Annotated in this window: 45 protein-coding genes; 24 read left to right on the top strand and 21 right to left on the bottom strand. The window is 68.2% G+C overall.

Features of this window, described 5'->3' with window-relative positions:
* Positions 1 to 253: 253 nt before the first annotated feature.
* A complete protein-coding gene (locus KNW02_RS15700; protein WP_216034229.1) occupies positions 254 to 571 on the top strand; it encodes a hypothetical protein in 318 nt (105 codons plus the stop codon).
* Here KNW02_RS15700 and KNW02_RS15695 read toward each other — a convergent pair.
* The 3 genes from KNW02_RS15695 to infC all read right to left on the bottom strand — a co-directional run bounded on the left by KNW02_RS15695 (position 568) and on the right by infC (position 2665).
* Complete coding sequence (locus KNW02_RS15695; protein ID WP_216034228.1) at positions 568 to 1614, bottom strand: HesA/MoeB/ThiF family protein; 1047 nt, start codon at positions 1612 to 1614, stop codon at positions 568 to 570. The genes KNW02_RS15700 and KNW02_RS15695 overlap by 4 nt on opposite strands.
* A 25-nt stretch (positions 1615 to 1639) precedes the next feature.
* Positions 1640 to 2104, bottom strand: a complete 465-nt coding sequence (gene dut, locus KNW02_RS15690; RefSeq protein WP_216034227.1) for a dUTP diphosphatase — start codon at positions 2102 to 2104, stop codon at positions 1640 to 1642.
* A 72-nt stretch (positions 2105 to 2176) separates the two neighbouring features.
* Positions 2177 to 2665, bottom strand: a complete 489-nt coding sequence (gene infC / locus KNW02_RS15685; protein WP_431356764.1) for a translation initiation factor IF-3 — start codon at positions 2663 to 2665, stop codon at positions 2177 to 2179.
* A gap of 265 nt (positions 2666 to 2930) precedes the next feature.
* Between infC and KNW02_RS15680 the strand changes: the two genes are divergently transcribed.
* The 7 genes from KNW02_RS15680 (at position 2931) to KNW02_RS15650 (ending at position 8466) form a co-directional block, all read left to right on the top strand.
* Positions 2931 to 3629, top strand: a complete 699-nt coding sequence (locus KNW02_RS15680; protein ID WP_216034226.1) for a hypothetical protein — start codon at positions 2931 to 2933, stop codon at positions 3627 to 3629.
* Positions 3626 to 4492, top strand: coding sequence for a glycosyltransferase family 2 protein (locus KNW02_RS15675; RefSeq protein ID WP_216034225.1), 867 nt, complete (start codon positions 3626 to 3628; stop codon positions 4490 to 4492). Before KNW02_RS15680 ends, KNW02_RS15675 begins: the two co-directional genes overlap by 4 nt.
* Before the next feature lie 75 nt (positions 4493 to 4567).
* Positions 4568 to 4867 carry an alkylphosphonate utilization protein gene (locus KNW02_RS15670; protein WP_216034224.1) on the top strand — a complete coding sequence of 100 codons (300 nt, stop codon included), beginning with the start codon at positions 4568 to 4570 and terminating at the stop codon, positions 4865 to 4867.
* 125 nt (positions 4868 to 4992) lie between these two features.
* On the top strand, positions 4993 to 5502 hold the full coding sequence (gene fabA, locus KNW02_RS15665) for a bifunctional 3-hydroxydecanoyl-ACP dehydratase/trans-2-decenoyl-ACP isomerase (protein WP_216034223.1): 510 nt from the start codon (positions 4993 to 4995) through the stop codon (positions 5500 to 5502).
* 23 nt (positions 5503 to 5525) lie between these two features.
* A complete protein-coding gene (gene fabB / locus KNW02_RS15660) occupies positions 5526 to 6755 on the top strand; it encodes a beta-ketoacyl-ACP synthase I (protein ID WP_216034222.1) in 1230 nt (409 codons plus the stop codon).
* Positions 6756 to 6779: 24 nt separating this feature from the next.
* The gene (locus KNW02_RS15655) at positions 6780 to 7568 is read left to right on the top strand and encodes an enoyl-ACP reductase FabI (RefSeq protein ID WP_216034221.1); all 789 of its coding nucleotides are present in this window, start codon (positions 6780 to 6782) and stop codon (positions 7566 to 7568) included.
* 61 nt (positions 7569 to 7629) lie between these two features.
* Positions 7630 to 8466: an alpha/beta fold hydrolase gene (locus tag KNW02_RS15650; RefSeq protein ID WP_216034220.1), complete on the top strand. Its 837-nt coding sequence runs from the start codon at positions 7630 to 7632 to the stop codon at positions 8464 to 8466.
* A 10-nt stretch (positions 8467 to 8476) separates the two neighbouring features.
* Here KNW02_RS15650 and dinB read toward each other — a convergent pair whose 3' ends face one another.
* The 3 genes from dinB to KNW02_RS15635 are packed head-to-tail and all read right to left on the bottom strand — an operon-like array spanning position 8477 to position 11984.
* Complete coding sequence (gene dinB / locus KNW02_RS15645) at positions 8477 to 9604, bottom strand: DNA polymerase IV (protein ID WP_216034219.1); 1128 nt, start codon at positions 9602 to 9604, stop codon at positions 8477 to 8479.
* Complete coding sequence (ygfZ, locus tag KNW02_RS15640; protein WP_216034218.1) at positions 9601 to 10320, bottom strand: CAF17-like 4Fe-4S cluster assembly/insertion protein YgfZ; 720 nt, start codon at positions 10318 to 10320, stop codon at positions 9601 to 9603. The genes dinB and ygfZ overlap by 4 nt, the downstream gene beginning before the upstream one ends.
* Positions 10317 to 11984: an ABC transporter ATP-binding protein gene (locus KNW02_RS15635; RefSeq protein WP_431356765.1), complete on the bottom strand. Its 1668-nt coding sequence runs from the start codon at positions 11982 to 11984 to the stop codon at positions 10317 to 10319. Before KNW02_RS15635 ends, ygfZ begins: the two co-directional genes overlap by 4 nt.
* Positions 11985 to 12368: 384 nt before the next feature.
* Between KNW02_RS15635 and KNW02_RS15630 the strand changes: the two genes are divergently transcribed.
* The gene (locus tag KNW02_RS15630; protein WP_216034217.1) at positions 12369 to 13547 is read left to right on the top strand and encodes a pyridoxal-phosphate-dependent aminotransferase family protein; all 1179 of its coding nucleotides are present in this window, start codon (positions 12369 to 12371) and stop codon (positions 13545 to 13547) included.
* Between the two features lie 13 nt (positions 13548 to 13560).
* On the opposite strand, the gene rsmD is transcribed toward KNW02_RS15630, so the two are convergent.
* The gene (gene rsmD, locus KNW02_RS15625) at positions 13561 to 14130 is read right to left on the bottom strand and encodes a 16S rRNA (guanine(966)-N(2))-methyltransferase RsmD (RefSeq protein ID WP_216034216.1); all 570 of its coding nucleotides are present in this window, start codon (positions 14128 to 14130) and stop codon (positions 13561 to 13563) included.
* Positions 14131 to 14236: 106 nt separating this feature from the next.
* Positions 14237 to 15436, bottom strand: coding sequence for an NAD(P)/FAD-dependent oxidoreductase (locus KNW02_RS15620; RefSeq protein ID WP_216034215.1), 1200 nt, complete (start codon positions 15434 to 15436; stop codon positions 14237 to 14239).
* Between the two features lie 83 nt (positions 15437 to 15519).
* Here KNW02_RS15620 and KNW02_RS15615 point away from each other — a divergent pair, with 83 nt between their 5' ends.
* Positions 15520 to 16005 carry a peroxiredoxin gene (locus tag KNW02_RS15615; RefSeq protein WP_216034214.1) on the top strand — a complete coding sequence of 162 codons (486 nt, stop codon included), beginning with the start codon at positions 15520 to 15522 and terminating at the stop codon, positions 16003 to 16005.
* 42 nt (positions 16006 to 16047) lie between these two features.
* Here KNW02_RS15615 and KNW02_RS15610 read toward each other — a convergent pair whose 3' ends face one another.
* Positions 16048 to 16950, bottom strand: coding sequence for a LysR family transcriptional regulator (locus KNW02_RS15610; RefSeq protein ID WP_216034213.1), 903 nt, complete (start codon positions 16948 to 16950; stop codon positions 16048 to 16050).
* Positions 16951 to 17049: 99 nt separating this feature from the next.
* Between KNW02_RS15610 and KNW02_RS15605 the strand changes: the two genes are divergently transcribed.
* Positions 17050 to 17403 (top strand): hypothetical protein, encoded by a 354-nt coding sequence (locus tag KNW02_RS15605; protein WP_216034212.1) that lies wholly within the window; start codon positions 17050 to 17052, stop codon positions 17401 to 17403.
* A 56-nt stretch (positions 17404 to 17459) separates the two neighbouring features.
* Here KNW02_RS15605 and KNW02_RS15600 read toward each other — a convergent pair whose 3' ends face one another.
* From KNW02_RS15600 to smc, 4 genes are all read right to left on the bottom strand, one after another.
* Positions 17460 to 18593 carry a GNAT family N-acetyltransferase gene (locus tag KNW02_RS15600; protein ID WP_216034211.1) on the bottom strand — a complete coding sequence of 378 codons (1134 nt, stop codon included), beginning with the start codon at positions 18591 to 18593 and terminating at the stop codon, positions 17460 to 17462.
* 74 nt (positions 18594 to 18667) lie between these two features.
* Positions 18668 to 19423, bottom strand: coding sequence for a glycerophosphodiester phosphodiesterase family protein (locus tag KNW02_RS15595; RefSeq protein ID WP_216034210.1), 756 nt, complete (start codon positions 19421 to 19423; stop codon positions 18668 to 18670).
* A complete protein-coding gene (locus tag KNW02_RS15590) occupies positions 19423 to 19878 on the bottom strand; it encodes a RidA family protein (RefSeq protein ID WP_216034209.1) in 456 nt (151 codons plus the stop codon). The genes KNW02_RS15595 and KNW02_RS15590 overlap by 1 nt, the downstream gene beginning before the upstream one ends.
* A gap of 56 nt (positions 19879 to 19934) precedes the next feature.
* Positions 19935 to 23387 carry a chromosome segregation protein SMC gene (gene smc, locus KNW02_RS15585; protein WP_216034208.1) on the bottom strand — a complete coding sequence of 1151 codons (3453 nt, stop codon included), beginning with the start codon at positions 23385 to 23387 and terminating at the stop codon, positions 19935 to 19937.
* A gap of 201 nt (positions 23388 to 23588) precedes the next feature.
* Here smc and KNW02_RS15580 point away from each other — a divergent pair, with 201 nt between their 5' ends.
* Genes KNW02_RS15580 through KNW02_RS15570 form a run of 3 tightly spaced genes read left to right on the top strand, consistent with a single transcriptional unit; the run spans position 23589 to position 25894 of the window.
* A complete protein-coding gene (locus KNW02_RS15580; RefSeq protein WP_216034207.1) occupies positions 23589 to 24782 on the top strand; it encodes a TsoY family (seleno)protein in 1194 nt (397 codons plus the stop codon).
* Between the two features lie 19 nt (positions 24783 to 24801).
* Complete coding sequence (locus KNW02_RS15575) at positions 24802 to 25182, top strand: CidA/LrgA family protein (RefSeq protein WP_216034206.1); 381 nt, start codon at positions 24802 to 24804, stop codon at positions 25180 to 25182.
* Positions 25175 to 25894 carry an LrgB family protein gene (locus tag KNW02_RS15570; protein WP_216034205.1) on the top strand — a complete coding sequence of 240 codons (720 nt, stop codon included), beginning with the start codon at positions 25175 to 25177 and terminating at the stop codon, positions 25892 to 25894. Before KNW02_RS15575 ends, KNW02_RS15570 begins: the two co-directional genes overlap by 8 nt.
* A gap of 37 nt (positions 25895 to 25931) precedes the next feature.
* On the opposite strand, the gene zapE is transcribed toward KNW02_RS15570, so the two are convergent.
* Complete coding sequence (zapE, locus tag KNW02_RS15565; protein WP_216034204.1) at positions 25932 to 27071, bottom strand: cell division protein ZapE; 1140 nt, start codon at positions 27069 to 27071, stop codon at positions 25932 to 25934.
* Between the two features lie 110 nt (positions 27072 to 27181).
* Between zapE and KNW02_RS15560 the strand changes: the two genes are divergently transcribed.
* Both KNW02_RS15560 and KNW02_RS15555 read left to right on the top strand, forming a co-directional pair.
* Positions 27182 to 27817: a 5'-methylthioadenosine/S-adenosylhomocysteine nucleosidase gene (locus KNW02_RS15560; RefSeq protein WP_216034203.1), complete on the top strand. Its 636-nt coding sequence runs from the start codon at positions 27182 to 27184 to the stop codon at positions 27815 to 27817.
* Between the two features lie 70 nt (positions 27818 to 27887).
* A complete protein-coding gene (locus KNW02_RS15555; RefSeq protein ID WP_216034202.1) occupies positions 27888 to 29702 on the top strand; it encodes an ABC transporter transmembrane domain-containing protein in 1815 nt (604 codons plus the stop codon).
* A gap of 12 nt (positions 29703 to 29714) precedes the next feature.
* On the opposite strand, the gene KNW02_RS15550 is transcribed toward KNW02_RS15555, so the two are convergent.
* Positions 29715 to 30254 carry a CAP domain-containing protein gene (locus tag KNW02_RS15550; protein WP_216034201.1) on the bottom strand — a complete coding sequence of 180 codons (540 nt, stop codon included), beginning with the start codon at positions 30252 to 30254 and terminating at the stop codon, positions 29715 to 29717.
* Between the two features lie 174 nt (positions 30255 to 30428).
* On the opposite strand from KNW02_RS15550, the gene lysM reads away from it, so the two are divergent.
* On the top strand, positions 30429 to 30926 hold the full coding sequence (gene lysM / locus KNW02_RS15545) for a peptidoglycan-binding protein LysM (protein ID WP_216034200.1): 498 nt from the start codon (positions 30429 to 30431) through the stop codon (positions 30924 to 30926).
* Between the two features lie 125 nt (positions 30927 to 31051).
* Complete coding sequence (locus tag KNW02_RS15540; protein ID WP_216034199.1) at positions 31052 to 32959, top strand: acyl-CoA synthetase; 1908 nt, start codon at positions 31052 to 31054, stop codon at positions 32957 to 32959.
* A 114-nt stretch (positions 32960 to 33073) separates the two neighbouring features.
* On the opposite strand, the gene KNW02_RS15535 is transcribed toward KNW02_RS15540, so the two are convergent.
* The 6 genes from KNW02_RS15535 to KNW02_RS15510 form a co-directional block, all read right to left on the bottom strand.
* Positions 33074 to 33871 carry a transporter gene (locus KNW02_RS15535; RefSeq protein ID WP_216034198.1) on the bottom strand — a complete coding sequence of 266 codons (798 nt, stop codon included), beginning with the start codon at positions 33869 to 33871 and terminating at the stop codon, positions 33074 to 33076.
* Positions 33872 to 34248: 377 nt separating this feature from the next.
* Positions 34249 to 36087 carry a dihydroxy-acid dehydratase gene (gene ilvD / locus KNW02_RS15530; RefSeq protein WP_216034197.1) on the bottom strand — a complete coding sequence of 613 codons (1839 nt, stop codon included), beginning with the start codon at positions 36085 to 36087 and terminating at the stop codon, positions 34249 to 34251.
* A 118-nt stretch (positions 36088 to 36205) separates the two neighbouring features.
* On the bottom strand, positions 36206 to 36520 hold the full coding sequence (locus KNW02_RS15525; protein WP_216034196.1) for a DMT family transporter: 315 nt from the start codon (positions 36518 to 36520) through the stop codon (positions 36206 to 36208).
* Between the two features lie 156 nt (positions 36521 to 36676).
* Entirely contained in the window at positions 36677 to 37873 is a 1197-nt protein-coding gene (locus KNW02_RS15520) for a UbiH/UbiF family hydroxylase (protein WP_216034195.1), read from the bottom strand.
* Positions 37874 to 37949: 76 nt separating this feature from the next.
* Positions 37950 to 38135, bottom strand: coding sequence for a hypothetical protein (locus tag KNW02_RS15515; RefSeq protein ID WP_216034194.1), 186 nt, complete (start codon positions 38133 to 38135; stop codon positions 37950 to 37952).
* Positions 38136 to 38182: 47 nt separating this feature from the next.
* Positions 38183 to 38848, bottom strand: a complete 666-nt coding sequence (locus KNW02_RS15510; protein WP_216034230.1) for a pyrimidine 5'-nucleotidase — start codon at positions 38846 to 38848, stop codon at positions 38183 to 38185.
* A 65-nt stretch (positions 38849 to 38913) separates the two neighbouring features.
* Between KNW02_RS15510 and KNW02_RS15505 the strand changes: the two genes are divergently transcribed.
* The 6 genes from KNW02_RS15505 to KNW02_RS15485 all read left to right on the top strand — a co-directional run.
* Positions 38914 to 39543 carry a GntR family transcriptional regulator gene (locus tag KNW02_RS15505; protein WP_216034193.1) on the top strand — a complete coding sequence of 210 codons (630 nt, stop codon included), beginning with the start codon at positions 38914 to 38916 and terminating at the stop codon, positions 39541 to 39543.
* Positions 39536 to 39832, top strand: coding sequence for a hypothetical protein (locus KNW02_RS20905; RefSeq protein WP_348524747.1), 297 nt, complete (start codon positions 39536 to 39538; stop codon positions 39830 to 39832). The genes KNW02_RS15505 and KNW02_RS20905 overlap by 8 nt, the downstream gene beginning before the upstream one ends.
* Positions 39829 to 40452, top strand: coding sequence for a DNA-3-methyladenine glycosylase family protein (locus KNW02_RS15500; protein ID WP_348524746.1), 624 nt, complete (start codon positions 39829 to 39831; stop codon positions 40450 to 40452). The genes KNW02_RS20905 and KNW02_RS15500 overlap by 4 nt, the downstream gene beginning before the upstream one ends.
* On the top strand, positions 40449 to 41102 hold the full coding sequence (locus tag KNW02_RS15495) for an alpha/beta hydrolase (protein WP_216034191.1): 654 nt from the start codon (positions 40449 to 40451) through the stop codon (positions 41100 to 41102). The genes KNW02_RS15500 and KNW02_RS15495 overlap by 4 nt, the downstream gene beginning before the upstream one ends.
* Before the next feature lie 148 nt (positions 41103 to 41250).
* A complete protein-coding gene (locus KNW02_RS15490; RefSeq protein WP_216034190.1) occupies positions 41251 to 41853 on the top strand; it encodes a YitT family protein in 603 nt (200 codons plus the stop codon).
* Positions 41854 to 41929: 76 nt separating this feature from the next.
* On the top strand, positions 41930 to 42260 hold a 331-nt coding region (locus KNW02_RS15485), incomplete at its 3' end, for a transposase (RefSeq protein ID WP_216034189.1).

The raw sequence follows: 42260 nt of genomic DNA, 5'->3' as shown, positions 1-42260 counted from the left end.
AATCCACATCCGCATTGCCCTCATGAACCGCTTCAACGCTCTCGGCCAAGCGGAGATCGAACGCGTCGCCTAAGATCGCGGGGGAAAGGCGCAAGCTCGGCTCAAACCGGCGTTCTGCAACAACGCCCAACCCAAGGGCCTTTATTATCGCGTCAACTGTGACCATCTGAAGGGACTGCGCGTCAACCTTACCGACGATGCCCAACGACACAAGGATCGCTACAAGGCGCTTGGCATCTCGTCCAAGCAGACCGTGCGGGAGGGGTTAGCCGCCGTCGACGCCTCACCCTTCAAGACCATCTTCGTGGTGCGCGAATCCAGCGGCGAGATTTTGTTCGCCCTGTCGAAGAACGATGATTACGTGACTGCGGCCAAGAAAAAACGCAAGCCGCCCACGCCGCCGGATCCGCCGCTGCCACCGGCAACCAGCAGCTGCTGCGCGAAATGCCGCTATGAAAACGGCACGCAGGCACCTTGCGTCCAGCTGGACGAAAATTCCTGTATCTGCAGTAACGAAGAGGGCGGCGGCACGGGCGGGCTTGATGGCGCACTGGAAACGCTTGGATTCTAGCGCAAGGCCGCTAGTGGCGTCGAGCAGACCGGGCAATCGGCGCGGCGGGTAATGTGAATGGTCCGCGTCTCGCCGTAAAGCCCGTCGAAGATCAGCATCCGGCCGCGCAGCCCCTGGCCCGCTCCGGTGAGATGCTTGATCGCCTCCAGCGCCATCAGGCTGCCGATCACGCCGGGCAGCGCGCCGACCACGCCCGCTTCGGCACAGGCGGGTGCTAGGCCCGGCGCCGGTGCCTCGGGGAACAGGCAGGCAAGGCAGGGGCCGCCATGCGCCGGGTCATAGAGCGTCACCTGCCCCTCCCATTGCGCGATGGCCCCGGCCAGCAGCGGCACGCCGGCCGCGACGCAGGCGCGGTTCACCGCCTCGCGCGACGCAAAGCTGTCGGTGCCGTCGAGGACCAGATCATGCCCGGCGATCAGCCCCGCATCGGCCCCGGTGATCCGGCGCTCCAGTGCTGTGACCTCGACATGCGGGTTCAGCGCCGCCATGGCGGCGGCGGCGGCGCGGGACTTGACCTCGCCGCGCTGGTCGCTGCGGAAGATCACCTGCCGCTGCAGATTGGACAGGCTAACGGTATCGTCATCCGCCAGCGTCATCCGCCCGACCCCGGCCGCCGCCAGATAGAGGCAGAGCGGCGCGCCCAGACCGCCGGCGCCGACGATCAGCACCCGCGCCCCGCGCAGCCGCATCTGGCCCGCCCCGCCGACCTCGCGCAGCACGATATGGCGGGCATAGCGGTCAAGCTCGGCCCCGGACATCGACCCGTCATCCGTCGCGGCGGCCGGCTGAGGATCGGGGGCCCGCGCCCGGAGATGGCCCAGCAGGGCGCGATAGGACAGGATCAGCGCCGCGACGCCCCCGGCCAGCAGCCATTGCGCGGCGGTCCCGCCGATGGCACGGGCCGGCGCGGCCTCAGGCAGCAGGGCCAGAAACAGCACGATGCCCAGCCAGAGACAGCCCAGCATCGCCAGCAGCACCCGCCCCGGCAGGCGCAGGAACAGCGCCAGCGCGACCAGCCCCGCCAGCAACCACAGACCTAGCATGGCGCGCCTCCTTCGCCGTCCGGCATCAGCTGGCCCCGGTCGATCCGAAGCCGCCGCTGCCGCGCGCCGTACCGCCGATCTCGGCGATCTCGGCAAAGCCGGCCTGCGGCGCGGGCGCGACGACGATCTGGGCGATCCGGTCGCCATGGGCGACATGATGCGGCACCTGCCCCAGATTGATCAGGATTACCCCCAACTCGCCCCGGTAATCGCTGTCGATGGTTCCGGGCGCATTGGCCAGCGTGATACCGTGCTTCAGCGCCAGCCCCGAGCGGGGCCTGACCTGCACCTCCCATCCGGCGGGAATGTCGAGGATCAACCCGGTCGGCACCAGCGCGCGCTGCCCCGGCGCGAGGTCGATCCCGGCGCGGGCGTCGGACGGGAAATTCGCCCGTAGATCGGCGCCGGCCGCACCGGCCGTCTGGTAGGATGGCAGCGGCAGCGTCGCGTCCGCCCCCTCGATCCGCTTGAGTCCGATTCTCGGTGCCATCCCCTGCCCCTTTCCAAGACAAAGGCCGCGCAGGCAGTGCCGCGCGGCCCGACGTGCCGATCCTGCCGCCGCTTACCGGGGCGAGATCATCATCACCATCTGCCGGCCTTCCAGCTTCGGCATGGCCTCGACCTTGCCGGCCTCGCCGACATCGTCCTTGACCCGGTTAAGCAGGTCCAGACCCAGATCCTGATGCGCCATCTCGCGGCCGCGAAAGCGCAGGGTGATCTTCACCTTGTCGCCCGCGTCGAGGAACTTCATCACGTTGCGCATCTTCACATCGTAATCATGGGTGTCGGTCCCCGGACGGAACTTGACCTCCTTGATGTCGATGACCTTCTGCTTCTTGCGCGCCTCGGCCTCGCGCTTCTGCTGTTCGTACTTGAACTTGCCAAGGTCCATGACCTTGCAGACCGGCGGGGTCGCATTGGGCGATATTTCGACCAGATCCAGCCCGTGTTCCCGCGCCATGTCGAGGCCGATCGAGGGCGGCACGACGCCGATATTCTCTCCTTCGGGGCCGATCAGGCGGATCTCGGCCACGCGGATTCGTTCATTCACGCGGGGGCCGGTGTCACGGGTGGGCGGTGCATTATGCGGTCGGCGGGCTATGGCGTCACTCCTTTTATAGCCATCTCAGAATGGAGGGAAAATAGTCGCGCAAACCGGGCGTTTCAACCGGATTTCGGCGCGGAACGGCCGCGGCGGCGGCTTTGGGCGCGGATTTCCCCGGGTCGCAGGACCCGGCGCGGCTTTTCGGCGTTCCGGGCTTGTGCGATAACCCCGGGGCGCCCCCGCGGGGCCGCAGGAAAGCAGAGGAGATCACATGCGCAGGCTGATGGCCCCGATCCTGATTCTGGTGCTGCTTCTGTCCGGATGGTGGTGGTGGACGACCGCCCGACCGCCGGCAACCCCGGAAACGGCAGCCCCCGACATGGCCGAGGCGCCCGCGCCTGACGCGGCAGAGGAAACCGCCACCGCCACGGTCGACGCCACACGCGAGGCGGCCGAGACGGCCGAGGCGGCAGCGCAATCCCCGGTCGATGCCGAAACCGCCAGCGAGGCCGCCGGCGCCGCGGCCGACGCGGCAGCCGATGCCGCAGCCATCGCCGCCGATGCCGCAGCCGAGGCGGTCCGCGACTCGGAGGCCAGTACCGCGCCGGCGGCAGATATCGCCGCGACCGAGGCCGAGCAGGCCGCCGAGGCGGCGCTGGCCGCCGCCGACCTGGCTGCCGACGCGGCGGCCAGGGCAGCAAACGAGACGGGCACCGAAGCGCCCGCCGCCGCGGCTGGCGATGCAGCCGAAGCGACCGGGCAAGCGGCCGACGCGGCGGCAACCGCAACCGCCATCGAGGCGCTGCTGACACCCGACGGCTTTGATGCAGCCAAGGTCGAGGCGATCATCGAGGGCGCCGGGATCAGTGCCGCGCAGAAGGCGACCCTGCGCCGGCTGATCGAGACCGCCGCCGGCAATCCCGACCTGCTGCGCGCGGCACTGGAGCAGGTCAAGGCGGTGATGCAGTGACCCCTCCCGGGCTCGAGCAGTTCCTGCACGGCCAGCCAGAAGCGATCCGCAAGGGTCCGCTGGCGATTCTGCTGATCGAGGACGAAGCCGCCGTCACCGAGACGCTGCAGCATCACCTGAAGGCCGGGTTCCGCCACATCCTCGCCCTGTCGCCCGAACCCCTGACCCTGCCCGATGACGGCGCCGGACGGATCAGCAACCTGATCTGGAACACGCGCTGCCCGGCGGCCCATGTCGATGCCGTGAATGCCGTGATCGCCGCCGTGCCGGAGGGCACCTGGCTCTATTACTGCTTCAACGCCGAGTTTCTGTTCTTCCCCTTTTCCGAAAGCCGCCATGTCGGCGAAATGCTGGCCTTCCACACCGAGGAACGCCGGGCGGCGATGCTGACCTATGTCATCGACCTCTATGCCCCGGACCTTCGGCGCAGTCCCGATGCGGTCGATCTGTCCGAGGCGATGTTCGACCGCACCGGCTATTACGCCCTGGGCCGGCCGGGGCCGGAAGGGGCGAATCTGGAACGGCAGCTGAACTTCCACGGCGGGCTGCGCTGGCGGTTCGAGGAATACCTGCCCGCCGATCGGCGGAGAATCGACCGCATCGCCCTGTTCCGCGCCCGCAAGGACCTGCGGATCACCGCGGATCACCGCTTCAATATCGAGGAATACAACACCTATTCCTGCCCGTGGCATCACAACCTGACCGCCGCCATCGTTTCGTTCCGGGTGGCCAAGGCGCTGGTGACGAACCCCGGCTCGCGCGACGAGATCGGCGCCTTCACCTGGCGCGGTTCGCATCGTTTCGAATGGAACGCCCAGCAACTGATGGAACTGGGCCTGATGGAACCGGGCCAGTGGTTCTGAACAAGGGCGCCCCACCACCCCGGCAAGCGAAGGCCGAACGGCTGCGATTGATCGGGCCGCAACAGAGGAAACCGCATGAGCGTTGACGACGAATATATCTATGACGAGGAAAGCGGCGAATGGCGCCCCGCCGCGGACATCGTCGCTGAGGCCGAGGCGGCGCGGCAGGTTCGGGACGCCGCCGGCAACAGCCTTGCCGACGGCGATTCCGTCACCCTGATCAAGGACCTCAAGGTCAAGGGCGCGAACCAGACCCTGAAGCAGGGCACGGTCATCCGCTCGATCAGGCTGACCGACAATCCCGACGAGATCGACTGCCGGCACGAGACGATCAAGGGTCTGGTGTTGCGCACCGAATTCGTGCGCAAGCGGTGACGCGGCGGCCAAACTGCTTTGACTTGCACGCGGTTTGCCACGAATGCTAGACGAAACGTCAACTTGAACACCACACTACCCGAGACGGGCAGCCGGCCAGGGGCCGACAGGAAAGGCAAGACCGGATGGCAATGACGCAGACCAGCTTCGACCGTGACGATCTTCTTGCCTGCGCGCGGGGCGAGTTGTTCGGGCCGGGCAACGCCCAGCTGCCCGAGCCGCCGATGCTGATGATGGACCGGATCACCGATATTTCCGGGGACCGGGGCGAGCATGGCAAGGGTCATGTCGTGGCCGAGTTCGACATCACCCCCGACCTGTGGTTCTTCGCCTGCCATTTCCCCGGCAACCCGATCATGCCCGGCTGCCTTGGCCTTGACGGGCTGTGGCAGCTGACCGGCTTCAATCTGGGCTGGCGTGGCTGGGAGGGGCGCGGCTATGCGCTTGGCGTGGGCGAGGTCAAGCTGACCGGCATGGTCCGGCCCGACCGCAAGATGCTGCGCTATCACGTCGATTTCACCAAGGCGGTGCAGACTCGCCGCCTGACCATGGGCGTGGCCGACGGCCGCGTCGAGGCCGATGGCGAGGTGATCTATCAGGTCAGGGACATGAAGGTCGCGCTGTCGGCCAACTAACCAACACTCAGGAGGAGGCCCCCATGCGACGCGTCGTCATCACCGGGCTCGGCATCGTTTCCCCCATCGGCAACAACGCCGGTGAGGTGACCGAAAGCCTGCGCGCCGGACGTTCGGGCATCGTCTTTGCCCCCGAATACGCCGAACACGGTTTCCGCAGCCGGGTCCACGGCATGCCGAAACTGGTGCTGGAGGATCATGTCGACAAGCGCAACCTGCGCTTCATGGGGCCGGGCGCGGCCTATAACTTCATCGCCATGGAACAGGCAATCGCGGACAGCGGCCTGGAAGAAGGCGATGTGTCGAACCCGCGCACCGGGCTGATCATGGGGTCGGGCGGGCCGTCCACCTCGAACTTCTTCGACGCCCACCAGATCGTCATCCAGAAGGGCAGCCCGAAACGCATGGGGCCGTTCATGGTGACGCGCTGCATGTCCTCGACCAATTCCGCCTGCCTCGCCACGCCGTTCAAGATCAAGGGCGTGAACTATTCGATCACCTCGGCCTGTTCGACCAGCGCGCATTGCATCGGCAACGGCGTGGAACAGATCCAGATGGGCAAGCAGGATATCGTCTTCGCCGGCGGCGGCGAGGAACTGGACTGGACGCTCAGCTGCCTGTTCGACGCCATGGGGGCGATGTCATCGAAATACAACGACACGCCCGAAACCGCCTCGCGCCCCTATGACGCCAGCCGCGACGGTTTCGTCATCGCCGGCGGTGGCGGCGTGGTCGTGCTGGAGGAGCTGGAACACGCCAAGGCACGCGGCGCCAAAATCTATGCCGAGGTCACCGGCTACGGCGCCACCTCGGACGGCTATGACATGGTGGCCCCTTCCGGCGAGGGAGGCGAACGCTCGATGCGGCTGGCGCTGTCCACGCTGCCCGAGGGGCGCAGGGTCAGCTATATCAACGCCCATGGCACCTCGACCCCGGTCGGCGATATCGGCGAGATCCGGGCGATCCGCACCATCTTCGGCGAAGGCAGCACGCCGCCGGTCAGTTCGACCAAATCGCTGACCGGCCACAGCCTCGGCGCGACCGGGGTGCATGAGGCGATCTATTGCCTGCTGATGATGCGGGACGACTTCATCGCCGCCTCGGCCAATGTCCAGACACTGGACCCCGAGCTTGAGGCCAGTGAAATCGCCACAAGCAGGGTGGATGCGGCAGGACTGGATTCGGTCCTCTCGAACAGCTTTGGCTTCGGCGGCACCAATGCCTCGCTGCTGATCTCGAAATATCTGGAATAACAGAATAAACGCAAAGGGCAGACTATGGGCGATCTTCTGAAGGGCAAGCGCGGGCTTGTGATGGGGGTCGCGAATGACCGCTCCATCGCCTGGGGTATCGCGAGGGCGGCGGCGGCCGAGGGCGCGGAACTGGCCTTCAGCTATCAGGGTGAGGCCTTTGGCAAGCGGGTCGAACCGCTGGCGGCCTCGGTCGGCTCGGATCTGCTGCTGGATGTGGACGTGACCGACGACGCCTCGCTGGAGGCGGCTTTCGCCGCACTGGCGGATCGCTGGGGCCGGCTGGACTTTCTGATCCACGCCATCGCCTTTTCCAACAAGGACGAACTGACCGGGCGGTTCATGGACACGAGCCGCGCCAACTTCAAGCACAGCCTTGAAATATCGTGCTATTCCCTGATCGAGGTGGCACGGCGGGCGCATCCGCTGATGTCCGCGGGCGGCAGCATCATCACCCTGACCTATGGCGGCTCGAACCGGGTCACGCCGTTCTACAACGTCATGGGTGTCGCCAAGGCGGCGCTGGAAAGCAGCGTGCGCTATCTCGCCAATGATCTGGGCCCCGAGGGGATTCGCGTCAACGCCGTCTCGCCCGGCCCGATGAAGACGCTGGCCGGCGCGGCCATCGGCGGGGCGCGTAAGACCTTCCGCCACACCGAGGCCAATGCGCCGCTGCGCGCCAATGCCACGCTTGAGGCGATCGGCGGGACTGCGGTCTGGCTGCTGTCGGACTGGGGCGCCTGCACCACCGGCGAAGTGGTGACGGTCGATGGCGGCTATCACGTCCTGGGGATGCCCCAGAGCGAGAATCTCTGACACAGGATCGAGGGCGTCCGGCCCCGGACCGAACAATGTCACGCGGAAGATGAGGGCGAATATGGGTTTCTTTCACGCCGAGGACGGGGCGAGGCTGGCCTATTCCGATGAGGGCGAGGGCCTGCCGGTCCTGTGTCTGGCCGGGCTGACCCGCAACATGGCCGATTTCGACCATGTCGCCCCCCATCTTGCGGATTGCCGGATGATCCGGATGGATTACCGCGGCCGCGGCCAGTCCGATTTCACCGGCGCCGCGACCTATACCGTTCCGCAGGAAGGCAAGGATGCGCTGGCGCTGCTTGACCATCTGGGAATCGACAGGGCTGCGATCCTCGGCACCTCGCGCGGCGGGCTGATCGGGATGGTGCTGGCGGCGGCGGCGCATGGCCGGCTGCTGGGCCTGTGCCTGAACGATGTCGGCCCCGAGATCGAGCGCGCCGGGCTGGAACGGATCATGGACTATGTCGGCCGCAACCCCAACGCCCGGACCCATGTGGAACTGGCCGCGAAACTGCCCGCCGCCATGCCCGGGTTCGCAAATGTCCCCGAAGGCCGCTGGCTCAGCGAGGCGCGCAAGCATTATGAGGAAACCTCGGAAGGGCTGCGGATCAGATACGATCCGGCGCTGCGCGAAGCCTTCCTTGAGGCCTTCGAGGGCGAAGCGCCCGATCTCTGGCCGCTCTGGCAGGCGACTGCGGGGCTTCCGGTGGCCCTGATCCGGGGCGCGAATTCCGACCTGCTGTCGGCCGGCATCGCCGCCGAGATGAAACGCCGCCGCCCCGACATGCTGTTCGCCGAAGTACCCGACCGCGCGCATGTGCCCTGGCTGGATGAGCCCGAGGCGGTGGCGCTGCTGCGCGACTGGATCGCGGCCTGCACGGTCGGGACCCCGGGCTGAGCCACGGCGATCAGGGATCGTCACGCGCGCCCGTGCGGGCGTCGAACAGATCCAGTTGCGCCGGATCGCCGGCGTCGTCATTCTCGAACCCCGACAGCGTGATCCCCAGAAGCCGCGCGCCCCGCGGATCGGGCAGGACGGTGGCAGCCAGGTCGCGGGCGATGCCCAGCATCTCGTCCCGCGAGGCGAGGGCGCGGGGCAGCGTGCGGGCACGGGTGATTTGCTGAAAATCCGCGAACTTCACCTTCAGCGTCACCGTCCGGCCGCGCAACTCATGCCTTTCGACATAATGCCAGACCTTTTCAGCCAGCACGGCCAGGGCCTCGTTGATCTCGCCGAGCGCCATCAGATCGGCGAAATAGGTGTTCTCGGCCCCCACCGATTTGCGGACCCGGTCGGGACGCACCTGCCGGTGATCGATCCCGCGCGAGATGTTCCAGTAATACTGCCCCGACTTGCCGAAACGCCGCTGCAGGAAATCCAGTTCCTGCGCCCGCAGATCGGCCCCGGTGCGAATGCCCATGGCCTGCATCTTGCCGGCCGTGGCCGGGCCGATGCCGTGGAACTTGCCAACCGGCAGCGACAGCACGAAATCCGGCCCCTTGGCGGGCGTGATGACGCACAGCCCGTCGGGCTTGTTCTGGTCCGAAGCCAGCTTGGCCAGGAACTTGTTGTAACTGACCCCGGCGCTGGCCGTCAGCCCGGTCGCCTCGCGGATGCGGGCGCGGATCTCGCCGGCAACCCGCGTCGCGGTCTGGCCGGGCCAGAGGTGGTCGGTCACGTCCAGATAGGCCTCGTCCAGCGACAGCGGCTCGATCAGCGGAGTGTAGTCGGCGAAGATGTCACGGATCTGGGCGCTGACGGCGCGATAGACCTCGAAACGGTGACGCACGAAAATCAGGTCGGGGCAGAGCCGTTTCGCCGTGACCGAGGGCATGGCCGAGCGCACGCCGAAGACCCGCGCCTCATAGCTGGCCGCCGCGACCACCCCGCGCAGGCTCGATCCCCCGACCGCCACCGGCTTGCCGCGCAGGTCCGGATTGTCGCGCTGCTCGACCGAGGCATAGAAGGCATCCATGTCGATATGGATGATCTTGCGCGGCGGCGCCCCGGGGGCGCTGTCGCCCCCGCCGGTCATTCCGCGAAGACGCGGGCCGCGCCGGCCTCCATTCCCTCGCCCAGCCGATCGAAGCGGACATGGGCGATGCCGCGCCCGCCCGACTGGGTGTAAAGCGTGCCGACCTCGCGCCCCTCGCGCAGGATCGGGGTGCCGACGGGTACCGTGCCGTCGACGCGCAGCGTCGTCAGCCCCTTGCGCAACTCGGTCTTGTGCTTCATCCGGGCGGTGACCTCCTGCCCGACATAGCAGCCCTTGCGGAAATCGACGCCGTGCAAGCGCTCGAACCCGGCTTCCAGGATATAGCTGTCGTTCGGGATCAGTTCGATCAGGCTTTCGGGAATGCAATGCGCCACCCGGATCGCGTCCCAATCGCTGCCGTCATCGCCCGCGCCGCCGTAAAGCCGCCAGCCAAGCGCCTCGTGTCGCGGGTCCGCGATGGCACCCTCCGGCGCGGGACCGGTGCCGCGCGCGACCGTCATGGCGACGGCTTCAAGCCCGACCTTCGAGCGCAGCCTGTACAGCGCCAGCCGCTTCAACAGGTCATCGGCCAGATCGGCCTGCAAATCCAGCAGCAGTGCATCTCCCTCCGGCACGATCAGGAAATCGGCCAGATACTTGCCCTGCGGCGTCAGCAGCGCGGCCCAGCAGGGCGCCCGGGTCACATCGTTGCTGACCAGCCCCTGCAGGAACTCGACCCGGTCCTCGCCGGTCACACGGATGATCTGGCGGGTCATGTTCCCTCTCCGAATTGCAGCGCGACGAGACGGGCATAGGTGCCGCCCCTGGCGATCAACTGGTCATGGTCGCCCTCTTCGACAACCCTGCCCGCCTCGATCACGACGATCTTGTCTGCGTTGCGGATTGTCGACAGCCGGTGCGCGATGACCAGCGTGGTGCGGCCCCGCGACAGCCGGTCCAGCGCCTCCTGCACCAGCCGTTCGCTGGCGGTGTCCAGGGCGCTGGTCGCCTCGTCCAGCAGCAGCACCGGCGCATCGCGCAGGATCGCGCGGGCGATGGCGATGCGCTGGCGCTGGCCGCCCGACAGTGCCGATCCGCGCGGCCCGGCCCGGCTGTCCAGCCCGCGGCCCATGCCGTCCACGAAATCGCTGACATGAGCCGCCTCGATCGCGCGTTGCAGCGCCGCCTGATCGGCCTCGGGACGGCCCATCAGGATGTTGTCGCGCAGGGTCTCGTCGAACAGCGCCGATTCCTGTGCCACGGTGGAAAACTGGTCGCGCAGGACCGCAAGGTCAAATTCGCCGACCGGAAGTCCGCCCAGCGTGACCTGGCCCCGGTCGGGATCGACCATGCGCGTCAACAGGTTGAAGATGGTCGACTTGCCCGCCCCCGAAGGCCCGACCAGGGCGGTGGTCCGGCCCGCCTCGGCGGTGAAGCTCAGCCCGCGCAGCACCGGCTGGCCGTCATAGGACAGCCACACGTCGGCAAGCGCGATCGAGGTGTCCGCAGGGGGCTGCGTGCGCGGCCCGGACAGAACCGTCGGCCGGGTGTCGAAGACCTCGTAGATGCGCTCGAGGCTGGCGGCGGCGGTCTGCCAGGTTCCGGCCAGCCCGCCCAGGCGCCGCAGCGGCTGGAAGGCCAGGGCCAGCGCAGTGAAGAAGGACATGAAGTCGCCGACGCTGCGCTCGCCCTGCATCACCTCCTTGCCGCCCAGAGCCAGCACCGCGACGAAGCCGATGCCGGTGACGATGTCGGTCAGGGCGGGAATGACGCTGCTCATGGCCGCCACCTTGACCTCGGCCCGCCGGATGCGGCCGACGATCTCGGCGAAGCGGCGGGTCTGGTCGGCCTCGGCGCGGTTCAGCCGGATCGAGGCGATGCCGTGCAGGACCTCGTCCAGCCGGGTGGCGCGGGCGCTGGCATTGCTGCGGTTCTGGCGCATCTTGCGGCGGACGTAACGCTGGACCAGTGCCGCCGGGGCGATCAGCAGCGGCGCCCCGATGACCGCCGCGAGCGTCCAGCGCGGGTCGACCGACAGCGCCACCCCGAACAGCATCAGAAGCGAGATGACATCGCGCGTCGCCCCGGTCAGCAGCGTGGCCCAGACCCCCTGCACCGCGATCGTATCGCCCTGAATACGCTCGATCAGGGCGCCCGGCGGGTTGTCGCGGAAGAACCGGCCGTCCAGCGTCAGGATATGGGCCAGAAGATCGGTCTGCATCCGGGTCGAGATCCCCAGCGAAATGCGGGTCAGCAGCGCCCGGCTGGTCACCAGCGTCACCGCCCGCAGCAGGAATACCCCGAAGATCGCGCTGCCGACCCACCAGATCGCATCCGCCTGCTTGCCGACGAAGACAAGATCGAAAAGCGGCTTCAGCATCCATGAGATCAGCGCCAGCGTCGATCCCTCGACCGTCAGCAAGAGGAAGGCCAGCAGCATCGGGCCGCGGTGGCCCCGCAGATAGTCCGACCAGAGCCGCCGAAACAGGGAGGAGGAGGGAACGATCTGGGTCACGATCTCGCTTGCGTTCATGGACGGGACGATACTGGAAGCCCAGCCATAGCCCGGCAGGTGGTTCCCGGGCAAGGCGTGCCCGGCCGGCCGCCGGCATGCGCATCGGGGGCGAGGACAGGGGGCTCGCCGCCCCCTCTTGGCCTGCGGCCAATTCACCCCGCAGGTATTTGCAAAGAGCGCGAGGCGAAAGACCGGCTTTCGGGCGGCCCGCGCCGGCCTGTCGAAGTCCTTGGCGGGGCGTTGACGGGACGTTGACGGAGCGCGTCGGGCGGCCTACCGGGTCCCATGCATCGTGAAGGAAACCCGGTCATGAGTCTTGCCACAGGCCACCCTCTTATCGCCATTCCGGGCCCCTCGCCCGTTCCCGACCGGGTGTTGCGCGCCGCCCATCGCGCCTCGCCCGACATCTACGGATACGAGCTGGCCGACCTGAACCTGCGGGTGATGGCGCAGTTGAAGCGTCTGGCGGGCAGTGCGGCGCATCTTGCGCCCTATATCGGCAATGGCCATGGCGCGTGGGAGGCCGTGGGCGCCAATCTGTTTGCGCCCGGAGACCGGGTTCTGGTGCTGATTTCGGGTCATTTCGGCCATTCCTGGGCCGGACAGATGGCGGCCATGGGGATCGCGGTCGAAACGCTGGATTTCGGTCCCGCGGCAGCCGCGCCGGAACGTCTGGCCGCCCGCCTGGCCGAGGATCGCGAGGGCCTGATCCGGGCGGTCCTGATCTGCCAGATCGACACCGCATCGGGTTGCCTCAGCGACATCCCGGCGATTCGGGCGGCAATGGCCGATCATCCTGCCCTGCTGGTCGTGGATGCCGTCGCCGCGCTTGGCTGCGTGCCGATGATGATGGACGACTGGGGCGTCGATGTGCTGATCGCGGCCAGCCAAAAGGGGTTGATGAGCCTGCCCGGCACGGCCTTCGTCTGGTTCTCGGAGCGGGCGGCCGCGCGCGGGCGGACGGCGCTGACCACGCCCTACTGGGACTGGCATCCGCGCGCCGCCGCGGATCGCGACAGCCTGTGGCGGTTCTGGGGCGGCACGCCACCGGTGCAGCAGCTTTTCGCGCTGGATGAGGCGCTGCGGATCCTGCTTGACGAAGAGGGGCTTTGTGCGGTCTGGGCGCGCCATGCGGCGCTGGCGCGGGCGGTCTGGGCTGCGGTCGATACCTGGGGGGCGGGCAATCCGGACATCCGGCTGACGGTCGCGGATCCCGCGGCGCGGGCGGCCTCGGTCACGGCGCTGTCGCTGCCCGGCGCCGATGCGCTGCGGGGCTGGGTCAGCCTGCATTGCGGCGTCACGCTGGGGATCGGGCTGGGGGCGCAGAATGCGGCCAATGCGCTGCGCATCGCCCATATGGGGCATGCCAACGCGGCGATGGTGCTGGGGGTTCTGGGGGCGATGCAGGCCGGGATGGTCGCGTTGGACATTCCCCACGGTTCCGGTGCGCTGGATGCGGCGGCAGCCGCCCTCGCCGAACCGGCCTGAAGCTGCCCGGCCCTCAACCGGGTCCGGGAAGGCGGGCCAGGGTCACGGTGCTGTCGCCATAGCGGCGCTGGTCGATCCCGACCAGCGGTGCCGGGACCAGCGGCGGGCGCGATTCCTCCCAGACGACGACCGCGCCGGGGGCGAGCCAGCCGCCCTCGAGCGCCGAGGCCATAGCGCGCTCGCCCAGGCCCTGGCCATAGGGCGGGTCGAGAAAGACCAGATCATAGGCGCCACCCCGACAGGGCCCGAGGCGGGTGGCGTCGCGGCGCCAGATATCGGTCACGCCACCGGCGCGTGCGCGTTCGACATTGCTGCGGATCAGGGCCCGCGCGGCCACCCCGTCATCGACGAAAGCCACCCGGGCCGCACCGCGCGACAGCGCCTCGAGCCCGAGGGCGCCGGTGCCGGCAAAGAGGTCGAGGACGCGGGCACCGGCGACCGGGTTGCCGTGGCTGCCATTGATGAGCAGGTTGAAGATCGCCTCGCGCACCCGGTCGGTGGTCGGGCGCAGATGGGCCGCCGCATCGCCGGCACCGACTTCGGCCAGTTTCAGACCGCGCAACGTGCCGCCGACGATCCTCATGCGCGGGGGAACCGGTCGTGCGGGGCTGTCTGCCCCGCGTCCCGCGGGCATCGGTGCCGTCCCGAGGGCATTTCCGCACACGAGGGCATTTCCGCACAAGAGACGCTCACAGCAGGCTCTTCAGTTCCGTCGCGCCGGCCAGCGTCTCGGGGTCGGGCGAGCGGCCCGATTCGATCAGCCGCTTGCCGATCATGTAGGCGCGGGCGTCGTTCAGCGCATCGACGGCGATCAGCCGGTCCATCCGGTAATACCAGACCGAGCCGCCGTGCCGGCCGTCGCCGGGCCGGGTGACGATCCGGTCATGGCCGGTGCCCAGCCCGGCGATCTGCAGCTTCGCGTCGAACTGGTCGGACCAGAACCACGGCTTCGGCGCATAGGCTCGGTCGGCGCCGAGGATATTCTCGGCCACCAGTTCGGCCATGTCGATGGCGCCGCCGACGCTTTCCAGGCGGATACGCGCGCCCTGCCAAGGAAAGCTGGCGCAGTCGCCCGCGGCCCAGATCGCCGGATCGGATGTACGCCCCCGGTCGTCGGTGGCGATGCCGTTGTCGATGGCAAGCCCGGCCGCCTCGGCCAGCGCACTGTCCGGGCTGACGCCGATACCGGTCACGATCAGGTCGGCGGGCAGTTCGGTCCCGTCCGCCAGCCGGATCCCGGTCGCGTGGTCATCGCCGATGATCCGCTCGATGCTGACGGCTTCGAGGATCGTCACGCCATGGTCCCGGTGCAAGGCCCGGATCATGTCGGCGGTTTCCGGTGCGGCAACGCGGCCGAGGATGCGCGGCGCGGCCTCGATCAGCGTGACCTCAAGCCCCAGCTTGCGGGCGACGGCAGCGGCCTCAAGCCCGATATAGCCGCCGCCAATGACGATCAGGCGGCGGTCCGGCCGCATGTCGGGGGCGATGGCATCGACATCGGCCAGGCTGCGGATGACATGAACGCCGGGCAGGTGCCCGCCCATCGCGGCCGGCAGGCGGCGGGCGCGCGCCCCAAGCGTCAGGGCGAGGGCGTCATAGGGCAGGCTGCCGCGATCGGTCGTGATCAGGCGGGCGGCGGTATCAATGGCGGTGGCGGTTTCACCCAGCCGCAACTCGACCCCCTGTTCCTGCCACCACTCGGCCGAGCGCAGCAGCAGCCGGTCCAGCCCCATCTCGCCCAGGAGATAGGCCTTGGACAGCGGCGGGCGCTGATAGGGAGCGACGGGTTCGGCGCCGATCACCGTCAGCGGCCCGTCATGGCCCTTGGCGCACAGCCGCGCGGCCATCGAGGCCGCCGCCTGCCCCGCCCCAAGGATCACGATCCGCATTCCCGCCCCGCCTGTCATCTGGCCTGTTTCAGGGCGGCAGCCTATAGTCCCCGCGAATCCGTTGCAATTCATGGAGACGCGCGATGAGTATCCAAGCAGGAGACAGCTTTCCCGGTGGCAAACTGCTGCGGGTGGGCGAAAGCGGCCCCGAGGCGGTCGACACCGCCGAACTGGCACAGGGCCGCGTGGCGATTTTCGGGCTGCCGGGCGCCTTTACCGGCACCTGCACCAATGCCCATATGCCCAGCTTCATCCGCACTGCGGACAAGTTCCGTGACAAGGGCATCAGCCGGATCGTCTGCCTGACCGTGAACGATCCCTTCGTCTGCGACGCCTGGGCCAAGCAGACCGGCGCCCCGGATGCCGGCATCGAGGTGCTGGCCGATGCAGATGGCGGCGTCACCAGGGCGATGGGGCTTGATTTCGACGCGGCCCCCGCCGGCCTGTTCGGACGCTGCAAGCGTTTTGCCGCGCTGCTGAAGGATGGCAAGGTCGAGGTCATCCAGGTCGAGGAATCGCCCGGCATGTGCAGCGTCAGCGCGGGCGAAGCCCTGCTGGAGAAAGCCTGACAACCCGGCGCGGGGCGGTGTCCGGCCACCCCGCGCCCTTTCCTAGAGCCGCTGGCAGATCGCGGCGATCACCTCGCGCAGCCAGCGATGGGCGCGGTCGTTGCGATAGCGCGGATGCCAGCCCAGAAAGACCGACAGCGGCGCCATCTGGACCGGCAGCGGCGCGTCGGTCAGACCCGCACCGTCGAAATCCATCAGGATGCGCGGCACCACGCCGATCAGGTCCGAGGCGCGGATCAGTGCCGGCGCCATCGCATAGCTGCTGACCGAGGCCGTCACATGGCGGCGCATGTCATGCTGTTGCAGCACCCGGTCCACCGGCCCCTGCAGGCTGGCCTCGACCGGGCTGACATGCAGATGCGGCAGCGCGCAGAACTGGGCCAGCGTGATCCCCTCCGCCAGCAGCGGATGGTCCTGCCGCCAGATCACGCGATATTCGGTTTCGATCAGCTTCACGCTCTGAAAGCCTTGGGGCAGCAGCATCGCCGTGGTCACCGCCAGATCGACGCGCCCCTCGGCGCCGTCCTGCTCCAGCCGGGCGGGATCCAGCGCGCCGGCAGTCAGGCGCAGCCCCGGCGCCTCGTCGCGGAAACGCTGCAGGAGCGGCGGCAGGATCGTCGCCAGCGCCAGATCGGCGGCGACGAGATGAAAGCGGCGGTCGCTGGTGGCGGGGTCGAAACCGGTCTCGGACAGGACCAGATCCGAGATGTCCTGCAGCAGCATATGCAGCGGCGCCTGGATTTCCTGCGCGCGTGGCGTCGGCACCATGCCATGGGCGTTGCCGACCAGCAATTCGTCGCCCGTCAGGTCGCGCAGGCGCGCCAGCTGCGCCGACAGGGCCGGCTGGCTGATGCCGAGGCGACGGGCTGCGGCGGTCACGCTGCGCTCCGCCAGAAGCGCGTCCAGCGAGACCAGCAGGCCCAGATCCGACCGGCGTAAATCCATTTTTGTTATCCTAATTATATCTACAATCTATTTTTATTATTCATCGGGGAGCCCTATCTGTCCAGTCAGAGAGACAACCCAGCCCCGAGGAGTTTCAAGATGAGCTTCAAGATCGCCACCGCCGCCCTGCTGACCGCCCTTGCCGCCGCCCCCGCGACCGCCATGGCCGACAGCATCACCCTGACCGTTCCGGCCACCGGCGCCAGCCTGCACAGCGAAAGCGTCGACATGAACGTCTATTTCACCGACGCCGCCGGCAGCGCCTATGAGGTCGTGGCCACCTATGTCAGCGACAGCGCCCCCGACCAGCCGCAGCGGCTGATCATGGCGCTTGAGGACGGCGACGATGTCAGCTTCGCCCTGCCCGCCCATCCCGAGACGCTGTATAACTTCCAGCGCAAGGGCGGCATCCTGACCGTGACCAGCACCGGCGGCGATGCTGCCACCAGCTGAGCCGCAACAGATCACACCCAAACGGCCCGCCGCCTGCCCCGGCGGGCCTTCTGATGTCAGCCCTGTTTCCTGAACGGCGTCCAATGGGCCAGCGCGTCGATTTCCTGACCCATGGCGCGACGCTCCTGATCGAGATAATCGGCCAGCGCCCGCAGGAACCCCTCGTCGCTGACCCAGTGCAGCGAATGGATCGGCACCGGCTCATAGCCGCGGGCCAGCTTGTGTTCGCCCTGCGCCCCGGCCTCGACCCGCGCCAGCCCGTGCGCGATGGCATGGTCGATGGCCTGATGATAGCAAAGCTCGAAATGCAGAAAGGCATGGTCCTCGACGCAACCCCAGTAGCGGCCATAGAGCGCATCCGGCCCGATGAAGTTCAGCGCCCCGGCGATGGGCTGGTCGTCGCGCAGGGCCAGCACCAGCAGGATATCGTCGCGCATGGTCTGGTGGATGCGATCGAAGAAGGCACGGGTCAGGTAGGGCCGGCCCCATTTTCGCCCGCCGGTATCCTGATAGAAGGCCCAGAAGGCATCCCAGTGCCGGGGTCGCAGGTCGTCTCCGCGCAGATGCCGGATCGTGCCGCCGAAGCCCTGCGCCCGCGCCCGTTCCTTGCGGATCGCCTTGCGCTTGCGCGAACTGAGCGCGGCCAGGAAATCGTCGAAATGGGCATAGCCGCGATTGAGCCAGTGGAATTGCTGGGTCACGCGGGGCAGAAAGCCCGCCTCTTCGCCCAGCCGCGCCTCGTCCTCGGTGCAGAAGGTCACATGCGCGCCCGAGGCCCCGCCGCGCTGAGCCACCTGCGTCATCCCCGCCAGCAGCGCCTGCCGCACCGCCGGCTCGGCCGCCAGCAGCCGCGCGCCGCTGGCCGGGGTGAAGGGCACCGCGCCCTGCAGCTTGGGGTAATAGCGCCCGCCTGCCCGCATATAGGCCTCGGCCCAGGCGTGATCGAATATATATTCGCCCTGACTGTGCGATTTCGCGTAAAGCGGCGCGGCCCCGACGATCCTCCCGTCCCGCTCGACCGTCAGGTGCAGCGGCTGCCAGCCGGTCCCCGGCCCGACCGAGCCCGAGGCCTCCAGCGCATGCAGAAAGCGATGCGTGGTGAAGGGGTTGCCGTCGCCCAGACCGTCCCATGTCGCGGGCGCGATCTCGGCTATGGCGGAATGCGTGGTCAGGGTCAGGGCGGCGGTCATGCGGGCAGACTAGGGGCTTGCCCCGGCTTTGTCAGCGTCCGGGCGATCACAAGGCACGGCGAGGGCCAGCGCGCCTATCGCGGCGCCGCATAGCCCTCGAAGGTGATGTTGTCGGCCAGACGGCGCGCCTCGGCCTCCTCGGCCGGGCTGCGCACGGTCCAGCACAGCACCGGCACCCCGCGCGACTTCAGCGCAACGACGCGCGGATTGGCCAGGTCGTTCCTGTCATGCGAGATGAAACAGGCGCCCGAAGCCTCGAAATCGCCGATTCCGGCCAGATCCCGGCGGGTGTCCTTGTCCAGCGCCGGCCAGTCCTCGGCCGGAAAGCCGCAGGAGGTGATCCCGGCCGGGATCCGGGGCATGGCGGCGTGAAACGCCTTCACCACATGCGGGTTGAAAGACATGACGGCCACCGGCCCGTCATAGGATTTCAACTGATCCGCGACATGGTCGTGCAGGTCGCCGATATTCGTGCCCAGACGGCCGTCCTGATCCTTGATCTCGATCAGCAGCGGCACCCGCCCGGCGACCAGCCGCAGCATCTCGGCCAGGGTCGGGATCGCCTGATCCGTGTCCAGAAGCCGCATCCCGGCCAGATCCCCGGCCTCGATATCGGCGATATAGCCCTCATCGCCGGCCAGCCGGGCCAGATCGTAGTCGTGAAACACCATCGGCACACAGCCGGCGGCGGGCTGGATGTCCATCTCGATCCCGTAGCCGGCGGCAATGGCGGCCTCGGCGGCGGCCAGGCTGTTTTCGGGCACGCCCGGCCCGTGCAGCCCGCGATGGGCGAAGGGGATGCGCAGAAATTCCAGCGGCAGGGTTGCCATCACTTCACCTCGAAGACCGCCTCGATCTCGACCGCGACGCCCAGCGGCAGCGCCGGCGCCGAGACGGCGGCGCGGGCATGGCGGCCGGCCTCGCCGAAGACCTCGACCATCAGGTCCGAGCAGCCGTTGATGACCTTGGGCTGATCGGTGAAATCCCCGGTCGAATTGACGAAGCCGGTCAGTTTCACGACGCGGGCGACGCGGTCCAGGTCACCGATGGCCGATTTCAGCTGCGCGATCAGCGCCAGCCCGCAGCGGCGGGCGGCGGCGGCGCCGTCCTCGACCGACATGCCGTCGCCCAGCCTGCCCTTGATCAGCCCGTTCGCATCGGCGCTGATCTGGCCCGAGATGAAGACCAGATTGCCGCTTTGCACGAAGGGCACGTAATTGGCCGCGGGCGCGGGCGCGTCCGGCAGGGTGATGCCTTTTTCGGCAAGGGTCGCTTCGATGCTCATGGCTGTCCTCGTCTGACTGCAATGCGGATTCGGGCCGCAGCCTAACGCGGGCAGGGTCAGGCGACCAGAGCCTCGGCGCGGTTCAGATCGACGCTGACCAGCTGGCTGACCCCCTGTTCGACCATGGTGACGCCGAAAAGCCGGTCCATCCGCGCCATCGTCACCGCGTGATGGGTGATGACCAGAAAGCGGGTCTCGGTGCGGTTGGTCATCTCGTCCAGCAGGTCGCAGAAGCGCGAGACATTGGCATCGTCCAGCGGCGCATCCACCTCGTCCAGCACGCAGATCGGGGCGGGGTTGGCAAGGAACACGGCAAAGATCAGCGCCAGCGCCGTCAGCGTCTGTTCGCCGCCCGACAGCAGGCTGAGGGTGGACAGTTTCTTGCCCGGCGGCTGGCACATGATTTCGAGGCCGGCTTCCAGCGGGTCGTCGGATTCTACCAGCACCAGCCGCGCCTCGCCGCCACCGAAGAGGGTGGTGAACAGCGTGGTGAAATTGGCGTTCACCGTGTCGAAGGCGGCCAGCAGGCGTTCGCGCCCCTCGCGGTTCAGGCTGCCGATACCGGCGCGCAGCTTGCGGATCGCCTCTTCCAGATCGGTCTTCTCGCCGGCCAGACGGTCGCGCTCTTCCTCCAGTTCGCGCTTGTCCTCGTCGGCGCGCAGGTTCACCGCGCCCAAGCCGTCGCGCTGCGTGCGCAGTCGGGCTATCTTGTCCTCCAGCACGGCGACCGGCGTGTCGGCATCGGCCTCGTCCAGCGTCTCGCGCAGGGCCTGCGGCGTGTCCTCGGTTTCCTCGAGGATGCGGCTGTGGGCGGCCACCTCGCTGTCGCGGGCAGCCTCGGCGCGGGCCTCGCGGGCGGCGCGGGTTTCGCGCGCCTCGGACGCCGCACGTTCGGCGTCACGCTCGGCATGGGCGGCGGCGCGGGCCGCGTCATCGGCCGCGCTCAGCGCTTCGCGGGCACGAGCCGCACGGGTCTGTGCCTGGTCCTCGCGCCCGGTCAGGCTGTCGCGTTTCTCGGCCAGAAGGGCGGGCTGGGCTTCGGCCTGCTCCAGCTCATCCGCCGCCGCCTCGCGCCGCGCAGCCAGTTCGGCGGCGCGCGTGCCGGCCTGTTGAAGGCGCAGCTTCCAGCCCGAGTCCTCTCTGGCGATTTCCTGCAACCGCTTGATCCGGGCATTGCCCTCGCGGCGCAATTCGTCCAGCGCGGCGCGGCGGGTCATGGTGGCGATGCGCGCGGCCTCGACGCCGGTGCGGGCATTTTCGACCGCCTGGGCGGCATCGGCGCGGTCGGGCAGATCCGCCAGCGCCCGTTCCGCCTGGGTCAGCCGCCCCCGCGCATCTGCGGCATCCGCCCGGTGCCGCGTCACCTCGCTCCGCGCCGAATCGACGCGGCTGTTGGCCATGGCCAGATCCGATTCGGCCCGGGTCGCCGCGCGCGCGGCATCCGACAGCAGCCGTTCGGCCTCGCGCCGCGCATCGCGGGCGGATTTCTCCATCGCCGCCACATCGGCCAGCCGCGCCTTGGCCTCATCATGCGCCTCGGCGGCGGTGGCGGCGCGGGCCTGCGCCTCTTCGGCCTGCCCGGTGATCTCCTGAAGCTGGTTCACCTTCTGCAGATGCAGCGCGGCCGAGGAGGAAGCCTCGCCCGCCAGGACCCGCATCCCGTCCCAGCGGAACAGATCGCCCTCGGGCGTGACCAACCGCTGACCGGGGGCCAGCCCCGCCTGCAGGGCCGCCCCGGCCCCGGCATCCGCCACCAGCCCGACCTGCGACAGCCGCCGGGCCAGCGCCTCGGGGCCGGTCACATGATCTGCCAGGGGCGCGGCACCCGCCGGCAGGGGCTGGGGCGCGTCCCAGAAGGGCAGGACATGCCAGCCCGATTCGCCATCCTCGGCCAACCCGGCACGCAGGTCGTCGCCAAGCGCCGCGCCGAAGGCGATCTCGTGGCCCTTCCCGACCTGCACCCGGTCGAGGATCGCGCGGCCGTCCGACTGGCCGCGCTCGACCAGCCGCCGCAGCGCCGCCATCTCGGCGGCCAGCGCGCCCGATTCGCCCTCGGCCTCGGATCGCGCGGCCCGCGCCGCGGCCTCGGCGGTCTCGGCCTCGGCGCGGGCAAGCTCAACCCCGGCCAGCGCCTCCTCGGCGGCCTCGGCGCGGTCGCGGGCGGCTTCCTGCGCCGCTTCGGCCGCGCGCAGGGCGGCCTCGGCCTCGGTGCCGGCCCCGGCGGCGCGGGTGGCGTTTTCATCGGCCTCGGCCGCCGATTTCTCGGCGCGCTCCAGCATTGCCCGCAGATCGGATACCAGCCGCTCGGCCGATTGATGCCGCGCCGCCAACCGCGCCGATTCGTCAGTCAGTTCGGCCAGCCGCGCCTCGACCTCGCGCAGCGCCTCGGCGGCCTCGTCAGCGGTACCCGCCGCCGTATCCAGCCGCGCGTCATGGCCCTGCCCGGATTTCTCCAGTTCGGTCCTTTCCCAGTCCAGCCGCTCGACCACCTCGCCCGCATCGCGGTTCAGCGCCTCTTCGCGCTCGATGTCGCGGTCAAGCTGGGCGATGCGCGCGGCCAGTGCGCGGACCTGTTCGGCCGCCCGCGCCTCGGCCTCGTCCAGCGCCTCGCGCTCGACGACCAGCCGCGACAGGATCGCGGCCGCCACCTGTTCCTCTTCGCGCAGGGCCGGCAAGGCCTCATCCGCCGCCTCGCGCCGAGCGCTGGCCTGCCGCGAAGCCGCCTCGGCCTCGCCCGCCGCCTTCAGCGCCGCCGCCAGCGCCTCGACCGCCGCCAGCCGTGCCGCTTCCGCCTCGGACCAGCGGCGATAGAGCAGCAGCCCCTCGGCCAGCCGCAGGGCCGCACCGATCTCGCGGTATCTCGCCGCCGCCCGCGCCTGGCGGGCAAGGCTGGCCGCCTGTGCCGACAGCTGGTCCAGCGTGTCATCGACGCGGGTCAGGTTGGTCTCGGCCCCGTTCAGCTTCAACTCGGCCTCGTGCCGGCGCTGATAGAGACCGCTGATCCCCGCCGCCTCCTCCAGGATCCGGCGGCGGTTCTTGGGCTTGGCGTTGATCAGTTCCGAAATCTGCCCCTGCCGGACCAGCGCCGGCGAATGCGCCCCGGTCGAGGCATCCGCAAACAGCATCTGCACGTCGCGTGCCCGCACATCCTTGCCGCCGATCCGGTAGGCGCTGCCCGCGTCGCGGGTGATCCGGCGCACGATGTCGAAACTGTCGTCATCGTTGAAGCCTGCGGGTGCCAGCCGGTCGCGGTTGTCGATGGTCAGCGTGACCTCGGCATGGCCACGGGCCGAGCGGCGCGAGGTGCCGGCGAAGATCACGTCCTCCATCCCCTCGCCACGCATGGCGGTGGGGCGGTTCTCGCCCATCACCCAGCGCAGCGCCTCCAGAAGGTTCGACTTGCCGCAGCCATTCGGGCCGACCACGCCGGTCAGCCCCTCGCGGATCACAAGATCGGTGGGGTCCACGAAACTTTTGAAGCCGTTGAGGCGAAGGCGGTCGAATCGCACGGGGGCGCACTCCGTCGGATACTGCTCGTTTTGGTGATTGTTCCTGCCCGACCGCTACGTGTCAACCAAATCCCAACATATGGGCGAAATGGTGGAAGGTATCCACAAGATGAGGGCTGCCTTTCATAAACACATTCCAATATTGAAATGTGAATGCCGCCCCATTACATTCCAATTTCAGAATTAATCATGGAGGCCGATATGCCTGATCCACGCAATTCCGCTTGGTCGCCGCTCTACTATCTTGCCTCGGTCGGGGCAGGCGGGCTGACCGTCACCTTCTTCATGTGGCTGTATTTCTGGGTGCCGCATCCCGGCAGCCCGGTGCCGCTGTTCAATCATGTCGTGGCGGCCTTTGCCGCCGGGCAGCCCCTCAGCCGCGCGATGATCGCACTGGCAGCGGCGGGGATCGCCGTCTTCGCCTGGATGAACCTGTCGCTGCTGGTCTGGAACCTGCGCGCCCATCGCGCCTTTCACGGCAGCGAGGCCGAGGCGCAGCTGAAACGGTCGAACGGCCAGACGCAGCTGATGGCCCTGCCGCTGGCCATCGCCATGTCGATCAATGTGGGCTTCATCCTCGGCATGATCTTCGTGCCCGGCCTGTGGTCGGTCGTCGAATACCTGTTCCCCGCCGCGCTGCTGGCCTTTCTTCTGACCGGCGCCCTGGCATTGCGGCAACTGGGCGCATTTCTTGGCCGGGTGCTGACCGAAGGCGGCTTCGACTTCGGCGCCAACGGCTCTTTCGCGCAGATGCTGCCGGCCTTCGCACTGGCCATGGTCGGGGTCGGGCTGTCCGCCTCGGCGGCCATGTCCACGACGGTCGCGACGGCGGGGGTGGCCGTGGTGCTGTCCAGCTTCTTCTTCATGGCTTCGGCCATCGTCGCGGCAGTGTCGATGATACTCGGCGTCTGGTCCATGTTCCGGCATGGCGCAGCCCGCGAGGCGCTGCCGACGGTCATGGTGGTCATTCCGCTGCTGACCGTGCTGGGCATCCTGCTGCTGCGCCAGAACCACGGGCTGCACGCGCATTTCGGCGGCCATTCCGACCCGGCCGCGATACTGATCCTGCTGACCCGCATCTTCTCGGTCCAGATCCTGTTCGGGCTGCTGGGCGTGGCGCTGCTCAGGCGCAGCGGATATGCCGCCGAGTTCCTGCATGGCGAGCGACGCTCGGCCGGGGCCTATGCGCTGGTCTGCCCCGGCGTCGCGCTGATGGTGATGGGCATGTTCTGGGTGAACAAGGGGCTGGTCGGCGCGGGCATCATCGCCAGCCATGGCGCGGCCTACTGGACGCTCAGCGCAGCCCTCATCGCGGTGCAGGCGGCAAGCATCGCGCTGGTGCTGTACCTGAACCGCCGTCACTTCCGCACGTCCGCTCTGGCGCAACCCGCATGAAGCGGCTAGCGTCCCGGTCATGATCGGAACGCTGGCCATCATTCTGGGTTTCCAACTGGTAGGCGAGGTCGCGTCACGCGCCCTCGCCCTGCCCCTGCCCGGCCCCGTGGTCGGGCTGATCCTGCTGGTCGGCAGCTGCCTCTTGCGCCCGGCGCTGGCCGACCGGATCCGCCCGGCCACCATGGGCCTGCTGCAGCATCTGTCGCTGTTCTTCGTGCCGGCCGGTGTCGGCATCGTCGCGCATTGGGAATTGCTGCGCACGCATGGCATGGGGCTGGCGCTGGCGGTGATGGGCTCAACCGTTCTGGCGATCGCGGCCGGGGCGCTGGCCTTCACGCTGGTTGCGCGCTGGACCGGGTCAGAGGACCCTTCGGCCCTGAAGGACACGTCCGATGAATGACGCGCTGCTGATCTGGTCCTACCTGTCCGAGGGGCCGCTGTTGTGGCTGACGGCGACGCTGGTCGCCTATGTGATCGGCGATGCGGCGTTTCGTGCCGCGGACCGGCAAAGCTGGGCCAATCCGGTGCTGATCGCGGTCATTGTTCTGGCGCTGCTGCTGTGGCTCACGGGCACCGATTACATGACCTATTTCGAGGGCGCGCAATTCGTCCACTTCATGCTGGGGCCGGCAACCGTGGCACTGGCGATGCCGCTTTATGACAATCTGCCACGGGTCAAGAAGGCCGCATGGCCGATGCTGGCGGGGCTGCTTGCGGGATCGGGCGTGGCGGTCCTGTCGGCGCTGGCCATCGCCAAGGCCTTCGGGATCGAGGGGGCGGCGCTGGCCTCGCTGGCACCGAAATCGACGACGGCGCCGGTCGCCATCGGCATTGCCGAGCGAATCGGAGGCCAGCCCACGCTGACCGCCGCGCTGGTGCTGGTGACCGGCATCTTCGGCGCGATCATCGTCACGCCGCTGCTGAACATGCTGCGGATCAGGGACTGGCGCGCGCGCGGTTTCTCGGTCGGCGTGGCGGCGCATGGCATCGGCACCGCCCGCGCCTTCCAGGTGAATGAAACGGCGGGCGCCTTCTCGGGCATCGGCATGGGGCTGAACGCGGTGCTGACGGCGATCATCGCGCCGCTTGCACTGCGGCTGTTCGGCGGCTGAGCCGGGACGGCAGGTTTCACCGGCCACCCGCCCCGAATCAGGCCAATGGCGTCGCCGGGACCTGCGCCTCGCAGCCCCAGCCGGCATCCTGCATTTCGCGCAACCGGCTGGCCGTACGCTCGAACTCGAAGCTGCCCTCGCCCTCGTTATACAACTGTTCGGGCTGATCGGCGGCGCTGGCGATCAGGCGCACACGAGCCTCGTAGAGCGCGTCGATCAGGGTGACAAAGCGCTTGGCCTCGTTGTAGTTCGAGATCGAAAGCCGCGGGACCCCGTCCAGCATCAGCACCCGCACCCGCTGCGCCAGCGCCAGATAATCCGCCGGCCCCAGCGGCAAGCCGCACAGATCCCAGAACCCCGAACGCGCGACCCCCGCCGCGAAGGCCGGCAGCCTGACCTGGCGCCCCTTGACCTCGAAACTATCCGGGGTGGGGGGCGCGCCGCCGGTCAGATCGGCCCAGATCGCATCCATTGCCGTATGGGCCTCGGCATCGGCCGGGCAGAACCAGACCTGGCTGCCAAGGCTGCGGCCCTGACGGTGATCGGTGTCGCTGTCGAGACAGACCACCTCCATCCGTTCGCGGATCAGACCGATGAAGGGCAGGAACAACTGCCGGTTCAGCCCGTGCTTGTACAGATCCTCGGGCACCCGGTTCGAGGTGGTGACGACCACCACCCCCTGCTCGAACAGGACCTGGAACAGCCGCCCGACGATCATCGCATCGGCGATATCGGTGATCTGCATCTCGTCGAAACACAAAAGCCGGACCTGACGCGCGACCTCCAGCGCGACCGGCCGGACGGCATCCTGATCGCCCCGCTTGCGCGCGGCCTCAAGCCCCGCCTGAATCTCCTGCATGAAGGCGTGGAAATGCACCCGGCGGCTGGCCACCGGCGCAATCTCGGCCATCAGATCCATCAGCATCGACTTGCCGCGACCGACCCCGCCCCAGAGGTAAAGCCCCTTCACAGCCGGCCCCGACGCCACCGGGGCCGGATTGCCGACCCCGAGAAAGGCCCGCCAGGCCGAGCGCGGCCGCTCTGGCGGCGCGGCCGGCGCGCCGGCAAGGTCGGCCAGCACCCGGTCCAGATGCGGCAGGACCGACTGCTGCGCCGAATCGGGTCTTATCCGCCCGTCCGCCACCCGCTGCCGGTAGAGTTCGCTGACCTTGCTCATGCGTCGCACCTGCCACACAGTCGCCGCCTCCCGCAAGGGGCCGTGATCGCGGCTTGACCGGCCCGACGCCGCCATGCCACCCCTGCGGCCACCATCAGACCGGAGGCCAGATGCCCGATACCGCCCGCCCCGACCTCATCTCCGGACTGCCGGTGCTGTTCGTCATGGCCGCCGAGGCCGAATACGGCCCGGCGCTGCGGGTCCGCATTTCGCCCCTGATCACCGGGATCGGGCCGGTCGAGGCCGCGGTGCAACTGACCGCCGCCCTTTCGCGACAGGCGGAACGGCCGCGACTGATCGTCTCGCTGGGCTCGGCCGGTTCGTGCCGGCTGGCACAGGCCGAGGTTTATCAGGTCAGCGCCGTGGCCTATCGCGACATGGACGCCTCGGCCCTCGGTTTCGAGCGCGGGCGGACGCCCTTGCTGGATCTGCCCGCGCGGATCCAGATGCCGCATCGCCTTCCCGGCCTGCCCGAAGCCACGCTTTCGACCGGTGCGAATGTCGTCAGCGGCACAGCCTATGGCCAGATCGCCGAGGACATGGTGGATATGGAAACCTATTCCCATCTGCGCGCGGCCCAGCATTTCGGCATTCCGCTGATCGGGCTGCGCGGCATCTCGGACGGCGCCGAGGAATTGCGCGGGCTGTCGGACTGGACCGACTATCTGCATGTGATCGACGAAAAGCTGGCGGCCGCGGTCGATGCGCTGGCCGCGGCACTGGAGACAGGCCAGCTGTCGCCCTAGACCGGGCTGCTTGTCCTTGCCCGCCCCAACGCCTAAACCCGTGGCCGGGGACATTCAGGGACAGGCAGACATGGCACGCGGCAGAACGATCCTCGAAGACCGACCCGGCAGCAAGAAAGTCGGCGCGCTGCGGGCACTGTGGCCCTTTGTGCGCCCCTATCGCGGGCAGGTCGTGCTGGCGCTGGTCGCGCTGGTCCTCACCTCGGGCATCAGCCTGGTCCTGCCCTTGGCCGTGCGCCGCGTGGTGGACAATTTCGACGATGGCGCCGGCCTTCTGGACGAGTATTTCGGCGCCGCGCTGGCCATCGTGGCGCTGCTGGCGATCGGCACCGCCGCGCGCTATTACTTCGTCACCCGGCTGGGCGAGCGGGTCGTGGCCGATATCCGCAAGGCCGTCTTTGCCCGGGTCATCACGCTCAGCCCCGGCTTTTTCGAGCGGGTGATGACCGGCGAGATCCTGTCGCGCATCACCACCGACACCACCCTGATCCAGTCGGTCATCGGCTCGTCCCTCTCCATCGCGCTGCGCAACATGCTGATCCTTGCCGGCGGGATGGTGATGCTGGCCTATACCTCGCTGAAGCTGATGGGCCTCGTTCTGCTGATCGTGCCGGTGATCCTGGTGCCGATCATCGGGCTGGGCCGGCGTCTGCGGGCGCTGTCACGCGCCAATCAGGACTGGATCGCGGCCTCGTCGGGGGCGGCCTCGGAAAGCCTTCTGTCGGCGCAGACCGTGCAGGCCTATACGCATGAGGCGCGCAGCATCGGCCGGTTCGACGAGGTGACCGAACAGTCCTACGGTGTCGCCCTGACCCGCATCGGCACCCGGGCCCTGATGACCGCCATCGTCATCTTCCTGATCTTCGCCGGCGTCCTCGGGGTGCTGTGGATGGGCGCCCGCGATGTCAGCGGAGGTCTGATGACGGCGGGCCAGCTGGTGCAGTTCGTCATCTACGCGATCCTTGTGGCCGGCTCGACCGGGGCACTGTCCGAGATCTGGGGCGAGTTGCAGCGCGCTGCCGGCGCGACCGAGCGTCTGGCCGAACTGCTGACCGCGCAGGATTCGCTGGCCGACCCGGCGCAACCCAAGGCTCTGCCGCGCCCGGTGCAGGGCGGGATCGCGCTGGAAGGGGTCAGCTTCCACTATCCCACCCGGCCCGATGTCTCGGCGCTGGAGGGCGTGAACCTGACCATCCTGCCCGGCGAGACGGTGGCGCTGGTCGGCCCCTCGGGGGCGGGCAAGACCACGGTGATCCAGCTGATCCAGCGGTTCTGGGATCCGGCCGCTGGCCGGGTGACGCTGGACGGGATCGACCTGCGCGACATGCGCCGTGACGATTTCCGCCGTGCCATGGCGCTGGTGCCGCAGGATCCGGTGATCTTCGCCGCATCGGCCCGCGAGAATATCGGCCTTGGCCGTCCGGATGCCAGTGCCGCCGAAATCGAGGCCGCCGCCCGCGCCGCACATGCCCACGACTTCATCGCGGCACTTCCGCAAGGCTATGACACGCCGCTGGGCGAGCGCGGGGTGATGCTGTCGGGCGGCCAGCGCCAGCGCATCGCCATCGCCCGCGCGATCCTGCGCGATGCGCCGGTGCTGCTGCTGGACGAGGCCACCAGTGCGCTGGACGCCGAATCCGAGGCACTGGTGCAGGCGGCGGTGAACCGGCTCTCGGAGGGTCGCACGACGCTGGTCGTCGCCCACCGGCTGGCGACGGTGAAGAAGGCCGACCGGATCGTGGTCTTCGATCACGGGCGGGTGGTGGCGCAGGGCAGCCATGACGCGCTGGTGGCCGAGGGCGGGCTCTATGCACGGCTGGCGCGGATGCAGTTCACCCATGGCACCGCCACCGCGCCGGACCGGGCGGCCGCTGCCGCCGTCTGACGACCTATCGCGCTATCTCGGCGCGGCGTAGATCGCGGTCCAGAACCGCGTCCGGCCATCCGCACCGACGGCCTGCCCGATGCCGTAATCGCGGACCTGCGGGATCATGATATTGTCCAGATGCCCCTGCGAGCGGTTCCATTCGCCCAGCACCCGCGGCAGGTCGTAGGGACCGGCGGCGATGTTCTCGGCCGTCAGCCTTGTCGCATAGCCGCGCGCCTTCACCCGCGGGCCGGGTCCGGTGCTACTGCTGCCGCGATGGGTCATCAGCCCGCGCGTGGCCATGTCGCAGGCATGACTCGCGGCGACCTCGGCCAGCAGCATGTTGGCCCGCACCGGCGGCAAGCCAGCCTGGCCGCGCGCCGCATTGGTCGCCTGGGCACCCTCGGCATTCTCTGCGGGCGTGGTCCTGACGCAGGCCGCCTTGCCAGGCGCCGCCGCCTGCACCGCGTGCGGATCCGGCTTCCCCCGCGACGTTCCGGTCGCCGTGCCGCAGCCAGCCAGCACCGCACCGCACAACACGAGCGTCAGAAGGGAAGTCAGAGATGTCATCGGGCTGTTCCGTCTTGGTTTCGGCAGGCAACCTAGGATCTCGGGCCCGAGGACACAATCTCAGGTTGCCAAGCAGTTTAACCATCGGCGCATCCTCGCCGTCTTCCGGGGCTTGACCGCGTGACATTGTTCTGCCCCCCTGTTGCCAATGTTGACCCCAAGAGGAAAAGCGACATGGCAATCTGGGATTTCGTCAAGGACGCCGGCAAGTCGGTCTTCGGCAAGGCCGAGGCGGCGACACCAGCCAAACCCGCCCCCGAAAAGCCGGACGCGGCCGCCGAGGACAGCCGCCGCAAGGTCGCGGCGCTGAAGGCGGAACTGCGCGCCCTGAACCTTGACGCGGATGACGTGCATCTGACGCTGAAGGGCGATCTGGTGAAGATCGAATCGCGCGGCGCCGACCGCGAGACGATGGAAAAGCTGATCCTCGCCGTCGGCAATATCGACGGCATCGCCAAGGTCGAGGCTGACCTGCCCGAGGAACCCGCAGCGGCCGCCAGGCCTCCGGTCTTTCATACCGTGCAGAAGGGCGATACCCTTTCGGCCATCGCAAAGAAATATCTGGGAAGCGCGAACAGGTACCCCGCGGTTTTCGAGGCCAACCGCCCGATGCTGAGCGATCCCGACAAGATCTATCCCGGGCAGGTGCTGCGCATCCCTGACCAAACGTAACGCGCGGAAATGACGCGGCGTTTCATCCGCGGGGCATGAGTTCCGACTTGCCCCGAACGTCAACTTGGTCCCATTCTGCGCGAATGGAGGAAGGGACCGGAGCGCCGGTCCGTTGGGGGGAAGGCATGAGCCGTTTCAGCAATTATGACGACCGCAACCGCGTCGAGAACGAAGGCCCCTATGAGGGGCGCGATCTGCCGCGAACGCTCTATGGCTTTCTCAGCAGCACGGCCGAGCGATTCCCCGAGCGTCCCGCCATCAGCTTTCAACTGCTCTCGGGGGCCAGCGATCCGGCGGTGACGCTCAGCTGGCGCGAACTGCATCAGCGCGTGACCGAGACCGCGAACCTGTTTCGCAGTCTCGGCATCGGCCCCACCGACACGGTCGCCTATCTGATGCCCAACTGCATCGAGACCCCGATCGTCCTTCTGGCCGGCGCGACCGCGGGGATCGTCAATCCGATCAACCCGCTGCTGGACGCCGAACAGATCGCCGGCATCCTGCGCGAGACGAAGGCCAAGGTGCTGGTGACACTGAAGGCCTTCCCCAAGACCGATGTCGCGCAGAAGGCGGCCGAGGCCGTCGCCGCGGCCCCCGATGTCACCCATGTGCTGGAAGTGGATCTGAACCGCTACCTGCGCGGGGCCAAGCGCTTCATCGTGCCGCTGATCCGCCCCAAGGTGAAGACCCGCCATCACGCCAGGGTTCTGGATTTCGAGGCCGCCACCAGCGGGCGCAAGCATACCCGGCTGGAATTCGACGATCCGCAGCAGGACCGCGTCGCCGCCTATTTCCACACCGGCGGCACCACCGGCACGCCCAAGGTGGCGCAGCACAAGTATTCCGGCATGATCTATAACGGCTGGCTGGGCGCGACCCTGCTGTTTCGGGAAACCGACGTGCTGATGTGCCCGCTGCCGCTGTTCCATGTCTTTGCCGCCTATCCGGTGCTGATGTCCTGCATCGCCTCGGGCGCGCATGTGGTGATGCCGACGCCCGCCGGCTATCGCGGCGAAGGCGTCTTCGACAATTTCTGGAAGCTGATCGCGCGCTGGCAATGCAGCTTCCTGATCACCGTGCCGACCGCCATCGCCGCGCTGATGCAGCGCCCGGTGGATGCCGACGTGTCCTCGCTGCGCACGGCGATCTCGGGCTCGGCGCCGCTGCCGATCGAGCTTTACAACCGCTTCAAGGCCGCCACCGGGGTCGAGATCGCGGAAGGCTACGGCTTGACCGAGGCAACCTGCCTGGTCAGCTGCAACCCGGTCGACGGGATGAAGAAGGTGGGCTCGGTCGGCATTCCGCTGCCCTATACGCATGTCCGCATCCTGCGCCATGACGATGCCGGCAATGTCCATTCCTGCGGCATCGACGAGGTGGGCGAGATCTGCATCGCCAATCCGGGCGTCTTTCCCGGCTCGACCTATACCGAGGCCGACAAGAACCACGACCTGTTCGCCGAGGATATCTATCTGCGCACCGGCGATCTGGGCCGGCTGGACGCCGACGGCTACCTGTGGATCACCGGCCGGGCCAAGGATCTGATCATCCGCGGCGGCCACAACATCGACCCGGCCGAGATCGAGGAGGCGCTGCTGGGCCACCCCGCCGTCGCCTTCGCCGGCGCCATCGGCCAGCCCGACAGTTTCGCCGGCGAACTGCCCTGCGCCTATGTCGAACTGGTGGCGGGCGCCGAGGTCGGCATGGACGAGCTGATGGAATACGCGCGCGAGCATATCCACGAACGCGCGGCGATCCCGAAACATATCGAAACCCTGCCCGAACTGCCCAAGACCGCGGTCGGCAAGATCTTCAAGCCGGATCTGCGCCGCCTCGCCATCAGGCGGGTCTATGACGCGGCGCTGGAAGGGACCGGCGCGCATGTGGTCGAGGTGGTGGATGACCGCAAGCGCGGCCTCGTCGCGCGTCTGGGCCGCGACGGGCAGGTGGACGAACAGGCGGTCACCCGGACGCTGGGCGAATTTACCCGCCCGTGGGAATGGATCCAGGATCACCGCAGCGAAAAAGCCTGACCACCAACGCCGACAAATCGGCAGATGAAAGCCGGCCATGAGGTTCGATCATGGCCGGCTTTCTGCATGTCGTTGCCGCGGGATGCGTGCGGGCGGGTTCCCTGCCCCTTTCCGCTATTTCTTCGGATAAAGCAGTGTCAGTGCGGCGCGCACACCCCAGCCCTCGGGTCCGTTATCCGGGGACTCGGCCCAATAGCGCGCGCCAAGCTGCAGGCTGACGGGCCGGTCGCCGAACCTGGTCATCTTCGAGATGCCAGCGTTGATCGGCACGCTCCACTCCTCGGTTTCCCAGTTATAGCTGCTTTCGGTGTTCAGGACGAAGGACCAGGCATTGCTGGTGGTGTAGTTGATGAAGGGCTGGACAAAGGTCGAGTTAACATCCGCCCGATCATCGTCGCCCGCAAAGGACCAGATATGGTTGGCGAGCCCCCCGACCGTCCAGGGCCCAAACTGCTTCAGGACGACACCGGTCGGACCGATCCCCCATTTGCCCGTTCCCAGGGCGTCATCCGTCGCCGTGGGGATCAGGAAGGCCGGGCCGACGCCCCAGATCACCCCGCTGGGGCCGGTCGCCTTCGGGGTGAAGAACAGGCTCTGGGTAATGTCGCCCAGTCCCGACTGGCTGCCGGATCTGCCGGCAATGTCGTTCTGGCCGATGACCGGAAGGATGGTCCGCGAGATCATGTTCCAGTTCTCGCTGATGGAGATCGGCACCACCGGCTGGATGTTCAGAACCGTCTGGTTCCCGTCCTCGGTCCCGTAGCCGCTGTTGTAGTTCAGCTGGAACGGCACGCTGATCAGCGACGCGATGGGGTTGGCCAGCTGCTTGGCCAGATCGCTGTCATCCGCCTGCGCCTGCAGGCCGAACACCGATGCGGCAAGCGCAAGGGTGACAGATGCAATCGTTCTCATGTGGATACCCGCCCTCTCCGGTTCTGCTCCATACGTCTTGCGCCGTTCGGGACATTGGCGGGCTCTGTGCCCATGGGCGATGACATCGCAATAATCCTACAGGATCATGCCCTTAGCCGGGACGCGATCACCATGCCCTTACCAGAAGTCCCGAAGCAGGCGTAAAAACGACCTGCCATCGGCGCTGCCGGTTCCAAGGTGAAGCATTGTCCTGCCCGGCGCACCAATCATTTCACGCCAATGGGGAATTCGGATCCGCGACTGTTGCCGCCCCGCATGGCCCGAGCGAGCGGCCACGCCCATCCAGCCACCTTCCCGGTGACAAGGCAGACACAGCCTTCGGGTCCGTCACACCATGCTGCAGGCCGCGCGGCCGGTCAGTCCGGCACCACCCGCACCGCCCCCCTGGCCGCGCTGGTCGCCATCGCCGCATAGGCGCGCAGCGCGGTCGAGACCTTGCGCTGGCGCGGCTTCGCCGGTTTCCAGCCCTTGGCCGTGCGCAGGGCGCGGCGGGCGGCAAGCGTCGCCTCGTCCACTTCCAGCGAGATCACCCGGTTGGGGATGTCGATGCGGATCATGTCGCCCTGTTCGACCAGCCCGATGGTGCCGCCCTCGGCCGCCTCGGGCGAGACATGGCCGATGGACAGGCCCGACGAGCCGCCCGAGAAACGCCCGTCGGTGACCAGCGCGCAGGCCTTGCCCAGCCCTTTCGATTTCAGATAGCTGGTCGGATACAGCATTTCCTGCATGCCCGGCCCGCCGCGCGGCCCTTCATAGCGGATCAGCACGACCTCGCCTGCCTTGACCTTACCGGTCAGGATGCCGCTGACCGCATCATCCTGGCTTTCGAAGATATGGGCCGGGCCGGTAAAGGTCAGGATCGAGTCGTCCACGCCGGCCGTCTTCACGATGCAGCCATCCTCGGCGAGGTTGCCATAAAGTACCGCCAGCCCGCCATCCTGCGAAAAGGCGTGTTCGGCGTCGCGGATGACCCCGGCCTTGCGGTCCAGATCCACCGCGTCATAGCGGCGGTCCTGCGAAAAGGCGGTCTGGGTCGGCACGCCCCCCGGCGCCGCGCGGTAGAAATCATGGACCGATCCCGCATCGCTGCGGACCACGTCCCAACGCTCCAGCGCCTCGGCCAGCGAGCCGGCATGGACGCTGCCAACCGAAGTGTCCAGCAGACCGGCCCGGTCCAGCTCCCCGAGGATCGCCATAATGCCGCCGGCGCGATGTACGTCCTCCATGTGAACGTCGGACTTGGCCGGGGCGACCTTGCACAGGACCGGCACCTTGCGCGACAGGCGGTCGATATCGGACATGGTGAAATCCACCTCGCCCTCATGCGCGGCGGCCAGCAGGTGCAGCACGGTATTCGTGGATCCGCCCATGGCGATATCCAGCGTCATGGCGTTCCTGAACGCGTTGAGACTGGCAATGCTGCGCGGCAGGACAGAGGCATCCTCGCCCTCGTAATAACGCCGCGCCAGATCGACGATCAGATGGCCCGCCTCGACGAACAGCCTCTTGCGGTCGGCATGGGTGGCCAGAACCGAGCCGTTGCCGGGCAGCGACAGGCCCAGGGCTTCGGTCAGGCAGTTCATCGAATTGGCGGTGAACATGCCCGAGCATGAGCCGCAGGTCGGACAGGCCGAGCGTTCGATGGCGGCCACATCGGCCTCGGACACGGTATCGTCGGCGGCGGCGACCATGGCATCGACCAGATCCAGCGCCTTGACCTTGCCGTCCTCGAGCACGACCTTGCCGGCCTCCATCGGCCCGCCCGAGACGAAGACCACGGGGATGTTCAGCCGCAGGGCGGCCATCAGCATGCCCGGCGTGATCTTGTCGCAATTCGAGATGCAGACCATCGCGTCGGCGCAATGGGCATTGACCATGTATTCGACCGAATCGGCGATGATCTCGCGCGAGGGCAGCGAATACAGCATGCCGTCATGGCCCATGGCGATGCCGTCATCGACCGCGATGGTGTTGAATTCCTTGGCGACGCCGCCCGCCGCCTCGACCTCGCGCGCGACCAGCTGGCCCAGATCCTTCAGATGGACATGGCCGGGCACGAACTGGGTAAAGCTGTTGACGATGGCGATGATCGGCTTGCCGAAATCATCGTCCTTCATACCGGTCGCCCGCCACAATCCGCGCGCGCCCGCCATGTTGCGGCCGTGGGTCGAGGTGCGGGAACGATAGGCGGGCATGGCTGGGGTCTCCTTTGGCTGCCGGGCGGTCTATCACCTCGCCCGGCGAAAGGAAATTGCCGAAATCACGCGGCGGAAGGGCCGTTTCGTTGCCTCCACACGCCGCGCCGAGGCGTCATCAGGACGCCAGCTTCATCGCCAGGATCCCGGCGACGATCAACCCGGCGGCGCCCAGACGGGCGGCGGTCACCGGCTCGCCGAACAGGATCACCCCGAGGATGAAACTGCCGACCGCGCCGATCCCGGTCCAGACCATATAGGCGGTGCCCAGCGGCAGCGCCCGCATGGCAATGGCCAGAAGCCAGAAGGATCCGATCATCCCGACGACCATGATCGTGGTCGGCCAGAGTTTCGTGAAGCCGTCGGATTGTTTCATCGCGGTGGCCCAGACGATTTCCAGAAGGCCCGCGACCAGCAGGGTAAGCCAAGGCATGGTGGCATCTCATATCGCAGGCCGGGCCGTCCCGGCGATATCACCCGTGATGGAGAGGTCGTCCTCTGGCCCCTCAAATGGCCTTGTCGGGCGCGAAGATCAAGCCGGTGATCGACGAAAGACCGCGCGATGGTTGCCGCCGGGCAACCATCGGGCTCAGCGCAGGCCCAGCCCGGCACGCATCATCAGCCGGCGCATCGGCGCGATGCCGTAAAGCCCGCCAAGCGCCGCCGCGCGCAGATCGCGCAGGGGACGGGCGCCGGCCTGGCTGGCGCGGTTCAGCGCGTCGATCCCCAGCAGCCGGGCATAGGTTTCCGGGCGGCGGGCGCGGTTATAGGTGGCCAGACTGTCGGCATTGCCCGGGTCGCGGCGCGACAGGTCCAGCAGCGCCGACAGATCGGCAAGGCTCATGTTCAGCCCCTGCGCGCCGATCGGCGGGACGACATGGGCCGCCTCGGCGATCAGGGCGGTGCGCGGCGCGGAAAAGCGGTCGGCGATCTGGCTGATGATCGGCCATTGCGTCAGCCGCGTCGCCTGCGTCAGATGGCCGAGGATGCCGGCCGAACGGGCGTTCAGTTCCACCTCGAATTCCTCGCGCGACAGGGCGGCAAGGCGGGCGGTTTCGCGGCCGTTCTCCATCCACACGACGGCGGAGGAGGGTTTGCCGTCGCGATCGGGCAGCGGCACCAGCGTGAAGGGCCCACCCGAGCGGTGGATCTCGGTCGAGACATTGCCATGCGGGATCTCGTGCGTGACCGCGAAGGCCAGCGCCTTCTGGCCATAGCGGAAGGTCCGCACGCCGATGCCCAGGGCCTGCCGGACGGGCGAATGGCGGCCATCCGCGCCGATCAGCAGCCGGGCGCGGATACGGCGCCCGTCCGACAGCGTGACCAGCGCGCCCTCGTCGCGGGCGATCACATCGGATGTCGCGATGCCGGGCTGGAAGCGCACCGTCTGCAACTGCCCGAGCCGCGCGGCGATCTCGCGCCGCAACAGCCAGTTCTGCAGGTTCCAGCCAAAGGGCGCATCGCCGATCTCGGCGGCGTTGAAATCGCGGGTCAGGCGCGGCTCGGGCCGGGCGCCGCCCGCATCGACGATGCGCATGACCTGCAGGGGCGTCGCAAAGGGGGCCAGCCGGTCCCACAGCCCGATCCGCCGCAAGAGATCGACCGAAGGGGCCAGAAAGGCGGTGCTGCGCAGATCCGAGCCCTCGGCGGCCTCGTCGGTGACGGGCGGGGCGGGATCGACGCAGAGCACCGAAAACCCCTCGGCCCCGAAGGCCGCGGCCGCGATCAGCCCGGCGATGCCGCCGCCCGAGACCAGAATGTCGATGTCTTCGATCCCGGATGCCATGACCCGCCCCCTTGCCTGAACGGGCCGATCCTGCCCCGGCGCGGCGGCAGGAAACAGGCGCCGCGCTGTCGCAGCCCTAGTTGCCGGCGGTGAAGGCCAGCATGATCGCAAAGACCAGCAGCGTCAGGATGATCCCGACGATGCCAAGCGCGGGCAGGCCGAACAGGACGACCAGCAGCGCCACCAGGACGACCACCGCCAGCAGGGCGGTGAAGATGCGGATGGCAAGGCGGTTGTCGTCGGGCGCGGAATCTTGGGTCATGATGCTGGTTCCTCGGGGTCGGCGCGTTCGGGGCCTTTTAGCCCGTTTCAGACCCTGGGGGCAATCGTCCGCAGGAAGGCGGTCAGGTCGTCGGTGCGGTGCTGGACATGGGCCGGCACCTCGCCCCCCCGCAGATCCGGGCCGTGGCGGCCGGGGCCGATCAGCACCGTGCGCATGCCCAGCCGGTGCGGCACTTCCAGATTGCGGGGATCGTCCTCGAAGAAGGCCGCGCGGGTCGGGTCGATCCCGGCCTGGCTCAGCACCGCATCGAAGGCCTCGGGCGCGGGCTTGGGGCGAAAGCCGGTTTCCTCGACGCCATAGACCGCCTCGAACATGGTCAGCCCGCGCGCCGCCAGCACCTTGCGGGCGTAAGTGGAATCGGCATTGGTATGGACCAGCTTGCGGCCCGGCAGCGCGCCGATGGCGGCGGCCAGGTCGGGCGCCGGGGCCAGCGCGGTGAAGTCGATGTCATGGACCTCGGACAGATAGGCCAGCGGGTCGATCGCATGTTCGGCCATCAGCCCGGCCAGCGTCGTGCCGTGCCGCCGCCAGTAATCGCGGCGCAGATGGTCGGCATGGTCCTGCTCGACATCCAGAAGCCGCATGACATAGGCGGTCATCCGCGCCTCGATCTGCGGAAACAGCGCCATGCTTGGCGGATAGAGGGTATTGTCCAGATCGAAGATCCAGACATCGACATGCGCGAAATCCATGCCCCTGCGATAGCCCGGCAACGCCGCACTTGCAATTGCGCCGAAGCCGGCCAATCGTGGCGGCCATGAAAGACGACGCCTATTCCCTGATCCTCGCCGCGATCGAGGCCGGCACCTATCGCCCCGGCGACCGGCTGGTCGAATCCGAACTGGCCGAACGCTTCGGCGTGTCGCGCACCCCCGTGCGCGAGGCCCTGCAACGGCTGGAAACGCAGGCCATGCTGGTGCGCGACGGCCGCAGCCTGATCGTCGCCTCGCTGGATCACAACCAGTTGGCCGAACTTTACGTCGTGCGCGCCGAGCTTGAGGCGCTGGCCGCGCGCCTCGCCGCCCGCCACGCCACCCCCGAAGAGGTGCGGGTGCTGGCGCAGATGGTGACCGAGGACCAGAAGGCGGTGGGCGATCCGCTGGCGCTGGCGCGCGCCAACAAGCGCTTCCATCACCAGATCCACCTGGCGTCGCATAACCGCTATCTGGTCCAGCAACTGGATCTGGTGCACCGGACCATGGCGCTGATGGCCAAGACATCGCTGGCCGCCGAAGGGCGCAGCGAGACCGCCCTGTCCGAACACAAGCGCATCGTCGATGCCATCGCGGCAGCCGACGACAAGGCGGCGGATCAGGCGCTGCGGCAGCATATCTCGATGGCCTGGGAGACACGGCTGAAGCTGGAGGCGCAGACCGACCGTGACTGAGGCCCCAAGCCTGGCCGAGGCCGACCCCAAGAACCTGATCCGCGAAAGCTTCCGGATCGAGGGGATCGGCACCGCCGAATGCCGGTCGATCTTCGTGGACTGGGCGCTGTCGCTGCCCGAGGGGATCGAGCCGGTGACGGCGATCCGGCTGCTGCTGGATCACTATGCCCCGAAGGCCGCACCGGGGACGCAGCCGCATCCGATGATCGCTGTGCTGGTCGAGGGCGCGCAGGCCCGGCCCGGAACGCCGCGGCGGCGCGGTGGCCGGGCCGCGCGGGTGCCGGTGTGAGACTGATCGAGACCGAGGCCGATCTTGCCGAGGGCGCGGCGCATCTGGCCGCGGTCTGCCCGGTCTGGGCGCGCGCCCTGCCCGAGATCGGACCCCTGCCCCTGCGCCGCCGCCGCGACGGCTTCGAGGCCATCGCCAGCGCCATCGTCGGCCAGCAGATCTCGACCGCCGCGGCGGCCTCGATCTGGGATCGGATGACGGTGGCCGGGCTGCTGACGCCCGAGGCGATCGCGGCGGCGGGCGAGGACGATCTGCGCGCGGCCGGGCTGTCCCGGCCGAAGGCGCGCTATCTGAAGGGCATCGCCGCCGCCGGTCTGGACTGGGCGGCCCTGCGCGATCTGCGCGACGATCAGGCGATTGCCGCGCTGGTGGCACTGCCCGGCGTCGGGCTGTGGACGGCGGAAATCTATCTCAAGTTCGCGCTCGGGCGCGCCGATGTCCTTGCCGCCGGCGATCTGGCGCTGCAGGAGGCGGCGCGGCTGATGTACGGCCTTCAGGACCGCCCCGGCCCCGCCGCGCTGCGCGAGATGGCCGAGCCGTGGCGGCCCTGGCGCGCGGTTGCGGCGCGCGGGCTCTGGGCCTATTACCGCCTGGCCAAAGGACGCGAGGGAATTCGATGACCGACCTGAAATCCGCCCGCAAGGGACCTGAAAATGCCGATGCGGTGGTCGTCTTCCTGCATGGCTATGGCGCGGATGGCGCCGACCTCTTGGCCCTGGCCGATCCGCTTGCGCCGCATCTGCCCAACACCGCCTTCTACGCCCCCGACGCGCCCGAGCGCAGCCTCAACAATCCGATGGGCTATCAGTGGTTTCCGATCCCCTGGCTGGACGGATCCTCGGAAACCGAGGCGAAGGCCGCCATGGGCCGCTCCATCGCGGCACTGAACGCCTTTCTGGACAAGGTTCTGGCCGATGAGGGGCTGGCCGCCGACCGGATGGCCGTGATCGGCTTCTCGCAAGGCACGATGATGGCGCTGCATGTGCTGCCCCGCCGCGATGCCGAAATGGCCGGTATCGTCGGCTTTTCGGGCCGGCTGCTGACGCCGGAACTGCTGGAGGCCGAGGCGAAGGTGAAGCCGCCGGTGCTGCTGATCCATGGCGACGAGGATTCGGTGGTGCCGTTTCAGGATATGGGCCTTGCCGGCGAGGCGTTGGAGAAGGCCGGCTTCACCGTCTATGGCCATGTGATGAAAGGCACCGGGCACGGGATTTCCCCCGACGGTCTGTCGGTGGCGCTGAGTTTCCTGAAGGACCGGCTGGGCAAATAGCCCTGCCCGCCACCATCGGCCGGGCATCCATGCAGACGGGCAGCGGGTGCCGAAGATCCCGAAGGCCGGGAACGGCACTTTCGGTGAATCTGGCGGGTTCCGCGCGGTCCGCCTTGCGCTGCCGGACGGCAGGCGGCAAAGCAGCGTCATGGAAATTCCGAAACAGAAACACAGCCTCATCGATGACGCCCAGGGAATCGCCTTTGGCAGTTTCATGGCCAGCGTCGGGGTATTGCTGCTGACCCATCTGGGGTTCGTCACCGGCCAGACGGCCGGACTGGCTATCCTGATCTCCTATGCCACCGGCTGGGGCTTCGGGCCGGTGTTCTTCGTCGTCAACCTGCCCTTCTACTGGCTGGGCTGGCGGCGCTTCGGTCCCGGCTTCGTCGCCAAAAGCTTCGCCGCGGTGGCGCTGCTGTCGCTGCTGGTCAGCTTTCTGCCGCCCTATCTGCAGTTCGGCACCGTTCATCCGGCGGTGGGGGCGGTCCTGATCGGCTGCCTGACCGGGGCCGGGCTCTTGGCCCTGTTCCGCCACGGCTCGTCGCTGGGCGGGGTCGGAATCGTCGGGCTGTATATCCAGGACGCCACCGGGTTCCGCGCCGGCTGGGTACAACTGATCTTCGATGCAGCCCTGTTCGCCCTTGCCTTCTTTCTGCGCGATCCGGTCACCGTCGGCTGGAGCTTTCTGGGCGCCATCGTCCTGAACCTGACCATCGCGGTCAATCACCGCCGCGACCGCTATATCGTCTGACGGGCACCTCGAAAAATTGCTCTGACCGTGCCGCCTGTGTAGGAAGCGGGTGGTATTCGGCTGCTGGAGCGTGATGATGGTGCAGCTGGGTTTCTTTGATCTTTCAGACCGCTACGCGAGCCTGGACGCCAAGAAGGACCCTCTTGTCGAGATCGACAGGGTTGTGCCTTGGGAGGAGTTTCGCCCGACGCTGGAGCGGGTCTGGCGCAAGCCGGAGGCGGAACGCAAGTCGCGGGCCGGGCGCAAGCCGATGGACGCGGTGGTGATGTTCAAGACGCTTGTGCTGGGTGCGCTCTACAATCTGTCCGACGACCAGATCGAGTATCAGGTCCGTGACCGGCTGTCGTTCATGCGGTTCCTCGGCCTTGGGCTGGAGGACCGTGTGCCCGACGCGAAGACGGTATGGC

The organism is Paracoccus marinaquae (assembly GCF_018860165.1).
Classification (GTDB): domain Bacteria; phylum Pseudomonadota; class Alphaproteobacteria; order Rhodobacterales; family Rhodobacteraceae; genus Paracoccus; species Paracoccus marinaquae.
The sequence above is the reverse complement of the archived record's forward strand: the minus strand, read 5'-3'. Positions and strand labels throughout refer to the sequence as shown.

Excerpts from the sequence above, each read along its gene's own strand:
- KNW02_RS15695 (WP_216034228.1), bottom strand. The coding sequence starts at position 1,614 with ATGCTAGGTCTGTGGTTGCTGGCGGGGCTGGTCGCGCTGGCGCTGTTC.
- dut (WP_216034227.1), bottom strand. The coding sequence starts at position 2,104 with ATGGCACCGAGAATCGGACTCAAGCGGATCGAGGGGGCGGACGCGACG.
- KNW02_RS15680 (WP_216034226.1), top strand. The coding sequence starts at position 2,931 with ATGCGCAGGCTGATGGCCCCGATCCTGATTCTGGTGCTGCTTCTGTCC.
- KNW02_RS15670 (WP_216034224.1), top strand. The coding sequence starts at position 4,568 with ATGAGCGTTGACGACGAATATATCTATGACGAGGAAAGCGGCGAATGG.
- fabA (WP_216034223.1), top strand. The coding sequence starts at position 4,993 with ATGGCAATGACGCAGACCAGCTTCGACCGTGACGATCTTCTTGCCTGC.
- fabB (WP_216034222.1), top strand. The coding sequence starts at position 5,526 with ATGCGACGCGTCGTCATCACCGGGCTCGGCATCGTTTCCCCCATCGGC.
- KNW02_RS15655 (WP_216034221.1), top strand. The coding sequence starts at position 6,780 with ATGGGCGATCTTCTGAAGGGCAAGCGCGGGCTTGTGATGGGGGTCGCG.
- KNW02_RS15650 (WP_216034220.1), top strand. The coding sequence starts at position 7,630 with ATGGGTTTCTTTCACGCCGAGGACGGGGCGAGGCTGGCCTATTCCGAT.
- dinB (WP_216034219.1), bottom strand. The coding sequence starts at position 9,604 with ATGACCGGCGGGGGCGACAGCGCCCCCGGGGCGCCGCCGCGCAAGATC.
- ygfZ (WP_216034218.1), bottom strand. The coding sequence starts at position 10,320 with ATGACCCGCCAGATCATCCGTGTGACCGGCGAGGACCGGGTCGAGTTC.
- KNW02_RS15635 (WP_431356765.1), bottom strand. The coding sequence starts at position 11,984 with ATGCTGCTGGCCTTCCTCTTGCTGACGGTCGAGGGATCGACGCTGGCG.
- KNW02_RS15630 (WP_216034217.1), top strand. The coding sequence starts at position 12,369 with ATGAGTCTTGCCACAGGCCACCCTCTTATCGCCATTCCGGGCCCCTCG.
- rsmD (WP_216034216.1), bottom strand. The coding sequence starts at position 14,130 with ATGAGGATCGTCGGCGGCACGTTGCGCGGTCTGAAACTGGCCGAAGTC.
- KNW02_RS15620 (WP_216034215.1), bottom strand. The coding sequence starts at position 15,436 with ATGCGGATCGTGATCCTTGGGGCGGGGCAGGCGGCGGCCTCGATGGCC.
- KNW02_RS15615 (WP_216034214.1), top strand. The coding sequence starts at position 15,520 with ATGAGTATCCAAGCAGGAGACAGCTTTCCCGGTGGCAAACTGCTGCGG.
- KNW02_RS15610 (WP_216034213.1), bottom strand. The coding sequence starts at position 16,950 with ATGGATTTACGCCGGTCGGATCTGGGCCTGCTGGTCTCGCTGGACGCG.
- KNW02_RS15605 (WP_216034212.1), top strand. The coding sequence starts at position 17,050 with ATGAGCTTCAAGATCGCCACCGCCGCCCTGCTGACCGCCCTTGCCGCC.
- KNW02_RS15600 (WP_216034211.1), bottom strand. The coding sequence starts at position 18,593 with ATGACCGCCGCCCTGACCCTGACCACGCATTCCGCCATAGCCGAGATC.
- KNW02_RS15595 (WP_216034210.1), bottom strand. The coding sequence starts at position 19,423 with ATGGCAACCCTGCCGCTGGAATTTCTGCGCATCCCCTTCGCCCATCGC.
- KNW02_RS15590 (WP_216034209.1), bottom strand. The coding sequence starts at position 19,878 with ATGAGCATCGAAGCGACCCTTGCCGAAAAAGGCATCACCCTGCCGGAC.
- KNW02_RS15580 (WP_216034207.1), top strand. The coding sequence starts at position 23,589 with ATGCCTGATCCACGCAATTCCGCTTGGTCGCCGCTCTACTATCTTGCC.
- KNW02_RS15575 (WP_216034206.1), top strand. The coding sequence starts at position 24,802 with ATGATCGGAACGCTGGCCATCATTCTGGGTTTCCAACTGGTAGGCGAG.
- KNW02_RS15570 (WP_216034205.1), top strand. The coding sequence starts at position 25,175 with ATGAATGACGCGCTGCTGATCTGGTCCTACCTGTCCGAGGGGCCGCTG.
- zapE (WP_216034204.1), bottom strand. The coding sequence starts at position 27,071 with ATGAGCAAGGTCAGCGAACTCTACCGGCAGCGGGTGGCGGACGGGCGG.
- KNW02_RS15560 (WP_216034203.1), top strand. The coding sequence starts at position 27,182 with ATGCCCGATACCGCCCGCCCCGACCTCATCTCCGGACTGCCGGTGCTG.
- KNW02_RS15555 (WP_216034202.1), top strand. The coding sequence starts at position 27,888 with ATGGCACGCGGCAGAACGATCCTCGAAGACCGACCCGGCAGCAAGAAA.
- KNW02_RS15550 (WP_216034201.1), bottom strand. The coding sequence starts at position 30,254 with ATGACATCTCTGACTTCCCTTCTGACGCTCGTGTTGTGCGGTGCGGTG.
- lysM (WP_216034200.1), top strand. The coding sequence starts at position 30,429 with ATGGCAATCTGGGATTTCGTCAAGGACGCCGGCAAGTCGGTCTTCGGC.
- KNW02_RS15540 (WP_216034199.1), top strand. The coding sequence starts at position 31,052 with ATGAGCCGTTTCAGCAATTATGACGACCGCAACCGCGTCGAGAACGAA.
- KNW02_RS15535 (WP_216034198.1), bottom strand. The coding sequence starts at position 33,871 with ATGAGAACGATTGCATCTGTCACCCTTGCGCTTGCCGCATCGGTGTTC.
- ilvD (WP_216034197.1), bottom strand. The coding sequence starts at position 36,087 with ATGCCCGCCTATCGTTCCCGCACCTCGACCCACGGCCGCAACATGGCG.
- KNW02_RS15525 (WP_216034196.1), bottom strand. The coding sequence starts at position 36,520 with ATGCCTTGGCTTACCCTGCTGGTCGCGGGCCTTCTGGAAATCGTCTGG.
- KNW02_RS15520 (WP_216034195.1), bottom strand. The coding sequence starts at position 37,873 with ATGGCATCCGGGATCGAAGACATCGACATTCTGGTCTCGGGCGGCGGC.
- KNW02_RS15515 (WP_216034194.1), bottom strand. The coding sequence starts at position 38,135 with ATGACCCAAGATTCCGCGCCCGACGACAACCGCCTTGCCATCCGCATC.
- KNW02_RS15510 (WP_216034230.1), bottom strand. The coding sequence starts at position 38,848 with ATGGATTTCGCGCATGTCGATGTCTGGATCTTCGATCTGGACAATACC.
- KNW02_RS15505 (WP_216034193.1), top strand. The coding sequence starts at position 38,914 with ATGAAAGACGACGCCTATTCCCTGATCCTCGCCGCGATCGAGGCCGGC.
- KNW02_RS15495 (WP_216034191.1), top strand. The coding sequence starts at position 40,449 with ATGACCGACCTGAAATCCGCCCGCAAGGGACCTGAAAATGCCGATGCG.
- KNW02_RS15490 (WP_216034190.1), top strand. The coding sequence starts at position 41,251 with ATGGAAATTCCGAAACAGAAACACAGCCTCATCGATGACGCCCAGGGA.